This window comes from Caballeronia sp. LZ033 (assembly GCF_031451265.1).
In the GTDB taxonomy this organism is placed as follows: Bacteria; Pseudomonadota; Gammaproteobacteria; order Burkholderiales; family Burkholderiaceae; genus Caballeronia.
Map to the genome: position 1 here is coordinate 1076748 of NZ_JARUXQ010000001.1, position 57671 is coordinate 1134418.

Genomic DNA, 57671 nt, shown 5'->3' on the forward strand with positions numbered 1-57671 from the left:
GCCGGGATCGAGCGTATCGAGCGCGATCACGCGCACCTCGGCGACATCGAATGCGTAATGAATGAAGCCGGCGGGATCCGCAAGCGGCAGGCGGTCGCCGAAGACGGCGCGCAGGTTGTCGCGTGCGTCGTGATTGCCGGCCATCGGATGCCACGGCATCGCCAGGCGGTCGAGCAACGTGCGCAAGTGCCGGTATTCGTCGAGACCGCCCGCATCGACGAGATCGCCGGTGATGAGCACGGCATCGGGGCGCGGGTCGAGCGCATTGAGGGCGTCGATCGCGCGGGCCAGGCAGGCGGCCGTATCGACCCGGCCGTAGGCGAGCGTGCCCGGCGGCGTGATGTGCAGATCGGTGATCTGGGCTAGCAGCATGGCTCGATCTCCTCGATGCGGCCGCGCAGCAGGGCGGGCGGGGTGGGGTCTTGCGGTGAGCTTACTCGCTGTCGGCGTCGTCGGCCGGCGGCTTGGGGGCGAGCTTCGCGGGCAACAGCCACTGGAAGTTCGTCATCGACTGCTCGGTGAACGTGCATTCGGCCGCGGCGTAGTTCGTCACCTTCTTGGCCTTGCTGGCGGCGGGCGGCGAATTCCGGTCGTCGATGGTCGCGTGCACGATCACCCGTGAACCATGATAAGCGGCGTTGGAGCCGGTGATCTTGAGCGGCGCGCTGGCGGCGTCGGGGTAGTCCGCGAGCATCTTCCCCTTGCAGGCTTCGACGTTCTTGTAATAAGACGTGCAGCCGGCGAGCGTGACGAGCGGAAGGGCGAGCAGCAACAGCAGGGAGGACATGCGATTCATCGATGAATCCGGTCGATGCCCGGCGCCGCCAGCGGCGTCCGGGCGTGATGAGAGTCGGGGCGGAGCTTTATAACATGGGCGCGGCCGTGCATTACTGTAGTGCATCGCGGCGGATCGGGCCGCTTGTCTCGCCGCGCGATGCGGTAGCACAATCGGCACAGCATGCTTCCCGTGCGTATCTGGCGCGTTCAGACTGCGTTTCTCACGATGGAGACGACCGTCATGGAAAAGGACATCGAAGTCGGCGACTACTTGCTCGCCATGCAGGCCGTGCCGCGGCCGCGCCCGGCCGTCGATGGCGCGGAGGCCGACGCCGCGCCGACCGAAGGCTATGCGATCCGCGTGCGCGTCACGCGCCTCGACCGCCAACCGGTCTACGGCAGCCGCGTGGCCGACGATTCCGGCGAGATGACCGGCGATCATGGTCCGTTCGAGACCGTCGCCGAGGCGCTTGCGCATGGCGAGGCCTGGGGCCGTCACTATGTGGCGCGCGTGCTGGGACATTCGGTGTAAGGAGGCGGTCGAAAGCGGGGTGCGCGTCCCTGCATGATGCGGGGTGCGTCGCCGACGTGGTCGTCGCTAGACTGGCCTCGTCGACCGGATGCCGGCCGGCATCACCGAGCCGCGGAGGCCGCCATGACGTCCCTGACCCTGCCAATGGCGCTGTATGTCACGCCGAACTACATTGCGTCGGTACGCCGCGGCAAGGCGCGCGAATCGTTCAGCGGGACGGTGCGCTTCATCGGCGTGGAGGCGCTGCCGTTCGATATCGAGCACCTGTGCGTGTTCGATCGCGATACGCCGATTGAAGCGCTGTTCGATGCCGTGAGGGACGCCGAGCGGCTGCTCAACGCAGTGTGACTTCGGCGGCAGATTCTGCGCGCGCGCTGGACTCCGCGTCTGACGCGTTTCGCGCGCGCCACACCCCGCGTAATAATTTTTTAGTGGCTTCTTAAGAACAGTAAAATCCGCGCATCAAAAAACAACGAGAACGACCGATGTTCGGGGCTGTGCGGAGATTAGTCGCCTGGAGATGGACGGCTGTGATGTACCTGGCCGTGTTGTGGACCGTGTCGATGCTGCATGTGTTCACGGGATGGGCCGATAACGGCGACTTTGCGCGCACCTTCGGCTTTCTGATCGACAAGCCGTTCGGCTGGAATACCGACGTGCCGGACGCGGGCTCGGCGGACTGGCAGCAACGCTATTTTCATGTCTGGATGGACAGCTGGCAGGTCTGCTCGCATCCTCCCTGCGTCGAGCATCTTTACTCGTTCTCCACGCACAAGATCTGGATGGTCATCCAGCTTCTGAGTTCCATCGCGCTGACGGGGAGCGCGTCGGCGTATTCGGTGATCGCGGGCTCCATACCCGGACGTCTCGCCTATGCCGCGGCCTATACGTGGCTGTTCATGGCGCTGCGGCGTCATGCGGGCCATCGCGCCGCATGGGCCTATCTCATCCTGATTACGCCGGTCGCGCTGTCTTCGTCGTTCATTGCGTTCCTGAATTCGTTCTTCGAAGAGCAGACGATGATCGTCGGCCTGCCGATGCTCGGCGCCTGTCTTCTCATGTTCCGCGCGCGCGGACGGCGTCGCCATGCGCTGGCCGCATTCGGGCTGGGATGCTTCATTGCGCTGTCGAAGACGGCTTATTTCGCGCTGCCGCTGGTGCTCGCGCCGTTCATCGCGAGCGCATTCGGACGGCGCGCGACGGCCTGCGCGGCCGTGCTGGCGACGGTCATCGCGCTGTTGCCTTCGGTGTTCGGTCCCAACACCGACATCAACAAATATCACGCGCTGTACTTCGGCATTCTCAGCGACCTGAAGACTCACGACGGCATCGAAGTGGCGACGATCGGCAACAAGCCGGTGCTTGCCGCGTGCGTCAGCAACATGGGTTACGACGAAGCCGGCATGCAATGCGTGCGCGATGCGCAGGCGACGTATCTGGATACGGTGCGCGTCGCGCTCGCGCATCCGGGCATTCTGCCGGTGATGGCCTGGCACGTGCTCGAAAAGGGCAGCCAGATCGAGTTGCCCGGCCTCGGGATGAGCCTGCGGGACGCGCCGAGTTTCGCGAAGGCGCCGCTGTTCCGGCTCTGGTCCCGGATGTATGCGCATCGGCTGAACACGCTGATTCTGGGTGCGGCGCTGGTCGTGACGTGCCTCGCGCAGGCACGGCGGATCAGCGCGGTAGCAGCGACGGGCTTGTTCTTCGCGGCTTGGGGCGCGCTGCAATACGTGCTCGTGCTCGCGGACGGCTTCATGGAAATCGAGAAGCATCTGATCGGCGCGAACTACTGTTTGTCTTTTGCGGGCGTGCTGTTCGCGGCTGCGCTGTGCGCGAGCACGGCGAGCGTCGCGGTGCGGGGAGCGAGGGGCTGGCGGTCGTCATCGGCGGGGATCGATGCCGGTGCTGGCTGGGCGGGTGCGCTGCCCGGAACGGCGGAGCGCGCGTTTGATGCGGCGGGCATGGCTGTAGATGAGCGCGGCGCGGCGGCAGCGCGGGTGGAGGAGAGCGTGAGCGCTTGAAGGAGGGGCGAGTTGGATGTCGGGAATGCGGTCGCCTGACTCGTTGACCCAGTAGCAGAAGAATCGCATTTTCGCGTTCGCCTGCGCCAGCAATTCGGATAGGTCACGACGCAACAACTCAAGTGACGTTTTCAGCTACCACACGTAATGGAGTGCGATATGTTGCGTTATCCAGCCCGGTTCGAGCCAGACACGGGCGGCTTCGTGGTGACGTTCCGGGATATACCGGAGGCGATCACGCAAGGCAGTAGCCTGGAGGAGGCGCGGGGAATGGCGGCCGACGCGCTGCTGACGGCGATGGACTTCTACCTGGAAGACAAGCGCCCGGTGCCAGTGCCGTCGAAGGTGAAGAACGGCGAGGAATCGATCGCGCTAACGGCCAGTGTCTCGGCAAAAATCCTGTTGCTGAACGAGATGATTGCGCAGGGCGTCACGCCGTCGGAACTCGCGCGTCGGCTCAAGACGAGGCCACAGGACGTCAACCGGATCATGCTGCTGAATCATGCGACCAAGATCGACACAATTGCCGATGCGTTCTCAGTCCTTGGGAAGCAACTTGTGATCGCAGTTGTTTGATGTCTTCGAAAAGAAAAGGTACTTGAAGCGCCGAAGTTCGCTGATCGCGGATGCTGTCGCTTCGCATTGAGAGACTGGAGCCCTTGGCCATACTTGGGCGGTGCTGCAAAGACCTGGTACCGGGGACCGGACTTGAACCGGCAAGCCGTTAGGCGGCGGATTTTAAGTCCGCTATGTTTACCAATTTCATCACCCCGGCAGGGCGGACGCGATTCTACCATTGCGCCCGCATCGGCCAAAACCCGCGCGCATGGTTCGACACGGGTTTCACCGTCGCGCATAATCGGCGGCACCGTTCATGCGACAAACACCTCACCATCAGCCCAAAGGCAGAAAGACATCGACGTCAGGAGAGCACCATGCGCATCGGCCTGATCTCCGATACCCACAACCTCGTGCGCCCCGAAGCGCTCGATGCCTTGCGCGGCTGCGCGCACATCATCCACGCCGGCGACATCTGCCGGCGCGACGTCCTCGACAGCCTGGCGCCGCTCGCGCCGTTGACCGTCGTGCGCGGCAACAACGATACGGGCGCGGACGTCGCGCATCTGCCGGAGCATGTGCGCATCGAACTCGGCGGCGCGTCGATCCACGTTGTGCACGACATCGCGGACGTTCCGAAGCGGCTCGCGGGTATCGATGTCGTCGTCACCGGACATTCGCACAAGCCCTTGATCGAGCGGCGCGGCGCCACGCTGTTCGTGAACCCGGGCAGCGCGGGACCGCGCCGCTTCAAGCTGCCGATCACGCTCGCGCTGCTGGAAATCAATAGCGACGCCGGCGCGCCCGACGCGCGCATCGTCACGCTTACGCCATAGCGCCATGAAAAAGGCCGATGCGGGAAGCATCGGCCTTAGCGGAGACTCAAACTACGACAACCTCGATCAGGCGCGCGCCGTCCCTTCCGGGAACGCATCGTCCATTTCGCCCGCTTCGCGATGACCGCGCAGGATCGCATGCGCTTCCGAGTGCGAGGCGACCGCCGGCGGCGAGCCCTTCAACGGCTTCTTCGCTGATTCGTGCAGCGCGATCACCGACACGATGCCGATCACCGAAGCGCCCATCAGATAGTATGCGGGCATCATCAGCATGCCGGTCTTGTCGACGAGCCACGCGGTGACGAGCGGCGTCGTCCCGCCGAACAGCGACACCGACACATTGAAGCCGATCGCGAGCGCGCCATAGCGGATCTTCGTCGGGAACAGCGCCGGCAGCGACGACGGCATCACGCCCGTGAAGGTCGAGAGCAGCGCGCCGAGAATCATCATGCCGGTGAAGATCGACGGAATCGTGCCCATGCGGATCAGCGTGAGCGCCGGGATCGACAGCAGCAGCAAGCCGACACAGCCCGCCAGCATCACCGGCTTGCGGCCGACGACATCGGACAGACGGCCGAACAGCAGGGTCAGCGGCATCATCAGCACCATCACGACGAGCACGATGAACAGGCCATGCGTCTCGTTGAACTTGAGGGTCGCGGACAGATAGCTCGGCAGGTACGAGAGCGCCATGTAGTCGGTCACGTTGAAGATCAGCACGAGGCCCACGCATTGCAGCAGCGGCCGCCATTGCTGTACCAGCGTCTCGCGGAACTGCTGCTTGGTGGTTTCGTGCGAGACGGCTTCCGCCTTCTCGGCTTCACGCTGGAACGCCGGAGTCTCTTCCAGCTTCATCCGGATATACAGGCCGATCAAACCGAGCGGTCCCGCGATCATGAACGGAATGCGCCAGCCCCACGACAGCAGCGCGTGCTCCGACATCACCGCCGTCAGCACCGCCACGACGCCCGCGCCCAGCACATAGCCCACCAGGGTGCCGAACTCGAGGAAACTCGCCATGAAGCCGCGCTTCTTGTCCGGCGAGAACTCGGCGATGAAGGTCGCCGCGCCGCCGTACTCGCCGCCCGTCGAGAAGCCCTGCACGAGGCGCGCGACCAGCAGCAGCACCGGCGCCATCACGCCGATGCTGTCATAGCTCGGAATCAGGCCGATCGCGAACGTGCCGAGGGCCATCATGATCATCGTCATCGCGAGCACACGCTTGCGGCCAATGCGGTCGCCGAGCGGGCCGAACACCATGCCGCCGATCGGCCGCACCAGGAACGCGGCCGCGAACGTGCCGAAGGTCGCGAGCAGCTGCGCGGCCGGACTGCTCGACGGGAAGAACACCTTGCCGAGCGTCACGGCGATATAGCTATACACACCGAAGTCGAACCACTCCATCGCGTTACCGATGGCCATGGCGCCGACGGCGCGCTTCAGCAGGGACTGGTCGACGATCGTGATGTCGTCGAGAGTGAGGTCGGATTTCTGGCTCGATGAATCGCGTTTGCGCCAAAGGCCCTCGTGATGGGATGACATGTTTCGAAAACTCCGTATTCGATCCCGAGCACTCCGGAGAGTGGCTTCGGGTGCGCCATCGAAAAGCTTCGGTGGCGCGAATTGCCGGGAGAGTGCAGTTTCGCGACGGCGCCGCCATGCAGGGCAGCGGGAAACGATCGCCAATGGCTCCGCGCAGCGTCGAATGGAGCGGACGCTGACAAATCAGTAGCAAACGCGGTGCCGGTGCATCGCGGTGGGTCGCGAAATTGCACTCGGGGGTAACGCAACGAGTTTGACGTGCGGACGGTCAACCCCGGCGACGTGACTGGGTTGCCGCGGGTGGGCCGCGACGTCGGCGAAAAAACAGCTTGAGACGAAAAAGGCCGGCGTGTTTTGCTGAACCAACAAGTCCATCTGGTTCATCTGGCAAAGCAGCTTAAAAACCGACGCGCCTCTTTGTATGAAAAACAGTCACTACCGCGCTGTGTCCGACATCATGATGCTGGACTTGCACCGCGTGAATGATGGTGAATTGCTGTTGATAAGAAGGAGATGTTATCACGATGACAGACGATCTGCAAACAGGCCCGGCGGGCGAAGGCCCTTGGCGGCCCGCAATCCCTTATCCCGTCTGGGATAGCGCGAAGTCGTCGTAGTGTGCTTGGGTGTACCGTCCGGATCAATTTCGCGGGTTTCGCGGGCAATGAAAAACCGGCCCAAGGCCGGTTTTTCGCCGAACGGATGATGCTCCGGTTCAGCCTTGCGGCGGCACGTAGCCGGTCGCGGTATCGGCGCCTTCGCCGAAGAAGTACTTTTCTGTCTGCTTGATCAGATACTGGCGCGCGCGCGGATCGGCCATGTTCAGGCGATTCTCGTTGATGAGCATCGTCTGCTGCTTGAGCCAGCCCTGCCAGGCTTCCTTGGAAATCGTTTCGTAGATGCGCTTGCCGAGTTCGCCCGGCAGCGGCGGGAAGTCCAGTCCTTCGGCTTCCTTGCCGAGCTTCGCGCATTGAATCATTCGGGCCATTGTGTCTTTCTCCTCTGTATCGGGGGTAGAGGCGCCGTCCCGCGCCTCTCGAATCGGTTCTTCAAAGCTGTTTCATCAGCACGAGCGACTTGCGCTGCCAGTTGTAAAGGCGGCGGCGGTCCTCCGGCAGATCGTCGACGGTGACCTTGACGAAGCCACGCTTCAGGAACCAGTGCTCGGTGCGCGTCGTCAGGACGAAGATGCGCGTGAGGCCGCGCGCGCGGGCGCGCTGCTCGATGCGTTTCAGGAGCCGCTCGCCGTCGCCGGAACCTTGCGCTTCGGGCGCGACCGTCAGGCAGGCCATCTCGCCGATGCGCTCCTGCGTGTAGGGATACAGCGCCGCGCAGCCGAACAGCACGCCATCGTGCTCGATGACCGAGAAATGGTCGATGTCGCGTTCTATCTGATGGCGGCCGCGGCGCACCAGCGTGCCGTCGGACTCGAGCGGTTCGATCAGCGTGAGAATGCCGCCGACGTCGTCCGGCGTGGCCTCGCGCAGGCTCTCGAGATTCTCGTACGAGATCATGGTGCCGACGCCGTCGTGCAGGAACAATTCGAGCAGCACGCTGCCATCGAGCGCGTACGGAATGATGTGGCCGCGCGCCACGCCGCCGCGGCAGGCGCGGATCGTGTGCTTCAGATAGAACGCGGTATCGCCCTGCAATTCGCCGCTTTCCTGCAGGCGATAGGCGTCGTCGAGCGACATTTCGCGCACCAGTTCGCCTTCCGCGTCGGCGAGGCCGGGAATCTCCGTGACGAAGATGATCTTGTCGGCGCGCAACGCGATGGCGGCGGCCGAGGCGACGTCTTCCATCGACAGATTGAAGGCTTCGCCGGTAGGCGAGAAGCCGAGCGGGGAGAGCAGCACGAGCTTGTTGCTGGCGAGCGACTGGCGTACGGAATCGCCGTCGATCTTGCGTACGACGCCGGTGTGCTGGAAATCGACGCCGTCGAGAATGCCGACTGGCCGCGCCGTCACGAAGTTGCCCGAGACGACGCTGATGTGCGCGTGCGCCATCGGCGTGTTGGGCAGGCCCTGGCTGATCGCGGCCTCGATGTCGAGGCGCACTTCGCCGGCGGCTTCCTTGGCGGATTCGAGCGCGCGGGCGTCGGTGATGCGCAGGCCGTGCGAGAACGACGATTCGACGCCGTGCAGGCTCAGCTGTTCGTCGAGCTGCGGGCGCGAGCCGTGTACCAGCACGACGTGGATGCCCATCGCGTGAAGCAGGCCGACGTCCTGCACGAGCGCATTCAGGCGTCCTTCCTGCACCAGTTCCCCGCCGAACGCCACGACGAACGTCTTGTTCCGGAACGCGTGGATATACGGCGCGACGGAGCGCATCCAGTCGACGAACTGGGCATGGGGATCGGGCGCTTCCGGCTCGGCCGCGGCCAGTGGCGATGCGGCTTGAGCAGTCATCGTGAGGTCGGTTTGAGAATTCATCCCGGGATTATAATGCGACGCTATGTCGAATGTTTCTCGTCCCTCGCGTCCCGCGCGCCCTTCAAGTCCCAAGCAGGCAGACACGTCCCGGTCCGCCGACTCCTCCACCGATCCCCTGGCGCAGTTGCGGCAACTGCGGGAAAGTCTGCGGCGTGACGCGCAGGAAGCGTCGGATCCCTCCGGCGATGCCGCGACGCTGAGCAAGAAGGAACTGGCCGCGCGGCGTTTTGCCGGCACGGCGGGCGCGCAGCAGCCAAAGAGACCGGAGGGACCGGAGCGGGGGAACGCGCCGCGTGAGGCGGCGGTTACGGGGGCGCAGAAGCAGGCCGCGGTTGTTCGGCCGCAGTCCACGCAGGATTCGCGGAACCCGCAAGGGGTGCAGGCGCCGCGTCAGCCGATGCAGGCCAAAGTCGCGCCGACGTCGCGGCCTTCCAGTTTGGGAGACGCTTCGCAGCGGCAGCCTGCGCAGGGTGAACGCGTGGGCGAGCCGCAAGCGGCGCGGCCGGATGGCCGCGAGCGTACGCCGCAGACTGAACGGCGGGAGACGGGTCGGTCAGTCGAGACGAAGCCCGCTGCGCCGCGCGTCGAACGCCGGGGCGCAGCGTCTTCAATGGAAGCCGGCGAGGTCGGTGGCGGCCGCCGCGCCGGTCACGTGCGCGAACGTGAGGGCGCGGAATCGCGCGAGGCGCGTCAGGTTCGCCGACAGCGTGAAGGCGCCGAACCACGCGAGCCGGGTCAAACCCGCGAACCGCTCGAGGCCGTCGACGTACGTGAGCAGCGTCAAGCCCGCGAACGCCGCGAAACCGCCGGACAACGTGAGCCGCGTCAAACTCGCGAAGCCGTGGAATCGCGCGAGCCGCTTCAAGCCCGCGAACACCGCAAGCCCGCCGAACCCCGCGACCCGAATCAAACTCGCGAACCACGCGGACCTGCTCAACCGCGTGAGCCACGCCCGGCGCGCGAAGCCGCTCAATCCCGCGAGCCCCGCGCCCCCCGCCCGCCGCGACAGGCCATCACCCCCAACCCCGTTCCGCCCATCACCTTCCCGGAAGCTTTGCCCGTTTCCGGCCGGCGCGAGGAAATCGCCCGCGCGATCGCCGGCCATCAGGTCGTGATCGTCAGCGGCGAAACCGGCTCCGGCAAGACCACGCAGTTGCCCAAGATCTGCCTCGCGCTCGGGCGCGGGCTGGGCGCGGGCGGCAGCGGCCTGATCGGTCATACGCAGCCGCGGCGGATCGCGGCATCGGCGACCGGACGGCGCATCGCCGAGGAACTGGGCACGCCGTTCGGCGAGGTGGTCGGCTACAAGGTGCGCTTCACGGACAATCTCGCGCCCGGCGCCTCCGTCAAGCTGATGACCGACGGCATTCTGCTCGCCGAGACGCAAACCGATCCGCTGCTCACGGCCTACGACACGATCATCATCGACGAGGCCCACGAGCGCAGCCTCAACATCGACTTCCTGCTCGGCTATCTGAAAGAGATCCTGCCGAGGCGCCCGGACCTGAAGCTGATCGTCACGTCCGCGACCATCGACGCCCAACGCTTCGCGCGCCACTTCGGCAGCGACGAGCATCCGGCGCCGGTGATCGAGGTGAGCGGCCGTCTGTATCCGGTGGAAGTGCGCTATCGGCCGATCGAGGAAGACAGCGTCGCGGTGAAATCCGCGCAGGGCACCTTGCCCAAGCGCGGCGAGCGCAACGACCGCAAGAGCGACCGCGACCTGATGGAAGCCATCGTCGATGCCGTCGATGAACTCTGCCGCGTGGGCCCCGGCGATGTGCTCGTGTTCCTCCCCGGCGAGCGCGAAATCCGCGACGCCGCCGAGGCCTTGCGAAAGCATCATCCGCCGCACACCGAAATCCTGCCGCTGTTCGCGCGGCTCTCCGCGCAGGAGCAGGAACGGGTGTTCCGGCCGTCGAACGCGCGGCGTATCGTGCTCGCCACCAACGTCGCCGAAACCTCGCTGACGGTGCCGGGCATCCGCTATGTGGTCGATACCGGCATGGCGCGCGTGAAGCGCTATTCGTATCGCAACAAGGTGGAGCAGTTGCAGATCGAGCCGGTGTCGCAGGCGGCGGCGAACCAGCGCGCCGGGCGGTGCGGCCGCGTCGCGGACGGCGTGTGCATCCGTCTCTACGACGAAGCGGACTACCAGTTGCGCCCGCGCTTCACCGATCCCGAAATCCTGCGCTCGTCGCTCGCGGCAGTCATCCTGCGGATGAAATCGCTGCATCTCACGGCGATCGAAACCTTCCCGTTCATCGAGCCGCCGCCGGGACGCGCGATCGCCGACGGCTATCAGCTGCTGAACGAACTCGGCGCCGTCGATGACGACAACGCGCTCACGCCGCTCGGCCGCGAGCTCGCGCGTTTGCCGCTCGATCCGCGCGTCGGCCGGATGATCCTCGCCGCGCGCGATCATCACGCGCTGAAGGAGGTGCTGATCATCGCGTCGGCGCTCTCGGTGCAGGACCCGCGCGACCGGCCCATCGAGGCGCAGGAGCAGGCGGATCAGGCGCACCGCCAGTTCGTCGACGAGCGCTCCGAATTCCTGCAATGGACGCGCATCTGGAAGTGGTTCGAGGAAGCGGTCGCGCACAAGAAGTCGAACCGCCAGCTCACCGATGCCTGTCGTGCCGCGTTCCTGTCGCACCTGCGCCTGCGCGAATGGCGCGATGTGCATTCGCAACTGCTCACGGTCGTGCGCGAACACGGCTGGCGTCTGAACGAATCGGACGCCACCTTCGAACAAGTGCATCTGTCGCTGCTGACCGGGTTGCTCGGCAATGTAGGCCTGAAGGCCGACGACGAACCGCATTATCTCGGCGCGCGCGGCATCAAGTTCCATCTGTGGCCGGGCTCGGCGCTGCTCAAGAAGGCGGGGCGCTGGGTGATGGCGGGCGAACTCGTCGAGACGAGCCGGCTGTACGCGCGCACCATCGCGAAGATCGAGCCGGAATGGCTCGAAACCGTCGGCGGGCATCTGCTGAAGAAATCGCTCTCGGACGCGCATTGGGAGAAAAAGGCCGCGCAGGTCGTCGCGTTCGAGCGCGCGGTGCTCTATGGCCTGACGGTCTATGCGCGGCGGCGCGTGAGCTTCGGCCAGCAGGATCAGAAATACGCGCGCGAGCTGTTCATTCGCGGCGCACTGGTCGAGGGCGAGTTCGACACGCGGCTGCCGTTCTTCGCGCACAACCGCAAGCTGGTGGCGGATATCGAGCAGCTCGAACACAAGTCGCGCCGCCAGGACGTGCTGGTCGACGACGAACTGATCTACGCCTTCTACGATGCGTCGCTGCCGGAAGGCATGTGGACCGGCGCGGCCTTCGAGCACTGGTATCGCGACGAGCAGAAGAAGCCGGGCAACGAGAAGCTGCTGTTCCTGTCGCGCGACGACCTGATGCGCCACGAGGCCGCCGGCGTCACGACGGACCTGTTCCCGAAGCGCATGACGATGTCGGGCATCGAGATGGCGCTGACCTATCACTTCGAGCCGGGTTCGCCGCGCGACGGCGTCACGCTCGCGGTGCCGCTCTACGGCCTGAATCAGGTCGATGCGCGGCGCGTCGAGTGGCTCGTGCCGGGGATGATCAAGGAGAAGGCGCAGCTGCTGCTGAAGTCGCTGCCGCAGAAGCTGCGCCGGCACGTCGTGCCGCTGCCGGAGTACGCGGCGGGTTTCGCGCAGCGGCACGCCGGACCCGCGTTCGGCGCGGGCGCGCTGGTCGAGGCGTTGATCGCGGATATCCGCGGAGAGACGCAGGTTGCCGTCAAGAGCGCGGACTTCAAGCTCGAGACGCTGCCGGCGCATCTGTTCATGAACTTCAAGGTCATCGACGAGCACGGCCGTCAGCTCGCGATGGGCCGCAATCTCGCGCAGTTGCGCGCGGAACTCGGCGGCCAGGCGCAGCAGCAGTTCCAGAAGCTGACCTCGGCGGCCGCCAGCGAGGCGCTCGACGCGCTCTCCGGCGAATCCGGCGCGCCCGTGACGCCGCCGGCCGGCACCGGCACGGGCGCCGGCACCGCGCTGTACGAGAACCTGACCACCTGGAACTTCGGCAAGCTGCCCGAACTGCTCGAAATCCGTCGGCGCGGCCAGACGCTGTTCGGCTATCCGGCGCTGGTGGATCGCGGCACGCATTGCGATGTCGAAGTGTTCGATTCGCCCGAGGAAGCGGCGCGGATTCATCGCGCCGGACTGCGGCGGCTGTTTGCGTTGCAGCTGCGCGAGCCGATCCGCTATCTGGAGAAGAACCTGCCGGGCCTGCGCGAGATGTCGCTGCATTTCATGGCGCTCGGCACGGCGGACGAGTTGCGCGACCAGATTGTCGGGACGGCGCTGGATCGCGCGTGCCTGCAAGACCCGCTGCCCGACGACGACGCCAGCTTCCACGCCCGCCGCGACGCCGCGAAAGGGCGTCTCACGCTGCTGGCGCAGGAGATTGCGCGTCTGGTCGGCACGATCCTCACCGAATACGCCGCGCTCGCGAAAAAGCTCGCGCAGGCGAAACCGTTCGCGCAGGCTCATGCCGACATCCAGGCGCAGCTGGCCGCGCTGATCGGCAAGCGTTTCGTGATCGACACGCCTTATGCGCAGCTTGCCCACTTTCCGCGCTATCTGAAGGCGATCGGCCTGCGCGTCGACAAGCTCAAGGCCGAGCCCGCCCGCGACGCGCGCCAATTCGCCGACTTGCAGCCGCTCGCGCAGCACTATCAGCGGGCGGTGTCGCAGCGCGGCGGCGTGGCGGATGCGCGGCTCGCGGAATATCGCTGGCTGCTGGAGGAGTTGCGCGTGTCGCTGTTCGCGCAGGAGTTGCGCACGCCGATGCCCGTGTCCGTCAAGCGACTGCACAAAGTGTGGGAGTCGATGCAGCGCTGAATTCGAAGTGGTGTGCTCGACCCTGCCCGGATTGTTGCGCCGGGCGGCGCCCGTTATCTCGCAAAATGCCGCGTTCGGTCAACGTGCCGGCCGGGGCAAACGTTCTACAATGACGCCTGCCTTCCGAAGCCAATCTTTCATGCGCAATCTTTTCCGTTCTGGCCGCCCGTCCGGCCGCTTCCGCGCGGCCGCCGCGCGTGCAGTGCTCGCAACCGGCGCAGCGCTCGTCGCCACCGCCGCCTTCGCCAACAATGTCATCGTCCTGAATTCCGCCGAAGCCACGCTCAGTCTCATCGACGAGAACACGCGCCAGGTCGTCGGCACCGTGCCGACCGGCAAGGAACCGCACCATCTGATGGTGACGCCCGACAACGCGTCGCTGATCGTCGCGAACTCGGTGTCGAACAACCTGATGTTCGTCGACCCGAAAACCGGCGCGTTCCAGCGCTGGGTGCAGGACATCGAGGATCCGTACCAGATCGGCTTTTCGCCGGACAAGAAGTGGTTCGTGTCGACAGGCCTGCGCCTCGACCGCCTCGACATCTATCATTTCGACGGCAAGAACCTCTCGGTGGCGAAGCGCCTGCCGCTTGCGACCATGCCGAGCCACATCGCCTTCACGAAGGACAGCGCGACCGCGTTCATCTCGCTGCAGGTGTCCGGCGAGATCGCGGCCATCGACCTGCCCACGCAGACGGTCAAATGGAAGATGAAGGTCGGCAAGGTGCCGGCCGGCGTCTGGCTCACGCCGGGCGACAAATACCTGCTGGTCGGCATGACGGGCGCGGATTATGTTGCCGTGGTGGACTGGCGCAACCAGAAGATCGTCAAGACCATCACGACGGGCAAGGGAGCGCACAACTTCCGTTCGATGGTGGACGGCAAGCACGTGCTGGTGTCGAACCGCGTGGCGAACACCATCAGCATCATCGACGAGGACTCGCTCACGAATGTCGGCGACATCACCGGCCTGCTGCCCGGCCCGGACGACATGGAACTTTCCGCCGACAAAAAGTATCTCTGGGTGACGTTCCGCTTTGCGAAGCATGTCGGCGTGATCGACATGGCGAGCCGTAAGCTGATCGAAACCATCAAGGTCGGACGTTCGCCGCACGGCATCTACTTCTACAATCGCGCGCCCGTCACGGCGCCGAACGGGGCGTAGGCGTCGGAGTGAAAGGGCGCTTTGCCGCGCCCTGTACTACGATTGAGGAATGGCCCGCCGCACCGGGCCGCCGCCAGCACCACGGAGCATCATGTTTCATTCCATCGTTTCGCTGCTAGACACCTTCGTTTCGTCGCTGCAGACGCTGCTGTATGTCGACGTAGTCCAGCCGGTGCTGTTCAAGATCGGCATGATGGACTACGACGAGGACACCTACGATGCGCTGTACTGGGTGATCGTCGGCGTGCTGGAAGTGCTCGCGATGTACGCGGTCCTGCGCCCGCTCGAGGCCTTCCGTCCGGCAGAGAACTGGCAAGACCGCAAGGGCGTGCGCGTGGATGTGCTGTACACGTGGATCGTCAAGCTGGGCATCCTCAACCTGTTTTTCTTCTTCACCTTCCAGCCGATCTTTGACTCGCTGCAAAGCTGGCTGCGGCTGAACGGCATACCGAATCTCGAGATCGACAATCTGTGGCCGGGCGTCACCACGCAGCCGCTCGTCACTTTCGTCATCTACCTGCTGATCCTCGACTTCGCCGGCTACTGGTATCACCGGCTGGAGCATCGCATCGGCATCTGGTGGGAACTGCACGCCGTGCATCACAGCCAGCAGAAGATGTCGCTGTGGAGCGACGACCGCAATCATCTGCTCGACGACATCCTGCAAGCGAGCGTCTTCGCGCTGGTCGCGCTGGTGATTGGCGTGGAGCCCTCGCAGTTCGTCGTGCTCGTCGCCATCACCAATTTCATGCAGAGCGTGCAGCACGCCAACATCCGCCTGCATTTCGGCTGGTTGGGCGAGCGTATCGTCGTCAGCCCGGCGTTTCACCGGCGTCATCATGCGATCGGCTACGGCCACGAAGGCACTACTTACGGCTGCAACTTCGGCGTCCTGTTCTCGTTCTGGGACATCCTGTTCCGCTCGGCGTCGTTCGACCGCACCGTCGAGCCGACCGGCATCCGCGACCAGCTCGGCGCGCCGGGCGTGATGCCCGTGCATTACGGCGACGGCTTCTTCGAACAGCACTGGCTCGCGTTCAAGCGCATCGGCGCGCGTCTTTCGAGCCGCCGCGGCCGCGCGTCCGATTCCGCCACCATCTGACCTGTCCGCCTCTCCCATACCAGCGCCCGCAAGCGGCGCTGGTTTATCCTGTTGTTTCTACTTTTCCCTGACGATCACGCATGAATGACTTGCTGCGTTCGTTCGTGCGCGCGGTGGCGAACGTCTTCCATCCGCGCATGCTGTGGCTCACACTGATGCCTTTCGGCGTCGCGACGGTGGTGTGGGGTGGCCTGCTGTGGTTCTTCTGGCAGACGCTCACCGGCGCCGCCAACGGCTGGCTCGAAGGCTGGGCGCTCACCTCCGCGATGTACCGGCTGTTCGACGCAGTCGGCTTCTCGTCGCTGCATGCGGTCATCGCGCCGTTCCTGGTCGTCATCATGACGATCCCGCTGATCGTCGTGACGGTGCTGCTGCTGATCGCGACGCTCTCCATGCCGGGCGTCGTCAAGCTGCTCACGCGCCGGCCACGCGGACATTATTCGTCGCTGGAAGAGCGGCGCGGCGGTTCGTGGTACGGGAGTCTCGGGCATTCGGTGGTGACCACCCTGGTCTGTCTCGTGCTGCTCGCCGTCACGCTGCCGCTGTGGCTGATTCCGCCGTTCTTCGCGCTGATTCCGCCGCTGCTGTGGGGCTGGCTGACGTATCGCGTGATGACTTACGACGCGCTTGCGCTGCATGCGAGCATCGAGGAACGCCGCGCGATCGTGCGGGACGGGCGCTGGCCGCTGCTGGCGATCGGCATTGTGAGCGGCCTGTTCAGTTCCGTCCCGACGATGCTCTGGGCCTGGTCCGTCTGGCTGCTGCCGCTGTTCCCGGTGGTCGCGGCGGTGACGATCTGGGCGTATGCATTCATCCTGGTGTTCTCGGCGCTGTGGTTCGCGCACTACTGCCTGCACGCGCTGGAGCGCCTGCGCGCCGGGGAGCCGCAGTATCCGGCGATCACGGTCGAGTCCCGTGAAGTTTCCGTGAAGGAACAATGAAGCGATAAAGGGGGTTCCCATGGGCATTGGCGTCATCATCATCGGCGATGAAATCCTGTCGGGCCGACGTACCGACAAGCATCTGCCGAAAATCATCGAATTGCTGGGCGCACGCGGGCTGTCGCTGGACTGGGCCGAATATGTCGGCGACGATCCGGCGCGCATCACGGCGACGCTCAAGCGCACTTTTGCGTCCGGCGACATCGTGTTCTCGACGGGCGGCATCGGCGCGACGCCCGACGATCACACCCGCCAGTGCGCGGCCGAAGCGCTCGGGCGTCCGCTCGAACTGCAGCCGGAGGCGGCGGAACTGATCCGCGCGCGCATCCGCGATACCGCGGAACAGGCGGGCAAGCCGGTGGAGCTCGATTCGCCCGAGAACCTGCATCGCCTGAACATGGGCACGTTTCCGCAGGGCGCGGCCATCATCCCGAACAGCTACAACAAGATCCCGGGCTTTTCGGTCGGCGATCATCATTTCGTGCCGGGCTTTCCGGTGATGGCCTGGCCGATGATCGAGTGGGTGCTCGACAACCGTTACGCCCACCTGCATCACGCGGTGCCGCATGTCGAGCGTTCGCTGCTGGTGTTTGGCCTGCCGGAGTCGCGCATCACGCCGCTGATGGTGGCGATCGAACGCGACTTCGAAGGCGTGCGCGCGTTCAGCCTGCCGAGCGTCGGCGATGCGGCGCGCGGTGCGCTGTACGCGCGGTCGCATATCGATCTGGGCGTGAAGGGCGATCCGCAGCAGGCGAATGCGGCGTTCGACGTCCTGCGCGAGGGCGTGCGGGCGCTGGGCGGCGAGATCGTGGAAGTGCCGCCGGAGCAGGCGAAGTGACGGTGCTGGAAGTCATCGCGACGACGGTGGCTGACGCGCGCGCCGCCGAGCGCGGCGGCGCGGACCGGATCGAACTGGTCACGGCGATGGGCGAGGGCGGCCTGACGCCGGGCATCGGGCTGGTGGAGGCGATCGTGGAAGCGGTGGCGATTCCGGTGAACGTGATGGTGCGGCCGCATAGCCGCTCGTTCGTCTACGATGCCGACGATTACAGCGTGATGCTGCGCGAGGCGCGTGCGATCGCGAAGACGGGTGCGCATGCGCTCGTGGTCGGGATGCTGCGGGCGGACGGTTGTATCGATACGGAAGGATTGGCGCGCGTGGCGGAGGCGGCGGGAAAGCTGCCGCTGACGTTCCATCGCGCGTTCGATGAAGCACGCAACCTGTTCGCGGCTTTCGAAAAGCTCTCGGCCTTCGGTACGGTCACGAACGTGCTGACGTCGGGCGGCAAGGCATCGGTGCTCGATGCCGCAGCGACAATCGCAAGACTGGTCGGCATGGCGGACGGATCGCACTGTACGGTGCTGGCGGGCGCTGGACTCGGTGTGGAGACTGTCGCGCCCTTCGTGGCATCGACGGGCGTGCGCGCCGTGCATCTGGGTTCGGGCGTGCGCGTCGGCGGACAGGCATTGGCGCCGGTCGATGAAGCCAGGGTCAGGCGCGTGCGGGCGTTACTGGACGGGCTGGCTTCCTGAGCGCGGTGCGAAGCGGTTCGATCCGCGTCATACCGTAAATAAATGACAGCTCAAGCCCCAATCCACGGCAATCCCCGGAAGCACCACCCGCCCATCGTCTTGCGGTGCCCGTTCGCGTCCTTGTCGCCCTCGAAGCCTTCCAGCAGGTCATAGGCCTTCGCAAACCCCTGTTTCTGCGCGGTGACGGCCGCAAGCTTGGAGCGCGCCGCGCTGCGGCACAGGAAAATCACTGTCGTATCCGGGGTGGCGACCTGTCGCAATTGTTCGATAAACTCAGCGTTCGGCACCGAGCCGGGATAGCGGATCCATTCGATATGCGCGTACTGCGCGCCGTCGATGGCCGGGCGGCCCACCCAGTCGAGCTCGGCGCGGGTGCGGACGTCGACGAGCCGCACGGCCGGATCGAGTTGCAGCAGTTCGAATGCCTCGGCGGGCGAGAAGGCGCCCGCGTAGGTCAGTTGGTTGTCGGCGGCGCGGCGTCCCGCCTGATCAAAAAGTTGTTCCAGCGTGCTCATGGCGTGTTTGTCTCCGGTCGAACGCAAACAATGATTCTAGCGAACGTAACAGCGCTGCCGGCGTCGTTGCGGAAAATGGTTCAGAGTGGTGCAACCTCGCGTCTATGCACCATAAATGATCATATTTCAGACCGGTCATGCGGTTGCGCACCATCTGTGTGCGTGAAGTATGCAGAGCGGCTGCGAGGTCATCGTGAACCCCTCGGTCGTGTCACTAAAAATGCGCGCCGCTTCAGGCGCTTAGCGCAAAGTTGGTGCGCTTGGCACGGAAGCTGCTTTTTCATCCTCGATTGAATTGATGTACAGGATTGGTCGGGGCGGCGGAGCGATTCGCCGACTTTTGTTAATCAGGAGATAGGTAATGAGTAAATCCGTGGCCGACGTCATGCAACTCGTCAAGGACGAGGACGTCAAGTTCGTCGACTTCCGTTTCACCGACACGCGCGGCAAAGAACAGCACGTTTCCGTGCCGGTCTCGGCATTCGACGAAGACAAGTTTGAAAGCGGCCACGCTTTCGACGGTTCGTCCATCGCCGGCTGGAAGGGCATCGAGGCATCGGACATGCTGCTCGTGCCGGACGCGAACACCGCCTTCATCGACCCGTTCTTCGAAGAAGCGACGCTCGTACTGAGCTGCGACGTCGTCGAGCCCGCCGACGGCAAGGGCTACGAACGCGACCCGCGTTCGCTCGCGAAGCGCGCGGAAGCCTATCTCAAGAGCTCGGGCCTGGGCGACACCGCCTACTTCGGTCCGGAGCCGGAATTCTTCATTTTCGACAGCGTCCAGTGGAACACGGACCAGTCGGGCACCTTCGTCAAGATCGGCTCGGAAGAAGCGCCGTGGTCGTCAGCCAAGGAATTCGAAGGCGGCAACACGGGCCACCGTCCGGGCACCAAGGGCGGCTACTTCCCGGTCGCGCCGGTCGACACGTTCCAGGACATTCGCTCGGAAATGTGTCTGCTGCTCGAGCAGATCGGCATTCCGGTCGAAGTGCACCACCACGAAGTGGCGGGCCAGGGCCAGAACGAAATCGGCACCAAGTTCTCGACGCTGGTTCAGCGCGCGGACTGGCTGCAGCAGATGAAGTACATCATCCACAACGTCGCGCACACGTACGGCAAGACGGCCACGTTCATGCCGAAGCCGGTCGTCGGCGACAACGGTTCGGGCATGCACGTTCACCAGTCCATCTGGAAGGACGGCCAGAACCTGTTCGCGGGCAACGGCTACGCCGGTCTGTCGGAATTCGCGCTGTTCTACATCGGCGGCATCATCAAGCACGCCCGCGCGCTGAACGCGATCACGAACCCGGGTACGAACTCGTACAAGCGTCTCGTGCCGCACTTCGAAGCGCCGGTCAAGCTGGCTTACTCGGCTCGCAACCGTTCGGCATCGATCCGTATTCCGCACGTGAGCAACCCGAAGGGCCGCCGTATCGAAACGCGCTTCCCGGATCCGCTCGCGAATCCGTACCTGTGCTTCTCGGCACTGATGATGGCCGGTCTCGACGGCGTGCAGAACAAGATTCATCCGGGCGAAGCCGCGGACAAGAATCTGTACGACCTGCCGCCGGAAGAAGACAAGAAGATCCCGACCGTGTGCGCGGGCCTCGACCAGGCACTCGATGCGCTCGACGCGGATCGCGAGTTCCTGACGCGCGGCGGCGTGTTCACGGATTCGATGCTCGACGCCTACATCGAACTGAAGACGAACGAGCTGCAGCGTTATCGTCAGGCGGTGCATCCGATCGAGTTCGAGATGTACTACTCGCTGTAAGCATGACGGCAGCGCGCTTCTCTCCTGATAGTCCGGCGAAGCGCGCGGCACATGCGATGCGATGACACGAAGGGACGGCGCGCCGTCCCTTTTTTCATCGCCGCGGTTTTCCGAAATCCAACTACAAGATCGGTTTCACGAACGGCTTCAATCATTGCCCGATGGTGCTCAAGAATCTGATCAAGGCGCGCCGTGGCCACGCCGACGCGCTTTCCGACGACGCCCAACTATCCAGCAGCGGTTTGCTGGCCGGTTTCGAGGCGCTCCCGACGACCGTGCTCGTGCTGGACATGCGGCATGTGCGCATCGCGTACGCGAATCCTTCGGCGGAAGCGATGCTGGAGATGTCGCGCAAGCAGCTGACGCAGATGAACTGGACCGAGCTGTTCGCGAACGCCGATGAACTCGCGGGCACGATCGCGTCGATCGCCGAGAACCGGTTCAACGCGACGCGTCTCGACGCCGTGCTCGATCGTCCGAACCGCGAGCCGGTGCATGTCCATGCGATCGTCGGTTATCTCGAAGCGGCCAGCGACTACGTGCTGCTCGAACTCTTCGAGAACGAGCGCCACCTGCGCACGGACCGCGAAGAACGCATCCACGACCTGACCGCGGTCAACAAGCAGCTGATCCGCAACCTGGCGCACGAGATCAAGAATCCGCTCGGCGGCATCCGGGGCGCGGCGCAGTTGCTCGAGTTCGAACTGGGCGCGCTCGAACGCGACGAACTGCGTGAATACACGCAGGTCATCATCAAGGAATCGGACCGGCTGCAGACGCTGGTCGATCGCCTGCTGGAGCCGCACCGGCATCCGCATATCGTCGGCGACGTGAACATTCACGAAGTATGCGAACGTGTGCGCGCGGTGATCCTCGCCGAGTTCCCGCGCGGGCTCACGATCGAACGCGACTACGACGTCAGCGTGCCCGACCTGCGCGGCGACAAGGAACAACTGATCCAGGCGTTGCTCAACATCGTGCGCAATGCGGCGGAGGCGTTACGCGAACGCATTTCCCAAGGCGATGCAAAGATCGAATTGCGTACACGCATCGCACGCAAGGTGACGGTCGGCAAGAAGCTGCACAAACTGGCACTGGACTTGCATATCACTGACAACGGTCCCGGAATCCCCAGTGAGATTCGTGACCGGATCTTCTTTCCGCTTGTGTCGGGCAGGGAAGACGGCAGCGGCCTGGGTCTCACGCTCGCGCAAACGTTCGTGCAGCAGCACGATGGATTGATCGAAGTGGAAAGCAAACCGGGCTGCACCGAGTTCATCATCCTGTTGCCATTCGGGAGCTGAAGCCGGCTTGACCATCGACATCACGCGCCATCACGTCACAGGCCGCCATCCACTTAGGCCGCGTCCGCATCACGCTTTGAAGCCGCACCGTTTCGACGGGCTCACACCGAACCATACGAAGACTTCTCGCCGAACGATATGAAGCCGATCTGGATAGTAGACGACGACCAATCCATCCGCTGGGTGCTGGAAAAAGCGCTGGCCCGCGAGAATTTCTCGACGCGCAGTTTTTCAGGCGTGCGCGACGCGCTCGCCGCGCTCGAACACGAAAGTCCACAGGTGCTCGTGTCGGACATACGCATGCCGGGCGGCTCGGGGCTCGAATTGTTGCAGACGGTACGCGATCGTCTGCCGGGGTTGCCGGTCATCATCATGACGGCCTTCTCGGATCTCGACAGCGCCGTGGCCGCATTCCAGGGCGGCGCCTTCGAATATCTCGCCAAACCGTTCGACGTGGACAAGGCAGTCGAACTGATTCGCCGCGCGGTGGACGAAAGCATGCGCGGCGAAGCGGCCTATGACGAGCGGGTGACGGAAACGCCCGAGATGCTCGGCCAGGCGCCCGCGATGCAGGACATGTTCCGCGCGATCGGGCGGCTTTCGCACTCGGCGGCGACCGTGCTCATCACGGGCGAATCAGGCACCGGAAAGGAGCTTGTCGCGCGCGCCTTGCACCGACATAGCCCACGCGCGAGCGGGCCGTTCATCGCGCTGAACACGGCGGCGATTCCGAAGGATCTGCTGGAATCCGAACTGTTCGGCCATGAGCGCGGTGCGTTCACGGGCGCGCAGGCGATGCGCCAGGGCCGTTTCGAACAGGCCGAGAACGGCACGCTGTTTCTCGACGAAATCGGCGACATGCCGTTCGACTTGCAGACGCGTCTGTTGCGCGTGCTGTCGGACGGGCAGTTCTATCGCGTGGGCGGGCACAACCCGTTGAAGGCCAACGTGCGCGTGATCGCGGCGACGCACCAGAATCTCGATGCGCGCGTGCGGCAAGGCTTGTTCCGCGAGGACTTGTATCACCGGCTGAACGTGATCCGGCTGCGCCTGCCGGCCTTGCGCGAACGCAGCGAAGACATTCCCTTGCTCGCGCGGCATTTCCTGCAGAAGAGCGCGCGCGACCTTGGCGTGGAGCCGAAGCGCGTGTCCGACGAGGCGTTGGCGTATCTTGCGTCGCTGCCGTTTCCCGGCAATGTGCGGCAGCTCGAAAACCTGTGCAACTGGCTGACGGTGATGGCGCCGGCGCAGGTGATCGAGCAGAAGGATCTGCCGCCCGATCTCACGCCGCGCCAGGACTACGCGGCCGAGTCCATCGCGGTTTCGACCGATGGCGCCGTGGCCGCGGCGCCGCTCGCGCAGAACGGCGCGGGCGCGCCGGCTGTTGCGGCGCCGCTGGCGGCGGGAGTGGCGGCGAGTGTATGGGAGAACGGCTTGCGTACCGAGGTCGCACGGCTGTTGCGCGAGAACTCCGCCGACGTGATGGACGAACTCGCGCGCCGTTTCGAGGCCGCCGTGATTCGCGAGGCGCTCGACTTCACGCGTGGCCGCAAGGTGGAAGCGGCCGAGCGCCTGGGCATCGGGCGCAATACGATCACGCGCAAGATCCAGGAACTGCACCTGGACGCGTGACGCCGATGCCCGCGAGACGGGATCAGCCGAGCGTCGCGATCACGGGCGCGTGGTCCGACGGCTGGTCCCACTTGCGCGGCACCTTGTCGACTTCGCATGCGGTGCAGGTCGCGGCCAGTTCCTTCGACAACAAAATATGATCGATGCGCAGCCCCGCGTTGCGGCGGAACGCCATCATCCTGTAGTCCCACCACGTGAAGAGCTTGTCGGCCTGTTCGAACTGGCGGAAGGCATCGGTGAGACCGAGTTCGAGCAGTTGCGTGAAGTGCGCGCGCTCTTCCGGCGACACCAGATTCTGGCCTTCCCAGGCTTTCGGGTCGTGCACGTCGCGGTCATCGGGGGCGATGTTGTAGTCGCCGAGCAGGGCGAGCTTCGGGTGCCGGGCCATGTCTTCACGCAGCCATTCGCGCAGCGCGTCGAGCCAGCGCATCTTGTAGGCGAACTTCTCGGTGCCGGGCGCCTGGCCGTTCGGGAAATAGGCCGAGATGATGCGCACACCATCGATGGTCGCGGCGATCACGCGCTGCTGCAAATCTTCGAAGCCGGGGATGTTGCGCACGACGCTGATCTCGTCCACTTCGAAGTTCGCGTCGGCGCGCACCAGGATGCCGACGCCGTTATAGGTCTTCTGTCCCGCGAACCAGCTTTTGTAGCCGGCGGCCTCGAGGTCCGCGCGCGGAAACTTCTCGTCGGGCATTTTCAGTTCCTGCAGGCACAGCACGTCGACGCCCGACAGCGCGAGCCAGTCGATGACGTGTTGCTGGCGGACTTTGAGGGAGTTGACGTTCCAGGTAGCTATCTTCACGAGATGTCCAGAATGGTGATGCTTCGGCGGTGTGACATTTTACTTGGCCAGCAACATGAGGATGGATGTGTAGTCAGCCCGGATCCGTATCACGTCGTTTCGAGCAAGTCGACACATCCGGGCGGCGAAGCTTTATCGATGACCGCGAGGGCCATAGTCGCCTTGGCGACAAGTTCGAGTGGCCTGAGTCCCTGCTCGTAATGACCGTGAGTAATCCGGTCCATGCCTGCTCCAGCGAGCTTTGCGACGGTGCGCAGGCTCGCGTCCAGGGCAACACTGTCCAGCCGGCCGCCATGGAGGATGAGGTTGCGTTGGCGGTAGAGGCGATGAAACGATTCCGCGATCAGCTCCTTGATCGTCTGCCATTCCGGTTGCGGGTTCAGCAACAACTTTCTCATCCGTGCGACGGCTGCTTGATCCGCGACGGAGGGCATTACGGGCATGCGCTCTTCAAGGATCATTCTGGCCAGCACGCGCGACCGTTCCCGGTTTGCCTCGATGCCGGCCAGTTCTGCACACTCGGCGGGAAAAATGCGTTCTGCACGTCGGGATAGTGACGTAAGCTCCGCGCGGAAAGGAGCAGGTGACGAGCGTCGCCAGATTGTCCGCTGCCGAAGCCCTGTCGTTGGGATCGGCAAGCAGACCTTCGATCGCCCCCCAGCCTGCCGCGATCGCGGCAGGCGGCGAACTGTCTTCGAGGTGCGCAAGCAGTTCCAGTGCAGCGTCAACGTCCTGGCTTCCATCGCTTGCGAAAATGCGATCGCTTCGAAACAACTCGCTCACCGCAACGCCGCGCGAACTGTCTTTCGTGCGTTCCTGCAATGACGAGGCGATACGCTTGACCGATCCCTCGCTGAGATGCCCCTGTTTCATGACCGTGCATGCTTCGAACAGTTCGTCCATGGCGAGCACGGTGCTGATTCCCCAGAGTGGCCGGTACCAGCGTTTTTGTTCGGAGAAGAACTCGTACAAGCGTGCAAATGCGATCTGCTGAGCTGGACTGACAAGGTTGAGCATGCGAATTACGATGACGGTCCGGTCAGCAGAGGCCAGCTACGTCTATGGCATCAGCGCGACCGCCTCGCAGAACAACCATGTTCTCGAGGAAGCCTGCCTAAATCGTTGACACCGGTGTCCAAAAAGCGGCGTGATACAGCCCGGCATTCTACGAAATCATTCACATCCGCCGTGACAAATGCGGCTTGCGCCGCGTGGTCCGTCCTGCGCGTTGCAGGTTCCGAAGCCGTGCCGCACGATGCTGCGCGCCACGGCTGCAATTCACTCCACACGGGCGATTCTTTCCCAGAACGGGCGTCAAGTTCCTCCCGAACTCGCTGATACTGGCTCCGCATCGCCGGACCTGCGGCCATGCTGCTCGATCAAGCAAGCAAAGCCGATCGAGCGAGTGAAACAGTTGGTGATCCTGCTCATGCGAGCGAACGCAGTCGACCATCGCAAGGACGGCTCGCGCTCGTCTTTCACACTCACGCGCATCCTTGTTCAAATGAATCCGATCGACCTCATCGAAGAAACCATTGGCCTCGAAGGCGGCTATTCGAATCATCCCGACGACGCGGGCGGCGAAACCATGTGGGGCATCACCGAGGCGACCGCTCGCGTGTACGGCTATACCGGCCCGATGGACGAGATGCCGCGCGAAGTGGCCATCGACATCTATCTGCAAAGCTATTGGGAGGAACCGCATTTCGACGAGGTCAACGCCATCGACGAGGACATTGCCGGCAAGCTGTTCGACATCGGCGTGAACATGGGGCCTGCCACCGGCGTCCGGTTCCTGCAACGCGCGCTCAACGTGCTGAACGACCAGGAGTCCGCCTACGACGACATCTCGGCGGACGGACTCATCGGCCCGATGACGCTTGCCGCGATGCAGAGCTTCATCGGTCAGCGCGGTAACGACGGTCGCCGCGTGCTGCTCGGCATGATCGCTGCCCAGCAGTCGGTGCGCTATGTGGAGATCGCGGAGGACGATCCGTCGCAGGAGAGCTTCGAGTACGGCTGGCAGTTGAACCGGGCGTTCAGCATCGCGGGCTAGGCGAGCCACAAGCACCACACGGGGCCGCGTCGTATACGCGATTTTTACACGCCGTCTCCCACTCTTGTCGCGCCCTTTACGCGGCTTTCCCTAATCTCCCCTTGTCCCGATCGCAGTGATCGCACAAGGGGAGAACCACACAATGGACCTGTTTTACCTCGCCGGCATTGTCCTGTTCCTGGGATTCTGCATGGCGCTCGCAAGCGGCTGCGAACAGTTGCGCCGCCATCCGCCGGGAGGCCGCCCATGAACGGCTGGATGATCGCATTGGCTTCCGCCGCCACGCTGCTGCTTCTCGTCTACCTCGTGTACGCCCTGTTGCGCGCGGAGGAGCTCGAATGAACGCCAGCAGTCTCATGCAGACGGCGCTCTTCATCGCCGTGCTGATCGCGCTCGCGCTGCCGCTCGGGCGCTATATGTCGAACGTTTTCGAAGGCACGTCGGTCGTCGTGCGCAGGATAGGACGGCCGGTCGAGCAGGTGCTCTATCGTGTCGCGGGCATCGATCCCGAAGCGGAAATGTCCTGGAAGCACTATGCGCTCGCCGTGCTGCTCTTCAACGGGTTCGGTGCGCTGCTGCTGTACGCGATCCTGCGTCTGCAAGCGGTGCTGCCGCTCAATCCGCAGGGCATGGCCGGCATGACGCCCGACGCCGCCTTCAACACCGCCGTCAGCTTCGTCACCAACACGAACTGGCAGGACTACGGCGGCGAAAGCACGCTCGGCTATCTCGCGCAGATGCTGGGCCTGACCGTGCAGAACTTCCTCTCGGCGGCGACCGGCATCGCGGTGGTCATTGCGCTGGTGCGCGGCTTCAAGCGTCATGGCGCGCAGACCATCGGCAACTTCTGGGTCGATCTGACGCGCGCGACGCTCTATGTGCTGATGCCGCTCGCCGTGGTGTTGGCGCTGGTGTTCGTCAGCCAGGGCGCGATACAGAACTTCAGGCCGTATGCCAACGTGCCCACACTCCAGGTCACGACGTATCAGGCGCCGCGCCTCGACGCCCAAGGCAACCCGATCAAGGACGCGCAGGGCAAGCCGGAGATGCAGGATCAGCAAGCCAGCACGCAGACCCTCGCCATGGGTCCGGTGGCCTCGCAGGAAGCGATCAAGATGCTCGGCACCAACGGCGGCGGCTTCTTCAACGCCAACTCGGCGCATCCGTACGAGAATCCGACGCCGTTCTCCAACTTCCTCCAGATGCTCGCGATCCTGCTGATCCCCGCCGCGCTGTGCGTGACCTTCGGGCGCATGGTCGGCGATGGACGGCAGGGTCACGCGGTGCTCGCGGCGATGACCATCGCGCTCGCGGTGGCCTGCGTCGGCGAGATCTCGGCGGAGCAGGCGGGCAATCCGCTCGTGACGAAGCTGCACGTGGATGCCCACGCTTCGGCGCTGCAGCCGGGCGGCAACATGGAGGGCAAGGAGACGCGCCTCGGCATCGCGCAATCCGGCCTCTTCACCGTGGTCACCACGGCCGCCTCGTGCGGCGCGGTGAACACCATGCACGACTCGCTGACGCCGCTCGGCGGTCTCGTGCCGATGCTGCTGATCCAGCTCGGCGAGGTCATCTTCGGCGGCGTCGGTTCGGGTCTCTACGGGATGCTGGCGTTCGCGCTGCTGGCGGTGTTCGTCGCGGGGCTGATGATCGGCCGCACGCCCGAATACATCGGCAAGAAGATCGAGGCCTTCGACATGAAGATGGTCTCCATCGTGATCCTGCTCACGCCGATGCTGGTCCTCGCGGGCACCTCGGTCGCCGTGCTGGCCTCGGCGGGCAAGGCGGGGATAGCCAACCCGGGCGCGCACGGCTTCTCCGAAATCCTCTACGCGTTCAGCTCCGCCGCCAACAACAACGGCAGCGCGTTCGCGGGCCTGTCCGTCAACACGCCGTTCTACAACCAGATGCTCGCCGTCGCCATGTGGTTCGGCCGCTTCGGCACCATCGTGCCGATCCTGGCGATCGCCGGCTCGCTGGCCGCGAAGAAGCGTCTCGCTGCCAACGCCGGCACCTTGCCCACCCACGGACCGCTGTTCGTCGTGCTGCTGCTCGGCACGCTGCTGCTGGTCGGCGCGCTCACCTACGTACCCGCGCTCGCGCTGGGACCGGTGGTCGAGCATCTCGCCATGATCGCTGGACAATGATTTCGAGGACTGCATGAATCACGAAAAACAAGCGTCTGCGCATCTCCCGGGCAATCTCGGCCAGGCGCGCACGGCGGCACGCTCGATGTTCGATCCGGCGCTCGTCCGCCCCGCGGTCGTCGATGCCTTCAGGAAGCTCGCGCCGCGCACGCAGTTGCGCAATCCGGTGATGTTCTGTGTCTACGTCGGCAGCGTGCTCGCGACCATCCTGTGGATCGCCGCGCTCGCCGGTCAGGCCGAGGCGCCCGCCGGTTTCATCCTCGCCATTGCACTGTGGCTGTGGTTCACGGTGCTGTTCGCGAACTTCGCCGAAGCGCTGGCGGAAGGCCGCTCGAAGGCGCAGGCGGCCGCGCTGCGCCAGGCCAAGCACAACGTGATGGCGAAGAAGCTCAACGAGCCGCATCCGAAGTCGCCGATCCGCATCACCACGTCCACCGATCTGCGCCGCGACGACGTCGTGCTCGTCGAGGCCGGCGACGTGATCCCCGCCGACGGCGAAGTGATCGACGGTGTCGCGTCCGTCGACGAATCCGCCATCACCGGCGAATCCGCGCCGGTGATCCGCGAGTCGGGCGGCGACTTCTCGTCGGTGACGGGCGGCACGCGGGTGCTGTCGGACTGGATCGTGGTGCGGGTCTCGGTGAATCCGGGCGAGGCGTTCCTGGACCGCATGATCGCGATGGTCGAGGGCGCCAAGCGGCGCAAGACGCCGAATGAAATCGCGCTGACCATCCTGCTGGTGGCGTTGACGCTCGTGCTGCTGTTCGCGACCGCCACGCTGCTGCCGTTCTCGATGTTCGCCGTCGAAGCGGCGGGGCAGGGCCAGGTGGTCACGATCACCGTGCTGGTCGCGCTGCTCGTGTGCCTGATTCCGACGACCATCGGCGGGCTGCTGTCCGCCATCGGCGTGGCCGGCATGAGCCGCATGATGCAGGCGAACGTGATCGCGACCTCGGGGCGCGCGGTGGAAGCGGCGGGCGACGTCGACGTGCTGCTGCTCGACAAGACCGGCACGATCACGCTGGGCAACCGGCAGGCGTCGTCGTTCAGCGCGGCGCCCGGCATCGACGAACGCGATCTGGCCGATGCGGCGCAACTCGCCTCGCTCGCCGACGAGACGCCGGAGGGCCGCAGCATCGTCGTGCTGGCGAAGCAGCGTTTCGACATCCGCGCCCGGGACATGGCGGCGCTGCACGCGAACTTCCTGTCGTTCAGCGCGCAGACGCGCATGAGCGGCGTCGACCTGCCGGGCCGCGAGATTCGCAAGGGCGCGGCGACGGCGCTGAAACAGTACGTCGAGACGCGCGGCGGGCGCTTTCCGCAGGAAGTGCAGCACGCGGTCGACGAGATCGCGCGGCGCGGCGGCACGCCGCTCGTCGTGGCGGAGTGTGTGAACGGCAAAGCGCGCGCGCTCGGCGTGATCGAGCTGAAGGATATCGTCAAGGGCGGCATTCGCGAGCGCTTCGCGGAGCTGCGCAAGATGGGCATCAAGACGGTGATGGTGACGGGCGACAACCGGCTCACGGCAGCGGCGATCGCGGCCGAAGCAGGCGTCGACGACTTTCTCGCCGAAGCGACGCCCGAAGCCAAGCTCACGATCATTCGCGAGCATCAGGCGCAAGGCCGGCTCGTCGCGATGACCGGCGACGGCACCAACGACGCTCCCGCGCTCGCCCAGGCCGACGTCGCCGTGGCGATGAACACCGGCACCCAGGCGGCGAAGGAAGCCGGCAACATGGTCGATCTCGACTCCAACCCGACCAAGCTGATCGAGATCGTCGAGATCGGCAAGCAGATGCTGATGACGCGCGGCTCGCTGACCACGTTTTCCATCGCCAACGACGTCGCCAAGTACTTCGCGATCATCCCCGCCGCGTTCGCGACCACCTATCCGCAGTTGCGCGTGCTGGACGTGATGCATCTGGCGTCGCCGTCGTCGGCCATCTTGTCGGCGGTGATCTTCAACGCGCTGATCATCGTGTTCCTGATTCCGCTCGCGCTGAAGGGCGTCAAGTATCGCGCGCTCGGCGCGGCCGCGCTGTTGCGGCGCAATCTGCTCGTGTACGGGTTGGGCGGCATCGTGTTGCCGTTTCCGTTCATCAAGCTGATCGACATGGCGATCACCGCGCTCGGCTGGCACTGAGCCCATCTTTTCAAAGGCAGAATCATGATGAAAACTTCATTGCGTCCGATGCTCGTGCTGTTCGTCGCGCTGACGGTGCTGACGGGCGTGCTGTATCCGCTGGCGGTCACCGCGATCGGCCAGGCCGTGTTTCCGCGTCAGGCCAACGGCAGCCTGATCGAGCGCGACGGCAAGGTGGTCGGCTCGGCGTTGATCGGGCAGCAGTTCGATGCGCCGCGCTACTTCTGGGGCCGTCTCTCGGCGACGACGCCGAATCCGTACAACGCGGGCAGCTCGGGCGGTTCGAACCTCGGGCCGACCAACCCCGCGCTCGTCGACGAAGTGAAGGCGCGCATCGCCGCATTGCAGGCCGCCGATCCGGACAATCAGGAGGCCGTGCCGGTGGATCTGGTGACGTCGTCGGCGAGCGGGCTCGATCCTGAAATCAGTCCGGCCGCCGCGGCGTATCAGGTGGCGCGAGTGGCCCGCGCGCGCGGCCTGCCGGTTGCACGGGTCGAGGCGCTGGTGGCGCAGGCCACGTCCGGACGTCAGTTCGGCTTGCTCGGGGAGCCGCGGGTGAATGTGCTTAAATTGAACCTGGCGCTGGACCAGCAAGCAGAACCGGCACGTACGAGCGGAACCTGAAGCGCCAGCCCACCCGACACAGCGAATGCCCCGCCCAACTCCAGACGAGCTTCTCGACAAACTTCATCGCGAGGAAGAAAAACGCCAGCGTGGCCGGCTGAAGATCTTCTTCGGGGCGTCTGCGGGCGTCGGCAAGACCTTTGCGATGCTGCAGGCCGCGCGCCGGCGCCGCGACGAAGGCGGCGAGGTGCTGGTGGGCGTGGTCGAGACGCATGGACGCAAGGAAACGCTCGCGCTCGCGCAGGGGCTCGACAGCTTGCCGCCCGCGCGGATCGACTATCGCGGCCGCGTGCTCGCCGAGTTCGATCTCGACGCCGCGCTGCAGCGCAAGCCGCAACTGATTCTCGTCGACGAACTCGCGCACGCCAACGTGCAGGGCGCGCGCCATGTGAAGCGCTGGCAGGACGTGCAGGCGTTGCTGGATGCGGGCATCGATGTCTACACGACCGTCAACGTCCAGCATCTCGAAAGCCTCAACGACATCGTCGGGCGGATTACCGGCATCCGGGTCCGCGAGACGATCCCCGACCGCATCTTCGATCTCGCCGACGAAGTCACGCTCGTCGATCTGCCGCCCGAAGAACTGCTCGACCGCCTGCGCGATGGCAAGGTCTACGTGCCGCAGCAGGCCGCGCATGCCGTGCGCAACTTCTTTCGCAAGGGCAACCTGATCGCGCTGCGCGAACTGGCCTTGCGCCGCACCGCGGACCGCGTCGATGCGCAGATGCGCGAGTATCGTGCCGACCAGTCCATCGAGCACATCTGGCGGGCGCGCGAGCGGCTGATTGCATGCATCGGGCCGGGACCGGAGAGCGCGACGCTGGTACGCGCGGCGGCGCGTCTCGCTGCGGCGCTGAAGGCGGACTGGCTCGCCGTCTATGTCGAGACGCCGAAGCTGCAGCGCCTCTCCGACGAACGCCGCACCCGCACGCTCGACGCGCTCAAGCTCGCGGCCGAACTCGGCGCGGAAACGGTCACGCTCGATGGCGCCGATGCCGCCGCGACGCTCATCGATTATGCGCGGCTGCGCAATGTCTCGAAGCTGGTCGCGGGGGCGTCGGCGGCGCGCGGCTGGCGGCGGCTCTTCGATGCCCCGGTGAGCGAGCGCATCCTCCAGCGCGGCCCGGATATCGACGTGACGCTGGTGGCGACTGGCGCCCGCGACGAACCGGGCGGCACGCAGGCGCCGCGTCCGGGCGCGCTCGCCGCGTGGCGCGACGGCGCGCACTCGCCGCCGCGCGCGTATGGCATCGCGCTCGCGATCGGCGCGGGCATCACGCTGCTGGCGGACCTGCTTGCCGCGCGTCAGTTCGCGATCACCAATCTCGTGATGCTCTACCTGCTCGGCGTGGTCTTCACGGCGGTGCGGCTCGGGCGCGGGCCGGGCGTGATGCTGTCGTTTCTCTCGGTCGCGGCCGTCGACTTCTTCTTCGTGCCGCCGCAACTGTCGTTCTCGGTCACGGACACACAGTATCTGCTGACCTTCGGCGTGATGCTGCTGACCTCGCTCACCATCAGTCATCTCACGTCGAGCCTCAGGCGCCAGGCGCGCATCGCGTCGCTGCGCGAGCGCAGGACCGGCGCCATGTATGCGATGACCAAGGAGTTGGGCGCCGCGTTGATGACCGGGCAGATCGTCGAGATCGGCGTGCGGCATGTCGCCGAGGTTTTCCAGGCGAAGGCCGCGATCCTGCTGCCCGACGCGGCGGACAAGGTGCGCCGGAACGTGGTCGAGGAGGGCGGCATCGGACTGGATGAAATCTCCCTCGATAGCGATGTCGCGCAATGGGTCTACGACCAGCAGCGTCCGGCGGGCCGCGGCACCGACACCTTGCCGGCAAGCCGTGCGCTGTATCTGCCGCTGAAGGCGCCGATGCGCACGCGCGGCGTGCTTGCGCTCGTCACCGGGCGCGAAGGCGAGTTCGCGGTGCCCGAGCAGCGCCGCATGATCGAGACCTTCGCGGCGCAGATCGCGCTTGCGCTCGAACGCGTGCATTACGTCGAGATCGCGCAGGATGCGCTCGTCAACATGGAATCGGAGCGGTTGCGCAACTCGCTGCTGTCGGCGATCTCGCATGACTTGCGCACGCCGCTGACGTCGATCGTCGGCTTCGCGTCCGTGCTGGAGGAACAGGCGCGCGAGGCGGGCGGCGGCAACCCGGAAACTTCGCGCGAACTGGTGCAGGCGATCCACGAGGAAGCGCTGCGCATGAGCGGACTCGTGATCAATCTGCTCGACATGGCGCGGCTGCAAGCCGGTTCGGTGCGGCTGAACCGGCAGTGGTCGATGCTCGAGGAAACCGTCGGCGCGGCGCTCGCCGCGTCGCGCCGCGTGCTCGCGGGCCGGGCGGTGCGCACCGACGTGCCGGCGGACTTGCCCTTGCTCGAACTCGATGCGGTGCTGATGGAACGGCTCTTCGCCAATCTGCTGGAGAACGCGGCGAAGTACACGCCGCCGGGCACGCCGGTGGCGATCGGCGCCGCGCTGGTCGAGGCGGATGATCAGGATGACGGGGGCAATGCGCGTGTCGTGCGCGTGCATCTCGACGACGACGGCCCGGGCGTGCCCGAGGCGCTGCGGGCGCGTCTGTTCGACAAGTTCACGCGCGGCGAGAAGGAATCGGCGCAGGCGGGAATCGGGCTGGGCCTTGCTATCTGCCGTGCGATCGTCGAGGCGCACGGCGGGAAGATCGGCGTCGAGAATCGGCGGGACGGCGAAGGCCGCGTGTCGGGCGCGCGCTTCTGGTTCACGCTGCCGGTGAGCGACGCTGCACCGCTGGACGTGCCCGATCATGTGCCCGATGACATCCCGCCCGGTGAACCTTCTTCGCGGGAAGCGTAGGGCTTGGGTCCACAGCGCTTTATGATGTGCGCTCGATCCACGAAAGATGACCGGCCATGAGCGAATCCCAACCCACGTTGAGCGGCACGCGCGTGCAGCTCCGGCCACTGCGGCGCGAAGACCGCGCCGCTCTGCTCGCGGCCGCCGCCGACGGCGAACTGTGGAATCTGCGCGTGACGGTGGTGCCGAACGAGGACACCATCGACCGCATGATCGACACCGTCTTCGCGGACCGCGACGCCGGCACGGTCATGCCCTTCGTGATCGTGCGGCGTGAGGATGGACGCGTTGTCGGCAGCACGCGCTTCTGGAAGATCGACCGCGTCAACCGCAAGTGCGAAATCGGCAGCACATGGCTGGCGGCCTCGGCGCAGCGCACCGGCATCAATATCGAGGCGAAGCTGCTGATGCTCACGTACGCATTCGAGGTCATGCAATGCGTGCGCGTGCAGTTCACGACCGACGAGCTCAACGAGAAATCCCGCGCCGCCATTCTCGGCATCGGTGCGCAGCATGAAGGGATCGTGCGTCACGAGCGCATCATGCCGGATGGCCGCAAGCGCAATTCGGTGCGCTTTTCGATCATCGATGACGAATGGCCCGGCGTGAAGGCGATGCTCGAAGCGAGGCTCAGGCGGACGGCCTGATCGCTGCGTTGTGCTGCCGCCGTGCTGCACCGCATTTCTGTCCCGCTACAATCAAACCAGACACCGGACACACGGCCCGGGACGGAGGCTTCGCACATGGATTTGATCATTCGCCGCGCGGCGCTCGCAGGAGCGCGCGAACTCGTCGATATCGGCATGGATGCCGGGCGTATCGCCGCCATCGAGCCGCATCTCTCCGCCGCCGCGCGCGAGGAAATCGATGCTGCCGGTGCGCTCGTCACGCCGCCTTTCGTCGATGCGCACTTCCACATGGACGCCACGCTGTCCTATGGCCTGCCGCGCGTGAATGCATCGGGCACGCTGCTCGAAGGCATCGCGCTGTGGGGCGAACTGAAGCCCGATCTCACGCAGGAAGCGCTCGTCGAACGGGCGCTGCAATACTGCGATTGGGCCGTGGCGCGCGGGCTGCTCGCCATTCGCTCGCACGTGGATGTATGCGACCCGCGCCTGCTGGCGGTCGAGGCGCTGCTCGAAGTGAAGCGGCGCGTGAAGCCCTATCTCGACCTGCAACTCGTCGCGTTCCCGCAGGACGGCGTGTTGCGCAGCGCCGGCGCTTTCGACAACCTGAAGCGTGCGATCGCGCTGGGTGTCGATGTGGTCGGCGGCATTCCGCATTTCGAGCGCACGATGGCGGACGGCGCCGCATCGGTGAAGCTGCTGTGCGAATTCGCGGCTGAACAGGGCTTGCGCGTTGACATGCATTGCGACGAGTCGGACGATCCGATGTCGCGCCATATCGAAACCCTGGCCGCCGAGACGCACCGGCTGGGCTTGCAAGGACGCGTGACGGGTTCGCATCTGACCTCGATGCACTCGATGGACAACTACTACGTGAGCAAGCTGATCCCGCTGATGCGCGAATCCGGCGTGGCGGCGATTGCCAATCCGCTCATCAACATCACGCTCCAGGGACGCGCCGATACCTATCCGAAGCGGCGCGGCATGACGCGCGTGCCGGAGTTGATGGCGGCGGGCGTCACGGTTGCGTTCGGCCACGATTGCGTGATGGATCCGTGGTACAGCCTCGGCTCGGGCGACATGCTCGAAGTCGCGCACATGGGGCTGCACGTGGCGCAAATGACGGGCGTCGAGGCGATGCGCGCCTGCTTCGAGGCCGTCACGGTCAATCCGGCGCGCATCCTCGGGCTGGAGGGCTATGGGATCGAAGTGGGCTGTCACGCGGACTGCGTGGTGCTCGATGCGCGCGATCCGATCGAGGCCATACGCCTGCGCGCGGCCCGCACGGCCGTGGTGCGAAGAGGGAAGGTGGTGAGCCGCAGTCCCGCCGTGCGCGCGACGCTGGCTTTGGAAGGCCGGCCCGGTGAAGTGGACTTTCGCATCAGCAGATAACAAAACGCCGGCATCCATGGGATGCCGGCGTCTCGAGCCGTGCGAGTCAGCGTGCTATCAATGCACCGATTGTCCCGACATGCCGTTATGCCGCAGCAACGCATCGATGTCCGGCTCGCGGCCGCGGAACGCCTTGAACGATTCCATTGCAGGGCGGCTGCCGCCCACTTCCAGAATCTCCCGGCGATAGCGCATGCCCGTTTGCCCGTCCAGCACCGAACCGCTGCCGAGCTTCGCGGCTTCCTCGAACGCGGCGTACGCGTCGGCGGACAGCACTTCGGCCCACTTGTAGCTGTAGTAGCCCGCCGCGTACCCGCCCGCGAAGATATGGCTGAAGGTGTTCGGCCAGCGCGAGAACGGCGCCTGCGGAATCACGTGGAACTGCTCGTTGATCGCGCGAGCAAGGTCGTTCACGTTCTGCGTGCCGTTGGCCGGATCGTAGGACGTGTGCAGCACCATGTCGAACATCGAGAAGACGATCTGGCGCAGGGTTCCCAGTCCGCTCTGGAAGTTCTTCGCGGCGAGCATCTTGTCGAAGAGATCGCGCGGCAGCGGCGCGCCGGTGTCCACGTGGGCGGACATGTCGGTAAGCACGTCCCACTCCCAGCAGAAGTTCTCCATGAACTGCGACGGCAGTTCGACCGCATCCCACTCGACGCCGTTGATGCCCGACACGCCCAGCTCGTCGATGCGCGTCAGCATGTGATGCAGGCCGTGGCCGAACTCGTGGAACAGCGTGATGACTTCGTCGTGCGTGAAGCAGGCGGGCTTGCCGCCCACGGGCGCCGAGAAGTTGCAGGTGAGATACGCCACCGGTGTCTGCACGCCGCCCTGGACGCGCTTGTGACGCGAGCGGGCGTCGTCCATCCAGGCGCCGCCGCGCTTGCCTTCGCGCGCGTAGAGATCCAGATAGAACTGTGCGACCAGTGTGCCGTCCGCATTCTCGACGCGGAAGAAGCGCACGTCGGGGTTCCACACGGCGGCTTCATCGCGGCGGATCGACACGTTGAAAAGCGTCTCAGTGACCTTGAACAGACCCTTCAGCACGGCTTCCTGCGGGAAGTATTGCTTGACCTCGTTTTCCGAGAACGAGTAACGCTTCTGGCGCAGCTTCTCGGCCGCGTAGGCGACGTCCCACGGCTGCAGCTCGGGCATGCCGAGCTCGGTCGCGGCGAAGGCGCGCAGTTCCATCCAGTCGTTTTCGGCGTAGGGACGCGCGCGGGCGGCGAGGTCTTCGAGGAACGCGATCACCTGCGCCGGCGATTCGGCCATTTTCGGGGCCAGCGACACTTCAGCGAAGTTCTGATAGCCGAGCGTCTTCGCTTCCTCGTCGCGCAGGGCGAGGTTCTCGACGATGTTCGCCGTGTTGTCCCACTCGGCCTTGCCGCCGCCGTAGGTTTCACCGAGTTCGGATGCACGCGTGACGTAGGCGCGGTACATCGCTTCACGCATCGGACGATGCTCGGCGTATTGCAGCACCGGGAAATACGACGGGAAATGCAGCGTGAATTTCCAGCCGTCCTTGCCGTCGCGCTGGGCCGCTTCGCGCGCGCCTTCGATCACGTCGTCGGGCAGGCCGGCGAGATCGCTTTCCTGCGTGACGACATACGAGTAGGCGTTGGTGGCGTCGAGTACGTGATCGGAGAACGCCTTCGAGAGCGCCGCCTGTTCTTCCTGCAACTGCGCGAAGCGCGGCTTGCGGTCTTCGGGCAATTCGGCGCCGGACAGACGGAAGTCGCGCAGCGAGTTGTTGAGGATTTTCTTGCGCTCGGCGCTCAGGCCCGCGAATTCCGGACCGGCGGCGATGGCCTTGTATTTCTCGTACAGCGCGAGGTTCTGGCCGACGCTCGCGGAAAATTCGGTCACGCGCGGCAGGTTTTCGGCATGGGCGGCGCGCAGTTCCGGGGTATCGGCGACGGCGTTCAGATGGCCGATGACGCCCCACGCGCGCGACAGCTTTTCCGATTCCAGTTCGACCGCCTCGACGACGTCCGTCCAGGTAGCGGGCGTGTCCGGCGCGGCCGCCCGATCCACGGCGCTTCGTGCCGCCGCCAGCAGGACATCCAGCGCGGGCGTGACGTGTTCGGGACGGATCTCGCCGAAACGCGGCAGATCGGAGAAATCGAGCAGCGGATTGGCCGCTGCCGGGGTGGACGTGGTGTCGCTCATGGCTCTCCCGTTCTGGTGTTGGGTGAAGCCCCGGCGGGACAGCGCGCCTGGCGCCGGGTTCTCTCAAGGATTATTGGGGCGGGCGGGGCAAATTCCAATCGATAGTTTTTTCAGGATGCGAGATTGTTTCAAACCCGGTCTGAGCTACGGGTTCAGCCCTGCGCCGCGCGCTCCGCTGCTTCGATGGTATTGACAAGCAGCATCGTGATGGTCATCGGGCCGACGCCGCCCGGCACCGGCGTGATGTAGCCGGCCACTTCCTTCACGCGGGCGAAATCGACGTCGCCGCACAGCTTGCCTTCGTCGTTGCGGTTCATGCCGACGTCGATCACCGTCGCGCCCGGCTTCACCATGTCGGCGGTCAGGATGTCGCGGCGGCCGACCGCGGCGACGATCACGTCCGCTTCGCGCGCGTGCTTCGCCAGATCGCGGGTCTTGCTGTGACAAATGGTGACAGTGGCGCCTGCTTCGAGCAGCAGCAGGGCCATGGGCTTGCCGACGATGTTCGAACGGCCGATCACAACGGCATTCGCGCCCGTCAGGTCGATGCCGTGCGCCTCGAACATTTTCATCACGCCGTAGGGCGTGCACGGGCGGAACAGCGGCTTGCCGGTCATCAGCGCGCCTGCGTTCGCGACGTGAAAGCCGTCGACGTCCTTTTCCGGGGCAATGGCCTCGATGACCTTGTGGCTGTCGATGTGCGCCGGAAGCGGCAATTGCACGAGGATGCCGTGGATGGCGGCATCGGCATTGAGCTTCGCGATGTGCGCGAGGAGTTCGGCTTCGGTGAGCGTCGCGGGAAAGCGGTCCATCACGGAATGAAGACCGTTGTCGTGGCACGCCTTCACCTTGTTGCGCACATAGACCTCGCTCGCGGGGTTGTCGCCCACCAGCACGACGGCGAGGCCCGGCTTGTGCCCGTTGGCGGAGAGAGCGGCGGCGCGCTGGGCGACTTCGGCGCGAAGGGTCTTGGAGAGGGCGTTGCCGTCGATGAGTTGGGCGGTCATGGTGAATCGTGTGGGATGAGCGAGGGGGCGGTGCGAGGAATCGAGTCGGGCCGGGGTGCGGATGCGGCTCGGTGTGGATCAGTGTGGTTCAGGTGTAAGTATACCGTGCCTCCATGGATGGGGTCACGGAGCACTGAATTCTTGCGAGTTTCAATGCATTTTCAAACATCGATTTAAAATGTTTTGATTGCGCCCGGTTTTATGTTTCATCCCGTTATTTCGGACGTTCAGTCATCTGCTACTGTTCTGAAGGCAGTTTATAAAGAACAGAACGAGCGCACGCGCGCTATATATATCTGAGCGCGGACCTGAATGTCAGGGTGGTGAAGCAAGCGAAAATCCAGAGACCCTTATCCGGTCACTCGGCAACACGGCTTTGTATATCCAGCACAATGGGCTCTACTACCGGGTAATGTACAGCCGGTCAAATGCCCTGTTTCTCGTGAATCCATCGGCTGTCAGTCTGAAACGGCCTTCTACAAATTGAGAGTTTCGAAAAGCGAATGGCGAGTTTTGAACATCGGAGCGCTTGGGTCGACCGCGACTACTGAATCATCGCGCGTCGGCCTGTCCGACGCAGTATCGTCGAACAGAAAAAGACGTTTATATTGAGCCGCTTCAGAAGTATGGAGGCTTGGCCGACGTCGGCACCTGAAGTGCAAACTCGAACGGGATCCTCAACCCAGATGGCTGGCCAGGTTGATTGCAAGCCTGGCCTTGCCGTTTGCGGGAGCGTTGCGCTGCGCGCTGGGCGTTACGGCGTTACCGGCTGCCAGTCCGTCCCTGGTTTGGACAACGAAACCTTCGAAGCGGCCGCGGCCGATTTCACCCCGAGGTCTTTCTCGAGCAGTTGCCCATCCTCCTTCATGAGAAAACTCATCACCCCGGTCTGGCCATATCGGGCAGGGGTGGCGATCATTCCGGTGGCCCCCCCCTCACCCGTCAGGATGCGGTAGTGATACCCGTAATATCCATCTGCCGCGCTCGGCTTGTTCGGCATCGCCGCGGCCAGCGGGCCGAGCGGGCTCTCCGGTTCGCCCGGCGCCGTTTCCCAGTACAGACCGTCATGCTTGCCCGGCGTGCTGACGAAGCGGTCGGCGTAGCGCCCTTGCTTGTCGTGAAACTCCTTCTGCGCGGCGACATAGGCGAGCGCCACCTGCATCGCCGAACGCTCGTTGCGGCCGATGCGCCGCGTGAGCACTTCATCGCGCGCGGCGGGCATGTCGAAGCGCCAGCCATTGGCAACCTTCACGAGCGGGATCGGCAGCGTCCAGCCGCTGTTCCCGACTTCGATGTGCGCGGCGGGGCGGCCGTCGAGCGGCTGCGGGTCATCGACGATGCGATGCTGCTGCGCCCATGCGCCGAGATACGCATAGATATCCTGTTCGCCGATGCTGTCGGTAGGAACGTAGTGCGCGTGGTCCTTGCCGAGTACTGTCGAGAGCGCGCGTTCGTCGTTGCTGGCGATGGCGTCCGTCAGCGCCTGGGCCGCGGCCTCGGTGCTCGGATAGACAGCCTGCGATGCGGCTTGAGCGTGCGTCGTCGCGCTGAACGCGAAAGAGGCGAACGACGCGGCGAGCACGGCGCCAAGCAGGGCTTTTTTCGGTAAGGCGAAAGTGTGGATAGGGGTCATTTCAGGATCCTTGAGCGGGCGTTCGCCGCATGCGCGGCGCGTAGGCAGGGATGGGGTCATCAACGGCGATGGAAACCTCCGCCGCCATGGAATCCACCGCCGCCGCCGAAGCCGCCCGGATGCTGTATTCCGCCACCACCGCCGCCCAGTCCGCCGCCTTCGTGCTGTATGCCGCCACCGCCGCTGCCGAGACCGCCGCCCTGGCGCTGCACGCCGCCACCGCCGCCGCCCAGACCGCCGCCTTGGCGCTGCACGCCGCCGCCGTTCGCGCCGGGCCGGCTTTGCGTCCGGTTTGCGTACGACTGCCGGCTCGCCTGACCGCGCTGCATGTCCTGCCGCGCGGCGTTGCCGTCGCCGGCGCCGCGCAGCGCATTGTCGCGGTTGACGCTCTGCGCGCGCTGCTGGAGGTCGCTGCGGTTGAGCGCATTCTGACCGCCGCCCTGGCGGATGCTCTGCGCGCGCTGGCTGGCCGTCTGATTGAGGTTCTGGCCGGTGCGCTGCTGCAGCGTCTGCGCAGCCTGCGCGCGTGCGTCCTCGCGGCCGCGGAACTGGCCGGCATTCGCGCCGAGGTTGCCGTTGTTGAAGCTGTTCTGCCGGCTGCCCAGGTTGTTGCGGTTGAACTGCGGATCGTTGCGATTCCAGCGCACGTTGTTGCTGTTCGCATTGATGCGGTTGTTCACGTTGATGTTGTTGTAGCGGTTCACGTTGACGTTGACGTCGCCGTGATTCCAGTCGCAGTTGCCCCACAGCGAATTGGCGACCGCGATGCCCGCGCCAAAGGCCAGGCCCGACACGAAGCCGGTCGCGATGGCGTAGCCGGGCGGGGGCGGCACGTAGACCGGCGGATAGGCCGGATAGGGCCACGCGCCGTAGACGACCGTCGGGTTGTAGGTCGGCACGTAGACCACCTGCGGATTGGCCGGCACGATTTCGATCCTGGTCGTGCTGACGGTGCTGGTGGTGCTCGGCGCCTGCTGCACCACGACGGTCTGCTGCTCGTTGCTCTTCAGGTTGCCCGCGCCTTGCGCCGCGCGCCGCAGACGCTGGACGGAGTCCATCACGTCGCTGGGCTGCGCGATGAACGCATTGCCGAGCTGCGCGGTCCAGTCGATTTTGGAAGCCAGGGTCGCGAGCGCCTGCGGGAAGGCCACCAGCGATTGCACGCTCGGATCCCATGGCTGGGATTGCACGGCGCGCACGGCATCGTCGCCCTTGAGGTTCGTGTTGGCCTTGGCCCACGCATCCGCGTCAGTGACTTGCGCGGGATAGGTCGACGCCATCAGCACCTGCGCCAGCAGGGCATCGGGATAGAGCGCGACCGGCGCGGTCAATGCATCGAGCTGCTGGCTGGAGAGCTTCTGCATGGAGCTTGCCGCGACGGGCTGCGGAGACGCCTGCGCCGGCACCTGAGCCGGCACCTGAGCCGGCACCTGCGCCTGAGCCTGCGCATAGTACGGATGCAGATACTGGACCGCGACGGGCGCGGCGACCAGCGCCGCGCTGAGCGCTACGATGCGGACCGTGCGCTTGCGCGATGGCGAGCCGTTCGCCGGCGGATGGGAAGGATTGCGTTCCACGATCAGGTCCTCCGGTGCGCGATGCCCGCGACAGGTGAGGGAGAGGGAAGCAGGAGATGCTCGGCATCGGGCCCAGCGGCCGCGATGCCAAACGTTTGCTGGCCGAGCCAGGACGCGAGGGACGTCTTGTCGCGCATGACGTTGTCCGGTAGTTAAGGCCCGCAGACGTTACGTTCGGGCCCCAAGGTGTGTCAACGTGATTGAGGAAATATCACGTTTCACTGTTACGGACAACGCAATTCAGATCGGGGAAAGGGAGCGTGGAGGCGTGCCGGAACCGGCGCACCATGACAACGCGGCCGGCATGTCGATGCCGGCCGCGTGAGGGGAAGCGCGCGCTTACTGCTGCGGCTTGTTGGAGAGCGCGAGGCGCAGCAGGTCGGCGACGGTATTCACGGAGAGCTTCTCCATGATGTTCGCGCGATGCGCCTCGACGGTCTTGATGCTGATGCCGAGATCGTCGGCGATCTGCTTGTTGAGCCGCCCGGCGATGATGCGTTCCAGCACCTGATGCTCGCGCGCCGTGAGCTTGCCGAGCCGCTCGGCGGCGGCGCGCTGCTGCTGCACGCTGGTGCTTTCGCTGCGCGCCTTCTCGAGCATGCGCTCGACCAGCTTGCGCAGTTCGGCTTCGTCGAAAGGCTTCTCGATGAAATCCATCGCGCCTTTCTTCATGGTCGAAACGGCCATCGGCACGTCGCCGTGACCCGTCACGAAAATGATCGGCAGCAGCGAGTTTTCGGCGATCAGCTTTTCCTGCAGCTCGAGCCCCGTCATGCCGGCCATGCGCACGTCGAGGATCAGGCACGAGATCGCGCCGGAATGGGCGATCGGCAGGTACACGTCGAGGAAGGACTCGGCGCTCGAAAAGCACTGCACGCGATAGCCGTTTGCCTCGAGCAGCCAGCGCAAGGAATCGCGCACCGCTTCGTCATCATCCACGACGAAGACGGTTTCCTGAGTGGTGACTGTGCTCATAGTTCTCCCGTAACGGTTTGTTGTCTCGTATGTTCGTCTTGAGCGGATCCGTCCGTGCCCGAACCATCCACCTGGCCGATCGGCAGGCTGCAGTGGAAGGTCGCGCCGGTCACGTGACCGTCCGCCTCGACGTTGTTGACCACCCAAAGTCTTCCGCGATGCGATTCGATGATCGAGCGGCAGATATTCAGCCCCATGCCCATGCCATCGGACTTGGTGCTGTAAAACGGTTCGAACAGGCGCTCGGCGGTGGCTTCGTCCACGCCCGGGCCCTGGTCGACCACGCTGATGCAGACAAAGCCGCCGTCCATGCGCTGCACGATGACGCGGATCACCGGATCGATGGCATGTGGTTTCGCATCATGCATCGCTTCCGCTGCGTTTTTCAACAGGTTCACCAACACTTGTTCGATCAAAACCGGATCAACGTAGATCACCGGCATGCGCGAGCGGATTTCCGTGACGATGCGGATCTTGCGTTTGCGCGCTTCGATCTCGGCGAGACCCACCGCATCCGCGACGATATCCGCAACGCGCGTGGCCTGGCGTTTCGGTTCCGAGCGCTTCACGAACTCGCGGATGCGCTTGATGATCATGCCTGCGCGGACCGCTTGCTGGGCGGTTTTTTCGAGCGCCGGCAGCAGCGTTTCCTGTGTCATGCGGCCGGATTTGACCAGCGCGACGCAACCCGAGCAGTAATTGTTGATGGCGGCGAGCGGCTGGTTCAGTTCGTGGGCGAGCGAGGACGCCATTTCGCCCATCGTCATCAGGCGGCTCGTGAACTGGAGCTTTTCCTCTTGCTGGTGCGCGAGTTCCTGCGCCTGCTTGCGCTGCGTGATGTCGGTGGCGATCTGCATCTGCGCGAGATGGCCGTCGACCCACTGGATGTACTGGCGGCGCACCTCGAACCATTTCTGGATGCCCTCGACATACACTTCCTGCGCGTCCGCCGAGCTTTCGGTGAGCGCGGTGGCGGGCAGGCCGGCGTAGGTGTCGACCATGTCGATGGTGTCCGACGAACTCTGCGAGGTGCCGTCGAACGCGGCGCCCGCGAGCTCCAGATGGCCGTCCGGCCGAATGCCGAACAGATGCCGGTAATAGCGGTTCGCGAACAGCAGTTCGGCTTCGTCGGCGGCGAGCACGGAGACGGCGGCGTCGAGGCTTTCGAGCACCGTGGTGAAGCGTTCGTGCGCGGCGGCGAGTTCCTCGCGGGCGCGTTTCGGTTCGGTGATGTCGGTCATCGACGACATCCAGCCGGTCTGGCGTCCAGAGCTGTCGATCAGCGGCGAAACGTACAGGCGCGCATGGAAGAACGAGCCGTCCTTGCGGCGCACGCGCAGCTCGAAGCCGGACGAGGGCGCCTTGCCGCGCAGGGTCATGTCGAGCTGGCGCTGCATTTCCGGATAGGCGTCGCGCGGCCAGTAGGGGAACGGCGCGTTCTTGCCGACCAGATCGCTTTCGTCCCAGCCCGTCATGCGGCAGAAAGCGGGATTCACGTGCGTGATGCGGCCGTGCATGTCGAGCACGCGCATGCCGATCAGCACGGAGTTTTCCATCGCGCGGCGGAAGAAGGCCTCGGCGTAGAGCGCCTGCTGCGCCTCGAAACGCTGGCGGGTGTGCTTCCAGAGACTCCACAGGCTCCACAGCACGAAGCACGACAGGCCGGCGACGAGCCACACCAGCGTGTTGTTGGTGAAGTTGGTGAGCTGCGGATACGAATAGACGCGCACCGACAAACCCTGTCCCGGCGGATCGAGCGGCAGGTCATAGAACATGTCGCGCGGCAGGCGCGGGCGGCTCGACGTGGTCGCGAGCTCGCGGTTGTTCAGGTCGGTGATGGAGATCTTGTACTTCGCCGACAGTTCGCTCGGAATGTCGTGCTTCAGGATGCCTTCGATCGAAAACACCGCGGCGATCGAGCCGAGAAACTCGCGGTCGCGGAAGACCGGCGTCTGCAGGGTGATGTAGCCATTGCCGAGGTCGTCGTACAGCAGCGGCGAATAGACCTGGCGGCGCGTGTTGCGGGCTTCGTCGAAGGCTGCCTGCACGGCCTCGTCCATCTGCGTTTCGTTGGGCTTCGCGAGACGCGATCCGAGCAGCGGCAGCGGCGTATTGGGCCAGCGCGGCTTGTGCTCGCTGGTGTACCAGTTCATGTAGAGGATCTCGGGATGCCCCTGCATGATGTCGGTGGATGCGGTCTGGAAGTTCTGCGGATCGCCGTGACCGCCGGCAATGTCGCGCGCGAGCGCCTGGATCTGTTCCTGCGCGCCTGTCATCGACAGGCGGATCTGCTGCTGCGCCCACGCCACATTGCGATACAGCGTGTCTTCCTGCTGTTGCTGTTCGCGCCGGTTGAGGCTCCACAGGATCAGGCTCATCACGACCAGAAACACCAGGATCGAGATGAGCGGCGTGAGCAAATAGGAGTTCGACCACCACGGGCCGTGGTGCCAGCGGGTAGACGACGAGTCAGACGGCTTGCGCCCGCCCTTCGCCGAGCGTTTGATCAGCCGTTCGGTCAACATGCGTGCGATTGTAACGCAGCACCTGATTGTTAATTGGCGTAAAAAGACAGGGAAGACCGCCCAAACGCGGCAAAAGGAGGAGAAACGTCTGATAAAAAAGCCTTACCGGACGGTGCATTGCAGCATTTTTTCGTATTATGAGATTAGCTCTCATGATTTGAAAAATTCCTTGCGTCTTGATCCAGACCCTCTTTAGAATTGCCGGCACGCGGCCGGGCCCGCTTTTTTACGGGCGCGCGCCAGTGGTTCAAGAGTGTTCCTCACATCAGGAGACGAGCATGTCCGCTGTACCCGACGAAGTTCTCAAATATGTCGCCAACGCCAAGGACGACGATCCCCAGGAAACCGCCGAATGGCTCGAGGCGCTCGACGGCGTGATTTCCGCGGTCGGCCCTGATCGCGCGCACTACCTGATCGAGAAACAAATCGAATTCGCTCGCGTGCATGGCGAGCACCTGCCGTTCTCGGCGAACACGCCGTACATCAACACGATCCCCGTCGCCTCGCAGTCGAAGATTCCGGGCGACCAGGACGTCGAACACCGGATTCGCTCGTACACACGCTGGAACGCCATCGCCATGGTGCTGCGCGCGGGCAAGGACACCAACGTCGGCGGCCACATCGCCTCGTTCGCGTCGGCCGCGACGCTCTATGACGTCGGCTTCAACCACTTCTGGCACGCACCGTCGAAAGATCACGGCGGCGACCTCGTGTTCGTGCAGGGCCACTCGTCGCCGGGCGTGTACTCGCGCGCGTTCCTGCTCGGCCGCCTGACCGAGAAGCAACTCAACAACTTCCGCCAGGAAGTGGGCGGCGAGGGCATCTCGTCGTATCCGCATCCGTGGCTGATGCCGGACTTCTGGCAGTTCCCGACCGTGTCGATGGGCCTCGGCCCGATCATGGCCATCTATCAGGCGCGCTTCATGAAGTACATGGCGGCGCGCGGCATCGCGAAGACCGAAGGCCGCAAGGTCTGGGCGTTCCTCGGCGACGGCGAGACGGACGAGCCGGAATCGCTCGGCGCGATCGGCATGGCCGGCCGCGAGCGTCTCGACAACCTCGTGTTCGTCATCAACTGCAACCTGCAGCGTCTGGACGGCCCGGTGCGCGGCAACGGCAAGATCATCCAGGAACTCGAAAGCGAGTTCCGCGGCGCCGGCTGGAACGTCATCAAGGTGATCTGGGGCAGCCGCTGGGATGCGCTGTTCGCACGCGACAAGACGGGCGCGCTGATGCGCCGCATGATGGACGTCGTCGACGGCGAGTACCAGACCTACAAGTCGGAGTCGGGCGCGTTCGTGCGCGAGCACTTCTTCAACACGCCGGAACTGAAGGCGCTGGTGTCCGACTGGTCCGATGAAGACATCTGGAACCTGAACCGCGGCGGCCACGACCCGCACAAGATCTACGCCGCCTTCGACGCCGCCACCAAGACGAAGGGCGCGCCGACCGTCATCCTCGCCAAGACCATCAAGGGCTATGGCATGGGCGAGCACGGCCAGGCGATGAACATCACGCACCAGCAGAAGAAGCTGCCGATCGACACGCTGAAGAAATTCCGCGACCAGTTCCGCCTGCCGCTGACCGACGAACAGATCGCCGACGTGCCGTACCTCACGTTCGAGGAAGGCTCGAAGGAACTGGAATACATGCGCCAGAAGCGCATGGACCTGGGCGGCTATCTGCCGGCGCGCCGCGAGAAGGCGGAATCGCTGCCGGTGCCGGCGCTCAGCGCGTTCGAGCCGCTGCTCAAGGGCACGGGCGAAGGCCGCGAAATCTCCACGACGATGGCCTTCGTGCGCGTGCTCAACATCCTGTTGAAGGACAAGGCCATCGGCAAGCGCATCGTGCCGATCGTGCCGGACGAGTCGCGTACCTTCGGCATGGAAGGCCTGTTCCGCCAGATCGGCATCTGGAATCAGGACGGCCAGAAGTACATTCCGGAAGACTCCGACCAGCTGATGTTCTACAAGGAATCGGAGACCGGCCAGATCCTGCAGGAAGGCATCAACGAAGCAGGGGGCATGTGTGACTGGATCGCAGCCGCGACGTCGTACTCGACGCACGGCGAGATCATGATCCCGTTCTACATCTTCTATTCGATGTTCGGCTTCCAGCGCATCGGCGACCTGGCCTGGGCCGCGGGCGACATGCGTTCGCGCGGCTTCCTGCTGGGCGGCACCGCGGGCCGCACGACGCTCAACGGCGAAGGCCTGCAGCACGAAGACGGCCACTCGCTGCTGTGGGCGGCGTCCGTCCCGAACTGCGTGAGCTACGACCCGACCTTCGGCTACGAACTCGCGGTCATCATGCAGGACGGCCTGCGCCGCATGGTCGCGGACCAGGAAGACGTGTACTACTACATCACGGTGATGAACGAGAACTACGAGCACCCGGCGATTCCGCAAGGTGACGCCGTGGCGGCCGACATCATCAAGGGCATGTACGCGTTCAGGAAGTCCGAGGCGCCGGCGAAGGCGCACGTCCAGCTGATGGGCGCGGGCACGATCTTCAATGAAGTGATCGCCGCCGCCGACCTGCTGAAGAACGACTGGGGCGTGTCCGCCGACCTGTGGAGCGTGCCGAGCTTCACCGAACTCGCCCGCGAAGGCCAGGCCATCGAGCGCTACAACCTGCTGCATCCGGCGGAAGAGAAGCGCGTGCCGCACGTGACCAGGCTGCTGACGGGCGCTAAGGGTCCGGTGATTGCATCGACCGACTACGTCCGGGCGCTGACGGACCAGATCCGCGCGTTCGTGCCGCAGAAGTTCGTGGTGCTCGGCACCGACGGCTACGGCCGCTCGGACACGCGCGAGGCGCTGCGCCACTTCTTCGAGGTCGACCGCTACTGGGTCACGCTGGCTGCGCTCAACGCGCTCGCCGACGAAGGCACGATCGAGCGCAAGGTCGTCGGCGAGGCGATCAAGAAGTACAACCTCGACCCGTCCAAACCCAACCCGATGACCGTCTAAAGGCATCGCCCCCGTGTGTTGTGACGTGGCCTCTTTCCGAAGCGGAGAGAGGCCGCGTGCAACCAGGAGACACTAATAATGAGTCAAGCGATCGAAGTCAAAGTGCCGGACATCGGCGATTTCAAGGACATTCCGGTGATCGAGGTTCTGGTCAAGCCGGGTGACACCGTCGAGGCCGAGCAGTCGCTCGTCACGCTCGAGTCCGACAAGGCGACGATGGACGTGCCCAGTTCCGCCGCCGGCACCGTCAAGGAAGTGAAGGTCAAGGTCGGCGACAACGTGTCGGAAGGCACGCTGATCGTCGTGCTGGAAGGCGGCGCCGCCGAAGCGCCGAAGAAGGAAGAAACGAAGCAGGAAGCGGCCGCCGCGCCGGCGCCCGCCGCCGCTGGTTCGGGCGGCGGCGTGGTCGAAGTGAAGGTGCCGGACATCGGCGACTTCAAGGACATTCCGGTCATCGAGATCGCGGTCAAGGTCGGCGATACGGTCGAGAAGGAACAGTCGCTCGTCACGCTCGAATCCGACAAGGCCACGATGGACGTGCCGTCGCCTGCCGCGGGCACCGTCAAGGAACTGAAGGTCAAGATCGGCGACAACGTCTCCGAAGGCACGCTGATTCTCGTGCTGGAAGGCGGCGCAGGTGCATCGGCACCGGCCGCTGCGCCCGCTCCGGCCGCGAAGACCGAAGCGGCGCCTGATGCACCGGCCAAACCGGCGCCCGCGAAGGAAGCGCCGTCCGCGCTCGCGCAGGCGCCCGTGATGCCTGCCGGCGACGGCACGCGTTCGTCGAGCCATGCATCGCCTTCGGTGCGCAAGTTCGCGCGCGAACTCGGCGTGGATGTGGCGCGCGTGCGCGGCACGGGTCCGAAGGGCCGCATCACGCAGCAGGACATCACGAGCTTCGTGAAGGGCGTGATGTCGGGTCAGGGCGCGGCGCCCGCAGCGGCCGCTCCGGCCGGCGGCGGTGGCGGCGAACTCGGCTTGCTGCCGTGGCCGAAGGTCGATTTCACGAAGTTCGGCCCGGTCGATCCGAAGCCGCTGTCGCGCATCAAGAAGATCTCGGGCGCGAACCTGCATCGCAACTGGGTCATGATTCCGCACGTCACGAACAACGACGAAGCGGACATCACCGAGCTCGAAGAACTGCGCGTCAAGCTCAACAAGGAGCACGAGAAGGCCGGCGTGAAGTTCACGATGCTGGCGTTCGTCATCAAGGCCGTGGTGTCCGCACTGAAGAAGTTCCCGACCTTCAACGCCAGCCTCGACGGCGACAACCTTGTCTTCAAGCAGTACTACCACGTCGGTTTCGCGGCCGATACGCCGAACGGCCTCGTCGTTCCGGTGATCCGCGACGCCGACAAGAAGGGTCTCGTCGACATCGCGAAGGAAATGGCGGACCTGTCGAAGGCGGCGCGCGACGGCAAGCTCAAGCCCGACCAGATGCAGGGCGGCTGCTTCTCGATCTCGTCGCTGGGCGGTATCGGCGGAACCAACTTCACGCCGATCATCAACGCGCCCGAAGTCGCGATCCTCGGCCTGTCGCGCGGTCAGATGAAGCCCGTGTGGGACGGCAAGCAGTTCGTGCCGCGCCTCACGCTGCCGCTGTCGCTGTCGTATGACCATCGCGTCATCGACGGCGCCGAGGCCGCGCGCTTCAACGCGTATCTGTCGGCGATTCTGGGCGATTTCCGTCGCGTCATTCTTTGATCTTTTGATCGGGGCCGCATCCGGACCTGCGGGTCCGGGACCGCGGCCGACCGACGGGGACCGGTAATGTCCGGTCCAACCGCTCTTTTCTTAGGGGACACCATGAGTCTCGTCGAACTGAAAGTACCCGACATCGGCGACTTCTCCGATGTCGATGTCATCGAAATCCATATCCAGGCCGGCGACCGCATCGAGAAGGAACAGGGCGTCATCACGCTCGAAACCGACAAGGCCACGATGGAAGTGCCCGCCGACGCGGCCGGCACGATCAAGGAAGTGAAGGTCAAGCAGGGCGACAAGGTTTCGCAGGGCACGGTCATCGCGATGATCGAGACCGAAGGCGCGGCTGCCGCACCCGCGGCGGCTCCGGCTGCGGCACCTGCGGCGTCGACACCGGCTGCGCCTTCGGGCGGCGCCGTGCAGGACGTGAAGGTGCCGGATATCGGCGACTTCAAGGACATTCCGGTCATCGAAGTGCACGTGAAGCCAGGCGACACGGTCGAGAAGGAGCAGTCGCTCATCACGCTCGAATCCGACAAGGCCACGATGGACGTGCCTTCGCCCGCTGCCGGCACCGTCAAGGAAGTGAAGGTCAAGGTCGGCGACAACGTGTCGGAAGGCACGCTGGTCCTGACGCTGGAAGGCGGCGCGGCTGCTGCGGCCGCACCGCAGAAGGCGGCTCCGGCTCCTGCCGCGGCACCGGCTTCGGCGCAATCCGCACCTCCGGCTCCGGCGCCGCAGGCCGGCTCCTACGCCGGCGCGGCCGATGTCGAATGCGACATGCTCGTGCTCGGCGCCGGTCCCGGCGGCTATTCGGCGGCCTTCCGCGCCGCCGACCTCGGCATGAAGACCGTACTCGTCGAGCGTTATGCGACGCTTGGCGGCGTGTGTCTGAATGTCGGCTGCATTCCGTCGAAGGCGCTGCTGCACACTGCGCTCGTCATCGACGAAGCCGCCGAACTCGCCGCGCACGGCATCAGCTTCGGCGAGCCGAAGATCGACCTCGACAAGCTGCGCGGCTTCAAGGAAGGCGTCGTCAAGAAGCTGACCGGCGGCCTCGCCGGCATGGCGAAAGCGCGCAAGGTGCAGGTGGTGACGGGCGTCGGCAATTTCGTCGATCCGCATCACATGGAAGTGCAGGGCGCCGACGGCAAGAAGGTCGTCAAGTTCAAGCAGGCGATCATCGCGGCCGGTTCGCAGGCCGTGAAGCTGCCGTTCTTCCCGGACGATCCGCGGGTCGTCGATTCGACCGGCGCGCTGGAATTGCGTCAGCTGCCCAAGCGCATGCTGGTGGTGGGCGGCGGCATCATCGGCCTCGAAATGGCCACCGTCTATTCGACGCTCGGCGCCGATATCGACGTCGTCGAAATGCTCGACGGCCTGATGCAAGGAGCGGACCGCGACCTCGTGAAGGTCTGGGAAAAGTTCAACGCCAAGCGCTTCGGCAACGTCATGCTGAAGACGAAGACCACGAAGGCCGAAGCGAAGGAAGACGGCATCTACGTGACCTTCGAAGGCGAGAAGGCGCCGGCCGAGCCGCAACGCTACGACCTCGTGCTGCTCGCGGTGGGCCGCAGCCCGAACGGCGGCAAGATCAGCGCGGACAAGGCGGGCGTGGCGGTGACGGAGCGCGGCTTCATCAACGTCGACAAGCAGATGCGCACCAACGTGCCGCACATCTTCGCGATCGGCGACCTGGTCGGCCAGCCGATGCTCGCGCACAAGGCCGTGCATGAAGGCCACGTCGCGGCGGAAGCGGCGCACGGCGAGAAGGCGTACTTCGATGCGCTGCAGATTCCGTCGGTGGCCTATACCGATCCGGAAGTGGCCTGGGCCGGCAAGACGGAAGAGCAGTGCAAGGCGGAAGGCATCAAGTTCGGCAAGGCGGTGTTCCCGTGGGCCGCTTCGGGCCGCGCGATCGCCAATGGCCGCGACGAGGGCTTCACCAAGCTGATCTTCGACGAGGAAACACATCGCGTGATCGGCGGCGGTATCGTCGGTCTGAATGCGGGCGACCTGATCAGCGAAGTGTGCCTCGCGATCGAGATGGGCGCGGATGCCACGGATATTGGCAAGACGATCCATCCGCATCCGACGCTCGGCGAATCGGTCGGGATGGCGGCGGAGCTGTATGAAGGCGTCTGCACGGACTTGCCGCCGCAGCGCAAGAAGTAAGTTCGCTACGCGTTGAACCAACGCAAAAGGCGCGCTCCTGCAAGGGAGCGCGCCTTTTTTATGCGCGACGTCTTGTGTGGCACGGGCAATAAAAAACCCGGCACAGTGGCCGGGTTCTGCTGGTGCTTCGTCAGTCAGCCGGGGCGAGGCCCGGCAGCAAACTTAGGCAACCGACTTCTTGGCGACGCGCGAAGCTTGTTCGGTCGCTTGCGTAGCAGCCTTCGTGGCGGCCGTGGCGGCTGCGTTGAAGTTGCTTTCAGCGATCTCGACGGCTTGCTTCGTTGCCTTGTGGACCGTTTCGTACGTGGTGTTGGCGGCGGTGATGGCCGACTTCATCACGGCGACAGCCGTTTCCGAACCAGCGGGTGCGTTCTTCGCGACGTTGTCGACGAGCGTTTGCACCTTGCGGTTCTGTTCTTCGTACTGCACTTCCGCGACGCGGGCGAATTCGGCTTGCGTGGCCGATGCGATTTCGTACAGGTGACGGCCATACGACAGGACCTTTTCCGCGACCGGCTGCGTCAGGCTGGCTTGCAGCGCGAGCAGTTCCTGTGCGTCCTTCACCGACAGCGCGCGTTGCGCGTTTTCCTGGCTTTCGGCCAGCGTGGACTTCACGACTTGCAGATTCAGTTCAACCAGCTTTTCGACGCCTTCGAACGCCTTGTTCGTCAGACCGAACAGCGTGTCGAAGTTGGCTTTCTGGGCAGCGGCGATTTGCTCGGGGGTCAACAGCGTCATCTCAGGCTCCTGATGGCCGACCCATCAACGCGGGTCGTGGTTTGGGTAGATCCGGCGACAACCGTTGCCGGTTCAGTGCAACTGCGATTGGTGCGTCGCAACATGAAAGCCATTTTAGTGATATCCCGAACGATGTCAAGCTCTTTTTGTGCATCGCACAAACGGGATAAAACTCAGTTTAAACAGAGACTTACAAGTAACGTTCAGGGGCTTGCGGACGTCCGTGAAAACCCTTGTGCACCACATTGGAATCAAGCGTGCAGGCGGTCGGCGGGAGCGTGATGCTGATGAAATCACGCTTCGATGAAACTTTGATGTTTGGAATTAGCGCGCGCGCCGGACCGGTCCATTCGGCGAATAGCTTGCCGCGGCGCAACCGCGCACAGCTTATTTAAACGGCTCGTCTTACTTTTGGCCTTACGGCGTACACCAAAATCGTGAAGAACCGTTAACATCTCGGCTGTCCGACCCGCTGTGCGCTGTCCGCCGCGCTTCCGACACCCGTCCCCGTTTCGAAAACCTCGTTCTCGCTGACGCGTTGTTAAGCGTTTGACTAAAGTCACGGAAAGTATTGCCGATAGAGCGCTTGTCATCATGTAGTAAAAGCGCGCTCTTGCAGCAATCTTCTGCCGGAATGATCGTTTTTTCCGATCGGAGTGCGTTTCGTCATCGATATTACGCAATCACGGCTTACAACTCGGTTTAAAGAGCACCGATAAGTGCTTAATATTGCTTAAATTTCGTAGCTTCACTACACTTGGCGGTACCCTCCAGCCGCCCAACAGAACACTAATGAAAACCGAAATGTTTTCGTCGTTGAAGGTGGTGCATGGCGTCGCAGTGCGATCCGCGCTGTCGCTCGCTGTCTCCATCGCAGTAGCGACGTCCTTCGCAGCGGCTCCGGCTGAAGCCCTCGCAAAGACTGCAACCGCCAGCAAGACCGTCAAGAAATCCGCCCAATCGACACCATCCGTCACCAAGGCCGCCAAGCCTGCACGTGCCGCGAAGACCGCGCTGAAATCGCCCAAGCCGGCGAAGGCTGCCAAGGTCGCCGCCGCGAACGACGATGACGACGCGCCGCGCGCGTCGCGCAAGCGCCGTGTCGCGTATCGCATGGAGCCGCACGCCCGGCGCGCCGCGGTCCACGCGGTGGCGTTCCAGCCGCGTTCGCCTTCGGTGGGACAGGCATTCGGTCTGCATGACACGCCCGACAGCCTCGCGCTGCGTTCGAGCGTGGCTTATGTGATCGACCAGAACACCTCCGAAACGCTCTTCGACAAGAATTCGCGCGCCGTCGTGCCGATCGCTTCGATCACCAAGCTGATGACGGCCATGGTCGTGCTCGACTCGCACGCACCGCTCACCGAGGACATCTCCGTCACCGACGAAGATCGCGATTACGAGAAGTTCACCGGCTCGCGTCTGTCGGTCGGTTCGGTGCTGAATCGCGAGGACATGCTGCACATCGCGCTGATGGCGTCGGAAAACCGTGCCGCAGCCGCGTTGTCCCGTTATTACCCGGGCGGACGTCCGGCGTTCATCGCCGCAATGAATGCGAAGGCGAAGTCGCTCGGCATGAGCGATACCCACTTCGAGAATTCCACCGGCCTCACCAGCCAGAACGTGTCGAGCGCACGTGACCTCGCCAAGATGGTCAACGCCGCGTATCAGTACCCGCTGATCCGCAAGTTCTCGACCGATCGCAGCTACGACGTCTTCACCGGCAAGCGCAATCTCGCCTACAACAGCACGAATGCGCTGATCCGCAACGCGTCGTGGGACATCGGCCTGCAGAAGACCGGGTTCATCAACGAAGCGGGCGAGTGCCTGGTGATGCAGGCAACGGTTCACGGCCGTCCGGTTGTGATGGTGCTGCTCGATTCCTACGGCAAGTATTCGCGCTTCGCGGATGCCGGCCGTCTGCGCTCGTATCTCGACACGCTCGGCGAACCGCACATCATGAGCGCCGACATGGGCGGCGGCGCGAATCCGTAAGCTGGATCAAGCCCGGCGCATCGGCCAGGCTTGAAAAGCAAAAAAGGGGATTCGTCGAAAGACGAATCCCCTTTTCATTTACGCAGTCAAGACGGTTCAGCGATGCGCATGCGCGCCGTGCTGTGCCTGCTGCGCCTCCGCGGCGGCCTGCTCCGGGTGATAGCCGAGCGAGCGTGAAATCTCCAGCGCCGTGTGGCTCAGCTGCTTGAGCCACGCGTCCTGCAGCCGGTCGGCGGGCGCCGACAGCGACAGCCCCGCAACCAGCCTGCCGGTATCGTCGTAGATGCCCGCCGCGATGCAGCGCACACCCAGTTCAAGCTCCTCGTTGTCACGCGCGCAGGACTGCTGGCGCACCAGCAGCAGTTCGCGTTCGAGCTTCGCGAGATCGGTGATGCTGTTCTGCGTGTGTCCCGACAGCCCCGTGCGCGTCGCGTAAGCGCGCACGCGCGTGGCTTCGTCGGCGGCGAGGAACAGCTTGCCCACCGACGTGAGATGCAGCGGCGCCCGCCCGCCAATTGCCCGCACCACCTGCATGCCCGAGCGCTCCGAGTAGGCGCGCTCGATATAGACGATCTCGTCGCCCTGACGCACCGACAGGTTGACCGTCTGGCCCGTCTGGCGATGCAGTTCGCGCATCGGCGGCATCGCGGCTTCGCGCACGGAAAGGCGCGCCTTCACCAGATTGCCGAGTTCGAGCAGGCGCATGCCCAGCCGGTACGTGCCGGGATCCGAGCGGTCGACGAGCCGGCACAGCACCATGTCATTGAGAATGCGGTGCGCGGTGGACGGATGCAGCTCGGTGCTCTGCGACAGTTCTTTGAGACTGACGGGATCGGTGTGATCGGCGAGTGCGTCGAGCAGACGCATCATGCGTTCGATCACCTGAATGGAGGTCTTTGAATCCGGGTTCGTATCGCTCATCGTGAAAAATCGGTTGATGCGTCAAACAGCGGAAATGCAATTGTATCTCGTATCGTGAAAAGGCAAGCAGGCCATTTGCCTGCGACGGACGAGCCGCTCGTGCGAATCGCGGTGAACGGGCCGGCGCGGCGGCGTTTTCACGGATAATTGCCGGGCGTTCACATCACTCTACAAAACAGGAAACGCCCCCCATGCGAGTCGGTTTATTCGTGACATGTCTCGTCGACATGATGCGCCCCGAGATCGGCTTCTCCGCGATCAAGCTGATCGAGCGCGCGGGCTTCGAGGTCGTCGTGCCGCCGTTGCAGACCTGCTGCGGCCAGCCTGCCTACAATTCCGGCGATCGCCCGCTGGCCCGCGACCTGGCCGAAAAGACGTTGCGCGAATTCGAGCAGTTCGACTATGTCGTGGTGCCGTCCGGTTCCTGCGGCGGCATGATCCGCGCGCATTACGGCGACCTGTTCCGCGACGATCCCCAGTTGATGAGCCGCTTCGCCAGGCTTCAGCCGCGTGTGTTCGAACTGACCGATTTCCTCGTGACGATCGCGCAGGCGCGGATGGAACCCGCGGGCTTCGACGGCACCGCGACCTATCACGATTCCTGCTCCGGCCTGCGTGAACTGGGCGTGAAGACCCAGCCGCGCGAGCTGTTGTCGCAGGCAGGCGTGCCCGTGACGGAAATGGCGGCCTGCGAGCATTGCTGCGGTTTCGGCGGCACCTTCGCGGTGAAGTACGGCGACATCTCGACGGCGATCGTCGACGAAAAATGCGCCAACATCCGGGCGAGCGGGGCGGATGCGGTCGTGCTGGGCGATCTCGGCTGCATGCTGAACATCGAAGGCCGGCTGCGCCGCACCGGCGATACCACGACACGCGTGCTGCACATCGCGCAGGTGCTTGCCGGCGACGCGCCGGCCGGCGCCTGACGGCAGCGGACGGAGCACTCCCCATGCAAGTTCAGACGATGCAGTTCAAGGCGCGCGCCGGCAGCAAGCTCGCGGACGAACGCCTGCAACAGAACCTCAAGAAGCTGTCGACGAAGTTCGTCACCGGGCGGGCGAACGCGGTGCGCGACATCGACTTCGAGGCGACGCGCGCG

General features: G+C 64.6%; 46 protein-coding genes and 1 tRNA gene (2 of these 47 cut by a window edge). 28 read left to right on the forward strand and 19 right to left on the reverse strand.

What is annotated here, in order from left to right; all coding sequences use genetic code 11:
- A protein-coding gene (locus tag QCE62_RS04840; RefSeq protein WP_309914949.1) for a phosphodiesterase crosses the window boundary here: on the reverse strand, positions 1–372 show its 5' portion. The gene continues 429 nt to the left of window position 1, outside the view; the window shows 372 of its 801 coding nt (coding positions 1–372); it begins with the start codon at positions 370–372; the stop codon falls past the left edge of the window.
- Between the two features lie 61 nt (positions 373–433).
- Complete coding sequence (locus tag QCE62_RS04845) at positions 434–796, reverse strand: hypothetical protein (RefSeq protein ID WP_309914952.1); 363 nt, start codon at positions 794–796, stop codon at positions 434–436.
- A gap of 222 nt (positions 797–1018) precedes the next feature.
- On the opposite strand from QCE62_RS04845, the gene QCE62_RS04850 reads away from it, so the two are divergent.
- From QCE62_RS04850 to QCE62_RS04865, 4 genes are all read left to right on the forward strand, one after another.
- Positions 1019–1309 (forward strand): hypothetical protein, encoded by a 291-nt coding sequence (locus QCE62_RS04850; protein ID WP_309914955.1) that lies wholly within the window; start codon positions 1019–1021, stop codon positions 1307–1309.
- Between the two features lie 123 nt (positions 1310–1432).
- Positions 1433–1657 carry a hypothetical protein gene (locus QCE62_RS04855; RefSeq protein ID WP_309914957.1) on the forward strand — a complete coding sequence of 75 codons (225 nt, stop codon included), beginning with the start codon at positions 1433–1435 and terminating at the stop codon, positions 1655–1657.
- 185 nt (positions 1658–1842) lie between these two features.
- Positions 1843–3330 (forward strand): hypothetical protein, encoded by a 1488-nt coding sequence (locus QCE62_RS04860; RefSeq protein ID WP_309914960.1) that lies wholly within the window; start codon positions 1843–1845, stop codon positions 3328–3330.
- A 159-nt stretch (positions 3331–3489) separates the two neighbouring features.
- The gene (locus QCE62_RS04865) at positions 3490–3906 is read left to right on the forward strand and encodes a type II toxin-antitoxin system HicB family antitoxin (RefSeq protein ID WP_309914962.1); all 417 of its coding nucleotides are present in this window, start codon (positions 3490–3492) and stop codon (positions 3904–3906) included.
- Positions 3907–4020: 114 nt separating this feature from the next.
- On the opposite strand, the gene QCE62_RS04870 is transcribed toward QCE62_RS04865, so the two are convergent.
- Positions 4021–4105 (reverse strand) — tRNA-Leu (locus QCE62_RS04870).
- Positions 4106–4265: 160 nt separating this feature from the next.
- On the opposite strand from QCE62_RS04870, the gene QCE62_RS04875 reads away from it, so the two are divergent.
- A complete protein-coding gene (locus QCE62_RS04875; protein ID WP_309914964.1) occupies positions 4266–4724 on the forward strand; it encodes a metallophosphoesterase family protein in 459 nt (152 codons plus the stop codon).
- 66 nt (positions 4725–4790) lie between these two features.
- On the opposite strand, the gene proP is transcribed toward QCE62_RS04875, so the two are convergent.
- From proP to QCE62_RS04895, 4 genes are all read right to left on the reverse strand, one after another.
- Positions 4791–6266, reverse strand: coding sequence for a glycine betaine/L-proline transporter ProP (gene proP / locus QCE62_RS04880; protein WP_309914967.1), 1476 nt, complete (start codon positions 6264–6266; stop codon positions 4791–4793).
- Positions 6267–6981: 715 nt separating this feature from the next.
- Positions 6982–7254 carry an oxidative damage protection protein gene (locus QCE62_RS04885; protein ID WP_309914970.1) on the reverse strand — a complete coding sequence of 91 codons (273 nt, stop codon included), beginning with the start codon at positions 7252–7254 and terminating at the stop codon, positions 6982–6984.
- A 61-nt stretch (positions 7255–7315) separates the two neighbouring features.
- On the reverse strand, positions 7316–8698 hold the full coding sequence (gene argA, locus QCE62_RS04890; protein ID WP_309914973.1) for an amino-acid N-acetyltransferase: 1383 nt from the start codon (positions 8696–8698) through the stop codon (positions 7316–7318).
- A gap of 607 nt (positions 8699–9305) precedes the next feature.
- On the reverse strand, positions 9306–9803 hold the full coding sequence (locus tag QCE62_RS04895; RefSeq protein WP_309914976.1) for a hypothetical protein: 498 nt from the start codon (positions 9801–9803) through the stop codon (positions 9306–9308).
- Here QCE62_RS04895 and hrpA point away from each other — a divergent pair.
- The 6 genes from hrpA (at position 9753) to QCE62_RS04925 (ending at position 18318) form a co-directional block, all read left to right on the forward strand.
- Positions 9753–13577, forward strand: coding sequence for an ATP-dependent RNA helicase HrpA (gene hrpA, locus QCE62_RS04900; protein ID WP_309914979.1), 3825 nt, complete (start codon positions 9753–9755; stop codon positions 13575–13577). The genes QCE62_RS04895 and hrpA overlap by 51 nt on opposite strands.
- 139 nt (positions 13578–13716) lie before the next feature.
- Positions 13717–14742, forward strand: a complete 1026-nt coding sequence (locus tag QCE62_RS04905) for a beta-propeller fold lactonase family protein (protein WP_309914982.1) — start codon at positions 13717–13719, stop codon at positions 14740–14742.
- Positions 14743–14833: 91 nt separating this feature from the next.
- The gene (locus QCE62_RS04910; RefSeq protein ID WP_309914985.1) at positions 14834–15844 is read left to right on the forward strand and encodes a sterol desaturase family protein; all 1011 of its coding nucleotides are present in this window, start codon (positions 14834–14836) and stop codon (positions 15842–15844) included.
- Positions 15845–15924: 80 nt separating this feature from the next.
- On the forward strand, positions 15925–16785 hold the full coding sequence (locus QCE62_RS04915) for an EI24 domain-containing protein (RefSeq protein WP_309914988.1): 861 nt from the start codon (positions 15925–15927) through the stop codon (positions 16783–16785).
- Between the two features lie 19 nt (positions 16786–16804).
- Entirely contained in the window at positions 16805–17623 is an 819-nt protein-coding gene (locus QCE62_RS04920; RefSeq protein WP_309914991.1) for a molybdopterin-binding protein, read from the forward strand.
- Positions 17620–18318 (forward strand): copper homeostasis protein CutC, encoded by a 699-nt coding sequence (locus tag QCE62_RS04925; protein ID WP_309914995.1) that lies wholly within the window; start codon positions 17620–17622, stop codon positions 18316–18318. Before QCE62_RS04920 ends, QCE62_RS04925 begins: the two co-directional genes overlap by 4 nt.
- Positions 18319–18368: 50 nt before the next feature.
- Here QCE62_RS04925 and QCE62_RS04930 read toward each other — a convergent pair whose 3' ends face one another.
- Complete coding sequence (locus QCE62_RS04930) at positions 18369–18833, reverse strand: rhodanese-like domain-containing protein (protein ID WP_309914999.1); 465 nt, start codon at positions 18831–18833, stop codon at positions 18369–18371.
- Positions 18834–19194: 361 nt separating this feature from the next.
- Here QCE62_RS04930 and glnA point away from each other — a divergent pair, with 361 nt between their 5' ends.
- From glnA to ntrC, 3 genes are all read left to right on the forward strand, one after another.
- Complete coding sequence (gene glnA / locus QCE62_RS04935; protein ID WP_309915002.1) at positions 19195–20610, forward strand: type I glutamate--ammonia ligase; 1416 nt, start codon at positions 19195–19197, stop codon at positions 20608–20610.
- Between the two features lie 161 nt (positions 20611–20771).
- Positions 20772–21914: a nitrogen regulation protein NR(II) gene (gene glnL / locus QCE62_RS04940; protein ID WP_309915006.1), complete on the forward strand. Its 1143-nt coding sequence runs from the start codon at positions 20772–20774 to the stop codon at positions 21912–21914.
- Between the two features lie 138 nt (positions 21915–22052).
- Complete coding sequence (gene ntrC, locus QCE62_RS04945; protein WP_309915008.1) at positions 22053–23546, forward strand: nitrogen regulation protein NR(I); 1494 nt, start codon at positions 22053–22055, stop codon at positions 23544–23546.
- Between the two features lie 22 nt (positions 23547–23568).
- Here ntrC and xth read toward each other — a convergent pair whose 3' ends face one another.
- The 3 genes from xth to QCE62_RS04960 form a co-directional block, all read right to left on the reverse strand.
- A complete protein-coding gene (gene xth, locus QCE62_RS04950; RefSeq protein WP_309915011.1) occupies positions 23569–24351 on the reverse strand; it encodes an exodeoxyribonuclease III in 783 nt (260 codons plus the stop codon).
- Positions 24352–24440: 89 nt separating this feature from the next.
- Positions 24441–24824, reverse strand: a complete 384-nt coding sequence (locus tag QCE62_RS04955) for a hypothetical protein (RefSeq protein ID WP_309915014.1) — start codon at positions 24822–24824, stop codon at positions 24441–24443.
- The gene (locus tag QCE62_RS04960; protein ID WP_309915017.1) at positions 24802–25368 is read right to left on the reverse strand and encodes a hypothetical protein; all 567 of its coding nucleotides are present in this window, start codon (positions 25366–25368) and stop codon (positions 24802–24804) included. The genes QCE62_RS04955 and QCE62_RS04960 overlap by 23 nt, the downstream gene beginning before the upstream one ends.
- Before the next feature lie 487 nt (positions 25369–25855).
- Here QCE62_RS04960 and QCE62_RS04965 point away from each other — a divergent pair, with 487 nt between their 5' ends.
- From QCE62_RS04965 to QCE62_RS05000, 8 genes are all read left to right on the forward strand, one after another.
- Positions 25856–26407: a glycosyl hydrolase 108 family protein gene (locus QCE62_RS04965; protein ID WP_309915020.1), complete on the forward strand. Its 552-nt coding sequence runs from the start codon at positions 25856–25858 to the stop codon at positions 26405–26407.
- A gap of 246 nt (positions 26408–26653) precedes the next feature.
- Complete coding sequence (locus QCE62_RS04970; protein ID WP_309807913.1) at positions 26654–26749, forward strand: potassium-transporting ATPase subunit F; 96 nt, start codon at positions 26654–26656, stop codon at positions 26747–26749.
- On the forward strand, positions 26746–28554 hold the full coding sequence (gene kdpA, locus QCE62_RS04975) for a potassium-transporting ATPase subunit KdpA (RefSeq protein WP_309915023.1): 1809 nt from the start codon (positions 26746–26748) through the stop codon (positions 28552–28554). The genes QCE62_RS04970 and kdpA overlap by 4 nt, the downstream gene beginning before the upstream one ends.
- A gap of 85 nt (positions 28555–28639) precedes the next feature.
- Complete coding sequence (gene kdpB, locus QCE62_RS04980) at positions 28640–30697, forward strand: potassium-transporting ATPase subunit KdpB (protein ID WP_309919624.1); 2058 nt, start codon at positions 28640–28642, stop codon at positions 30695–30697.
- 27 nt (positions 30698–30724) lie between these two features.
- Positions 30725–31321, forward strand: a complete 597-nt coding sequence (gene kdpC, locus QCE62_RS04985; RefSeq protein WP_309919627.1) for a potassium-transporting ATPase subunit KdpC — start codon at positions 30725–30727, stop codon at positions 31319–31321.
- 25 nt (positions 31322–31346) lie between these two features.
- Complete coding sequence (locus QCE62_RS04990; RefSeq protein ID WP_309915026.1) at positions 31347–34163, forward strand: sensor histidine kinase KdpD; 2817 nt, start codon at positions 31347–31349, stop codon at positions 34161–34163.
- Between the two features lie 56 nt (positions 34164–34219).
- The gene (locus QCE62_RS04995; RefSeq protein ID WP_309915029.1) at positions 34220–34810 is read left to right on the forward strand and encodes a GNAT family protein; all 591 of its coding nucleotides are present in this window, start codon (positions 34220–34222) and stop codon (positions 34808–34810) included.
- A gap of 96 nt (positions 34811–34906) precedes the next feature.
- Positions 34907–36181 carry an amidohydrolase family protein gene (locus tag QCE62_RS05000; RefSeq protein ID WP_309915032.1) on the forward strand — a complete coding sequence of 425 codons (1275 nt, stop codon included), beginning with the start codon at positions 34907–34909 and terminating at the stop codon, positions 36179–36181.
- Between the two features lie 57 nt (positions 36182–36238).
- Here the strand turns inward: QCE62_RS05000 and QCE62_RS05005 are convergent, their stop codons facing one another.
- The 6 genes from QCE62_RS05005 to fixL form a co-directional block, all read right to left on the reverse strand.
- Positions 36239–38350: a M3 family metallopeptidase gene (locus QCE62_RS05005; protein ID WP_309915035.1), complete on the reverse strand. Its 2112-nt coding sequence runs from the start codon at positions 38348–38350 to the stop codon at positions 36239–36241.
- Positions 38351–38502: 152 nt separating this feature from the next.
- Positions 38503–39357, reverse strand: a complete 855-nt coding sequence (folD, locus tag QCE62_RS05010; RefSeq protein WP_309915039.1) for a bifunctional methylenetetrahydrofolate dehydrogenase/methenyltetrahydrofolate cyclohydrolase FolD — start codon at positions 39355–39357, stop codon at positions 38503–38505.
- 754 nt (positions 39358–40111) lie between these two features.
- Positions 40112–40990, reverse strand: coding sequence for a DUF2950 family protein (locus QCE62_RS05015; protein ID WP_309915042.1), 879 nt, complete (start codon positions 40988–40990; stop codon positions 40112–40114).
- Between the two features lie 59 nt (positions 40991–41049).
- Entirely contained in the window at positions 41050–42420 is a 1371-nt protein-coding gene (locus QCE62_RS05020) for a DUF3300 domain-containing protein (RefSeq protein WP_409017846.1), read from the reverse strand.
- A 486-nt stretch (positions 42421–42906) separates the two neighbouring features.
- Positions 42907–43542, reverse strand: coding sequence for an oxygen response regulator transcription factor FixJ (gene fixJ, locus QCE62_RS05025; RefSeq protein WP_008350478.1), 636 nt, complete (start codon positions 43540–43542; stop codon positions 42907–42909).
- Entirely contained in the window at positions 43539–46067 is a 2529-nt protein-coding gene (gene fixL / locus QCE62_RS05030) for an oxygen sensor histidine kinase FixL (protein ID WP_309915045.1), read from the reverse strand. The genes fixJ and fixL overlap by 4 nt, the downstream gene beginning before the upstream one ends.
- Before the next feature lie 278 nt (positions 46068–46345).
- On the opposite strand from fixL, the gene aceE reads away from it, so the two are divergent.
- The 3 genes from aceE to lpdA all read left to right on the forward strand — a co-directional run bounded on the left by aceE (position 46346) and on the right by lpdA (position 52918).
- Positions 46346–49039, forward strand: coding sequence for a pyruvate dehydrogenase (acetyl-transferring), homodimeric type (aceE, locus tag QCE62_RS05035; protein WP_309915048.1), 2694 nt, complete (start codon positions 46346–46348; stop codon positions 49037–49039).
- 78 nt (positions 49040–49117) lie between these two features.
- On the forward strand, positions 49118–50743 hold the full coding sequence (aceF, locus tag QCE62_RS05040; RefSeq protein ID WP_309915050.1) for a dihydrolipoyllysine-residue acetyltransferase: 1626 nt from the start codon (positions 49118–49120) through the stop codon (positions 50741–50743).
- Between the two features lie 102 nt (positions 50744–50845).
- Positions 50846–52918, forward strand: a complete 2073-nt coding sequence (gene lpdA / locus QCE62_RS05045; RefSeq protein WP_309915054.1) for a dihydrolipoyl dehydrogenase — start codon at positions 50846–50848, stop codon at positions 52916–52918.
- A gap of 162 nt (positions 52919–53080) precedes the next feature.
- Here lpdA and QCE62_RS05050 read toward each other — a convergent pair whose 3' ends face one another.
- Entirely contained in the window at positions 53081–53656 is a 576-nt protein-coding gene (locus tag QCE62_RS05050) for a phasin family protein (RefSeq protein WP_309807927.1), read from the reverse strand.
- A gap of 792 nt (positions 53657–54448) precedes the next feature.
- Here QCE62_RS05050 and pbpG point away from each other — a divergent pair.
- A complete protein-coding gene (gene pbpG / locus QCE62_RS05055) occupies positions 54449–55651 on the forward strand; it encodes a D-alanyl-D-alanine endopeptidase (protein WP_309915056.1) in 1203 nt (400 codons plus the stop codon).
- A 96-nt stretch (positions 55652–55747) separates the two neighbouring features.
- On the opposite strand, the gene QCE62_RS05060 is transcribed toward pbpG, so the two are convergent.
- Positions 55748–56572, reverse strand: a complete 825-nt coding sequence (locus QCE62_RS05060; RefSeq protein WP_309807930.1) for an IclR family transcriptional regulator — start codon at positions 56570–56572, stop codon at positions 55748–55750.
- Between the two features lie 191 nt (positions 56573–56763).
- Between QCE62_RS05060 and QCE62_RS05065 the strand changes: the two genes are divergently transcribed.
- Positions 56764–57498, forward strand: a complete 735-nt coding sequence (locus QCE62_RS05065; protein WP_309915059.1) for a (Fe-S)-binding protein — start codon at positions 56764–56766, stop codon at positions 57496–57498.
- A gap of 23 nt (positions 57499–57521) precedes the next feature.
- On the forward strand, positions 57522–57671 hold the 5' end (the start) of the coding sequence (locus QCE62_RS05070; RefSeq protein ID WP_309915062.1) for a lactate utilization protein B. The gene runs 1263 nt beyond the window's last position; only the first 150 of its 1413 coding nucleotides appear in the window; it begins with the start codon at positions 57522–57524; its stop codon lies beyond the right edge, outside the window.

What these genes read in the sequence shown, in the direction of transcription:
- QCE62_RS04845 (WP_309914952.1), bottom strand. Translation starts at nt 796, where the DNA reads ATGAATCGCATGTCCTCCCTGCTGTTGCTGCTCGCCCTTCCGCTCGTC.
- QCE62_RS04850 (WP_309914955.1), top strand. Translation starts at nt 1,019, where the DNA reads ATGGAAAAGGACATCGAAGTCGGCGACTACTTGCTCGCCATGCAGGCC.
- QCE62_RS04855 (WP_309914957.1), top strand. Translation starts at nt 1,433, where the DNA reads ATGACGTCCCTGACCCTGCCAATGGCGCTGTATGTCACGCCGAACTAC.
- QCE62_RS04860 (WP_309914960.1), top strand. Translation starts at nt 1,843, where the DNA reads ATGTACCTGGCCGTGTTGTGGACCGTGTCGATGCTGCATGTGTTCACG.
- QCE62_RS04865 (WP_309914962.1), top strand. Translation starts at nt 3,490, where the DNA reads ATGTTGCGTTATCCAGCCCGGTTCGAGCCAGACACGGGCGGCTTCGTG.
- QCE62_RS04875 (WP_309914964.1), top strand. Translation starts at nt 4,266, where the DNA reads ATGCGCATCGGCCTGATCTCCGATACCCACAACCTCGTGCGCCCCGAA.
- proP (WP_309914967.1), bottom strand. Translation starts at nt 6,266, where the DNA reads ATGTCATCCCATCACGAGGGCCTTTGGCGCAAACGCGATTCATCGAGC.
- QCE62_RS04885 (WP_309914970.1), bottom strand. Translation starts at nt 7,254, where the DNA reads ATGGCCCGAATGATTCAATGCGCGAAGCTCGGCAAGGAAGCCGAAGGA.
- argA (WP_309914973.1), bottom strand. Translation starts at nt 8,698, where the DNA reads ATGAATTCTCAAACCGACCTCACGATGACTGCTCAAGCCGCATCGCCA.
- QCE62_RS04895 (WP_309914976.1), bottom strand. Translation starts at nt 9,803, where the DNA reads ATGGCCGGCGATCGCGCGGGCGATTTCCTCGCGCCGGCCGGAAACGGG.
- QCE62_RS04905 (WP_309914982.1), top strand. Translation starts at nt 13,717, where the DNA reads ATGCGCAATCTTTTCCGTTCTGGCCGCCCGTCCGGCCGCTTCCGCGCG.
- QCE62_RS04910 (WP_309914985.1), top strand. Translation starts at nt 14,834, where the DNA reads ATGTTTCATTCCATCGTTTCGCTGCTAGACACCTTCGTTTCGTCGCTG.
- QCE62_RS04915 (WP_309914988.1), top strand. Translation starts at nt 15,925, where the DNA reads ATGAATGACTTGCTGCGTTCGTTCGTGCGCGCGGTGGCGAACGTCTTC.
- QCE62_RS04920 (WP_309914991.1), top strand. Translation starts at nt 16,805, where the DNA reads ATGGGCATTGGCGTCATCATCATCGGCGATGAAATCCTGTCGGGCCGA.
- QCE62_RS04930 (WP_309914999.1), bottom strand. Translation starts at nt 18,833, where the DNA reads ATGAGCACGCTGGAACAACTTTTTGATCAGGCGGGACGCCGCGCCGCC.
- glnA (WP_309915002.1), top strand. Translation starts at nt 19,195, where the DNA reads ATGAGTAAATCCGTGGCCGACGTCATGCAACTCGTCAAGGACGAGGAC.
- glnL (WP_309915006.1), top strand. Translation starts at nt 20,772, where the DNA reads ATGGTGCTCAAGAATCTGATCAAGGCGCGCCGTGGCCACGCCGACGCG.
- ntrC (WP_309915008.1), top strand. Translation starts at nt 22,053, where the DNA reads ATGAAGCCGATCTGGATAGTAGACGACGACCAATCCATCCGCTGGGTG.
- QCE62_RS04960 (WP_309915017.1), bottom strand. Translation starts at nt 25,368, where the DNA reads ATGCTCAACCTTGTCAGTCCAGCTCAGCAGATCGCATTTGCACGCTTG.
- QCE62_RS04965 (WP_309915020.1), top strand. Translation starts at nt 25,856, where the DNA reads ATGAATCCGATCGACCTCATCGAAGAAACCATTGGCCTCGAAGGCGGC.
- QCE62_RS04970 (WP_309807913.1), top strand. Translation starts at nt 26,654, where the DNA reads ATGAACGGCTGGATGATCGCATTGGCTTCCGCCGCCACGCTGCTGCTT.
- kdpA (WP_309915023.1), top strand. Translation starts at nt 26,746, where the DNA reads ATGAACGCCAGCAGTCTCATGCAGACGGCGCTCTTCATCGCCGTGCTG.
- kdpB (WP_309919624.1), top strand. Translation starts at nt 28,640, where the DNA reads ATGTTCGATCCGGCGCTCGTCCGCCCCGCGGTCGTCGATGCCTTCAGG.
- kdpC (WP_309919627.1), top strand. Translation starts at nt 30,725, where the DNA reads ATGAAAACTTCATTGCGTCCGATGCTCGTGCTGTTCGTCGCGCTGACG.
- QCE62_RS04990 (WP_309915026.1), top strand. Translation starts at nt 31,347, where the DNA reads ATGCCCCGCCCAACTCCAGACGAGCTTCTCGACAAACTTCATCGCGAG.
- QCE62_RS04995 (WP_309915029.1), top strand. Translation starts at nt 34,220, where the DNA reads ATGAGCGAATCCCAACCCACGTTGAGCGGCACGCGCGTGCAGCTCCGG.
- QCE62_RS05000 (WP_309915032.1), top strand. Translation starts at nt 34,907, where the DNA reads ATGGATTTGATCATTCGCCGCGCGGCGCTCGCAGGAGCGCGCGAACTC.
- QCE62_RS05005 (WP_309915035.1), bottom strand. Translation starts at nt 38,350, where the DNA reads ATGAGCGACACCACGTCCACCCCGGCAGCGGCCAATCCGCTGCTCGAT.
- folD (WP_309915039.1), bottom strand. Translation starts at nt 39,357, where the DNA reads ATGACCGCCCAACTCATCGACGGCAACGCCCTCTCCAAGACCCTTCGC.
- QCE62_RS05015 (WP_309915042.1), bottom strand. Translation starts at nt 40,990, where the DNA reads ATGACCCCTATCCACACTTTCGCCTTACCGAAAAAAGCCCTGCTTGGC.
- fixJ (WP_008350478.1), bottom strand. Translation starts at nt 43,542, where the DNA reads ATGAGCACAGTCACCACTCAGGAAACCGTCTTCGTCGTGGATGATGAC.
- fixL (WP_309915045.1), bottom strand. Translation starts at nt 46,067, where the DNA reads ATGTTGACCGAACGGCTGATCAAACGCTCGGCGAAGGGCGGGCGCAAG.
- aceE (WP_309915048.1), top strand. Translation starts at nt 46,346, where the DNA reads ATGTCCGCTGTACCCGACGAAGTTCTCAAATATGTCGCCAACGCCAAG.
- aceF (WP_309915050.1), top strand. Translation starts at nt 49,118, where the DNA reads ATGAGTCAAGCGATCGAAGTCAAAGTGCCGGACATCGGCGATTTCAAG.
- lpdA (WP_309915054.1), top strand. Translation starts at nt 50,846, where the DNA reads ATGAGTCTCGTCGAACTGAAAGTACCCGACATCGGCGACTTCTCCGAT.
- QCE62_RS05050 (WP_309807927.1), bottom strand. Translation starts at nt 53,656, where the DNA reads ATGACGCTGTTGACCCCCGAGCAAATCGCCGCTGCCCAGAAAGCCAAC.
- pbpG (WP_309915056.1), top strand. Translation starts at nt 54,449, where the DNA reads ATGAAAACCGAAATGTTTTCGTCGTTGAAGGTGGTGCATGGCGTCGCA.
- QCE62_RS05060 (WP_309807930.1), bottom strand. Translation starts at nt 56,572, where the DNA reads ATGAGCGATACGAACCCGGATTCAAAGACCTCCATTCAGGTGATCGAA.
- QCE62_RS05065 (WP_309915059.1), top strand. Translation starts at nt 56,764, where the DNA reads ATGCGAGTCGGTTTATTCGTGACATGTCTCGTCGACATGATGCGCCCC.